The organism is Nocardia sp. GCM10030253, from assembly GCF_042675075.1.
GTDB lineage: Bacteria > Actinomycetota > Actinomycetes > Mycobacteriales > Mycobacteriaceae > Nocardia.
The window spans coordinates 284,140-339,907 of the sequence record NZ_JBHTDL010000003.1; the positions used below are offsets into that span (position 1 = coordinate 284,140).

The 55,768-nt window shown below is 65.8% G+C and carries 54 protein-coding genes and 2 pseudogenes (2 of these 56 running past the window's edge); 32 read left to right on the forward strand and 24 right to left on the reverse strand.

The genetic code is table 11. The annotated features are described in order from the left end of the window. The 3 genes from ACFQZZ_RS03730 to ACFQZZ_RS03740 all read left to right on the forward strand — a co-directional run. Positions 1–584, forward strand: the 3' portion of a protein-coding gene (locus tag ACFQZZ_RS03730) for a DUF2786 domain-containing protein (protein ID WP_378673856.1). 265 nt of this gene lie to the left of the window's left edge; only the last 584 of its 849 coding nucleotides appear in the window; the start codon falls outside the window, past its left edge; it ends in the stop codon at positions 582–584. Next, positions 581–1,099, forward strand: a complete 519-nt coding sequence (locus ACFQZZ_RS03735) for a TIGR04338 family metallohydrolase (protein ID WP_378673859.1) — start codon at positions 581–583, stop codon at positions 1,097–1,099. The genes ACFQZZ_RS03730 and ACFQZZ_RS03735 overlap by 4 nt, the downstream gene beginning before the upstream one ends. A 799-nt stretch (positions 1,100–1,898) precedes the next feature. Continuing rightward, positions 1,899–3,035, forward strand: a complete 1,137-nt coding sequence (locus ACFQZZ_RS03740) for a serine hydrolase domain-containing protein (protein WP_378673861.1) — start codon at positions 1,899–1,901, stop codon at positions 3,033–3,035. 8 nt (positions 3,036–3,043) lie between these two features. Here ACFQZZ_RS03740 and ACFQZZ_RS03745 read toward each other — a convergent pair whose 3' ends face one another. Then, complete coding sequence (locus tag ACFQZZ_RS03745; RefSeq protein WP_378674084.1) at positions 3,044–3,649, reverse strand: DNA-binding response regulator; 606 nt, start codon at positions 3,647–3,649, stop codon at positions 3,044–3,046. A gap of 23 nt (positions 3,650–3,672) precedes the next feature. Beyond that, positions 3,673–4,230: a TetR family transcriptional regulator gene (locus tag ACFQZZ_RS03750; protein WP_378673864.1), complete on the reverse strand. Its 558-nt coding sequence runs from the start codon at positions 4,228–4,230 to the stop codon at positions 3,673–3,675. A 131-nt stretch (positions 4,231–4,361) separates the two neighbouring features. Between ACFQZZ_RS03750 and ACFQZZ_RS03755 the strand changes: the two genes are divergently transcribed. Next, on the forward strand, positions 4,362–5,828 hold the full coding sequence (locus ACFQZZ_RS03755; RefSeq protein WP_378673867.1) for an alpha/beta fold hydrolase: 1,467 nt from the start codon (positions 4,362–4,364) through the stop codon (positions 5,826–5,828). A 352-nt stretch (positions 5,829–6,180) separates the two neighbouring features. Here ACFQZZ_RS03755 and ACFQZZ_RS03760 read toward each other — a convergent pair whose 3' ends face one another. Further along, positions 6,181–7,161, reverse strand: coding sequence for an o-succinylbenzoate synthase (locus tag ACFQZZ_RS03760; RefSeq protein WP_378673870.1), 981 nt, complete (start codon positions 7,159–7,161; stop codon positions 6,181–6,183). Positions 7,162–7,461: 300 nt separating this feature from the next. On the opposite strand from ACFQZZ_RS03760, the gene ACFQZZ_RS03765 reads away from it, so the two are divergent. Then, on the forward strand, positions 7,462–7,785 hold the full coding sequence (locus ACFQZZ_RS03765; RefSeq protein WP_378673873.1) for a hypothetical protein: 324 nt from the start codon (positions 7,462–7,464) through the stop codon (positions 7,783–7,785). An 83-nt stretch (positions 7,786–7,868) separates the two neighbouring features. Here the strand turns inward: ACFQZZ_RS03765 and ACFQZZ_RS03770 are convergent, their stop codons facing one another. Continuing rightward, the gene (locus ACFQZZ_RS03770; protein WP_378673875.1) at positions 7,869–9,038 is read right to left on the reverse strand and encodes a thiolase family protein; all 1,170 of its coding nucleotides are present in this window, start codon (positions 9,036–9,038) and stop codon (positions 7,869–7,871) included. A gap of 102 nt (positions 9,039–9,140) precedes the next feature. On the opposite strand from ACFQZZ_RS03770, the gene ACFQZZ_RS03775 reads away from it, so the two are divergent. The 3 genes from ACFQZZ_RS03775 to ACFQZZ_RS03785 all read left to right on the forward strand — a co-directional run bounded on the left by ACFQZZ_RS03775 (position 9,141) and on the right by ACFQZZ_RS03785 (position 12,796). Further along, positions 9,141–9,677 (forward strand): winged helix-turn-helix transcriptional regulator, encoded by a 537-nt coding sequence (locus ACFQZZ_RS03775; protein ID WP_378673878.1) that lies wholly within the window; start codon positions 9,141–9,143, stop codon positions 9,675–9,677. A 263-nt stretch (positions 9,678–9,940) separates the two neighbouring features. Then, positions 9,941–11,221 carry a lipase family protein gene (locus tag ACFQZZ_RS03780; protein WP_378673881.1) on the forward strand — a complete coding sequence of 427 codons (1,281 nt, stop codon included), beginning with the start codon at positions 9,941–9,943 and terminating at the stop codon, positions 11,219–11,221. A gap of 384 nt (positions 11,222–11,605) precedes the next feature. After that, the gene (locus ACFQZZ_RS03785; protein ID WP_378674087.1) at positions 11,606–12,796 is read left to right on the forward strand and encodes an alkane 1-monooxygenase; all 1,191 of its coding nucleotides are present in this window, start codon (positions 11,606–11,608) and stop codon (positions 12,794–12,796) included. A gap of 56 nt (positions 12,797–12,852) precedes the next feature. Here ACFQZZ_RS03785 and ACFQZZ_RS03790 read toward each other — a convergent pair whose 3' ends face one another. After that, positions 12,853–13,926, reverse strand: coding sequence for an ABC transporter ATP-binding protein (locus ACFQZZ_RS03790; protein ID WP_378673884.1), 1,074 nt, complete (start codon positions 13,924–13,926; stop codon positions 12,853–12,855). Positions 13,927–14,305: 379 nt separating this feature from the next. Between ACFQZZ_RS03790 and ACFQZZ_RS03795 the strand changes: the two genes are divergently transcribed. The 10 genes from ACFQZZ_RS03795 to ACFQZZ_RS03840 all read left to right on the forward strand — a co-directional run bounded on the left by ACFQZZ_RS03795 (position 14,306) and on the right by ACFQZZ_RS03840 (position 22,426). Then, a complete protein-coding gene (locus ACFQZZ_RS03795) occupies positions 14,306–15,415 on the forward strand; it encodes a tetratricopeptide repeat protein (protein WP_378673887.1) in 1,110 nt (369 codons plus the stop codon). Positions 15,416–15,731: 316 nt separating this feature from the next. After that, positions 15,732–16,526 carry an LLM class F420-dependent oxidoreductase gene (locus ACFQZZ_RS03800; protein WP_378673890.1) on the forward strand — a complete coding sequence of 265 codons (795 nt, stop codon included), beginning with the start codon at positions 15,732–15,734 and terminating at the stop codon, positions 16,524–16,526. A 259-nt stretch (positions 16,527–16,785) separates the two neighbouring features. After that, on the forward strand, positions 16,786–18,576 hold the full coding sequence (locus ACFQZZ_RS03805) for an ABC transporter substrate-binding protein/permease (RefSeq protein WP_378673893.1): 1,791 nt from the start codon (positions 16,786–16,788) through the stop codon (positions 18,574–18,576). 1 nt (position 18,577) lies between these two features. Next, positions 18,578–19,303, forward strand: a complete 726-nt coding sequence (locus tag ACFQZZ_RS03810) for an amino acid ABC transporter ATP-binding protein (protein WP_378673896.1) — start codon at positions 18,578–18,580, stop codon at positions 19,301–19,303. A gap of 110 nt (positions 19,304–19,413) precedes the next feature. Continuing rightward, the gene (locus ACFQZZ_RS03815) at positions 19,414–19,710 is read left to right on the forward strand and encodes a hypothetical protein (RefSeq protein ID WP_378673899.1); all 297 of its coding nucleotides are present in this window, start codon (positions 19,414–19,416) and stop codon (positions 19,708–19,710) included. Positions 19,711–20,063: 353 nt separating this feature from the next. Continuing rightward, on the forward strand, positions 20,064–20,420 hold the full coding sequence (locus tag ACFQZZ_RS03820; protein WP_378673901.1) for a nuclear transport factor 2 family protein: 357 nt from the start codon (positions 20,064–20,066) through the stop codon (positions 20,418–20,420). Between the two features lie 51 nt (positions 20,421–20,471). Continuing rightward, positions 20,472–20,891, forward strand: coding sequence for a hypothetical protein (locus tag ACFQZZ_RS03825; protein WP_378673903.1), 420 nt, complete (start codon positions 20,472–20,474; stop codon positions 20,889–20,891). Between the two features lie 117 nt (positions 20,892–21,008). Then, positions 21,009–21,848: an alpha/beta fold hydrolase gene (locus ACFQZZ_RS03830; RefSeq protein WP_378673905.1), complete on the forward strand. Its 840-nt coding sequence runs from the start codon at positions 21,009–21,011 to the stop codon at positions 21,846–21,848. A 60-nt stretch (positions 21,849–21,908) separates the two neighbouring features. Beyond that, positions 21,909–22,181 carry a type II toxin-antitoxin system Phd/YefM family antitoxin gene (locus tag ACFQZZ_RS03835; protein WP_378673908.1) on the forward strand — a complete coding sequence of 91 codons (273 nt, stop codon included), beginning with the start codon at positions 21,909–21,911 and terminating at the stop codon, positions 22,179–22,181. Positions 22,182–22,183: 2 nt separating this feature from the next. Beyond that, positions 22,184–22,426, forward strand: a complete 243-nt coding sequence (locus ACFQZZ_RS03840; protein WP_378673910.1) for a type II toxin-antitoxin system RelE/ParE family toxin — start codon at positions 22,184–22,186, stop codon at positions 22,424–22,426. Positions 22,427–22,459: 33 nt separating this feature from the next. Here the strand turns inward: ACFQZZ_RS03840 and ACFQZZ_RS03845 are convergent, their stop codons facing one another. The 4 genes from ACFQZZ_RS03845 to ACFQZZ_RS03860 are packed head-to-tail and all read right to left on the reverse strand — an operon-like array spanning position 22,460 to position 27,672. Beyond that, on the reverse strand, positions 22,460–23,728 hold the full coding sequence (locus ACFQZZ_RS03845; protein ID WP_378673912.1) for a CHAT domain-containing protein: 1,269 nt from the start codon (positions 23,726–23,728) through the stop codon (positions 22,460–22,462). Next, the gene (locus tag ACFQZZ_RS03850; RefSeq protein WP_378673915.1) at positions 23,725–25,308 is read right to left on the reverse strand and encodes a tetratricopeptide repeat protein; all 1,584 of its coding nucleotides are present in this window, start codon (positions 25,306–25,308) and stop codon (positions 23,725–23,727) included. The genes ACFQZZ_RS03845 and ACFQZZ_RS03850 overlap by 4 nt, the downstream gene beginning before the upstream one ends. Position 25,309: 1 nt before the next feature. Beyond that, positions 25,310–26,329 (reverse strand): hypothetical protein, encoded by a 1,020-nt coding sequence (locus ACFQZZ_RS03855; RefSeq protein ID WP_378673918.1) that lies wholly within the window; start codon positions 26,327–26,329, stop codon positions 25,310–25,312. After that, positions 26,329–27,672 (reverse strand): hypothetical protein, encoded by a 1,344-nt coding sequence (locus tag ACFQZZ_RS03860; protein WP_378674090.1) that lies wholly within the window; start codon positions 27,670–27,672, stop codon positions 26,329–26,331. The genes ACFQZZ_RS03855 and ACFQZZ_RS03860 overlap by 1 nt, the downstream gene beginning before the upstream one ends. Positions 27,673–27,818: 146 nt before the next feature. Here ACFQZZ_RS03860 and ACFQZZ_RS03865 point away from each other — a divergent pair, with 146 nt between their 5' ends. From ACFQZZ_RS03865 to ACFQZZ_RS03875, 3 genes are all read left to right on the forward strand, one after another. Beyond that, positions 27,819–28,367 carry a lipoprotein LpqH gene (locus ACFQZZ_RS03865; RefSeq protein WP_378673921.1) on the forward strand — a complete coding sequence of 183 codons (549 nt, stop codon included), beginning with the start codon at positions 27,819–27,821 and terminating at the stop codon, positions 28,365–28,367. Between the two features lie 211 nt (positions 28,368–28,578). Beyond that, positions 28,579–29,382: a hypothetical protein gene (locus tag ACFQZZ_RS03870; protein ID WP_378673924.1), complete on the forward strand. Its 804-nt coding sequence runs from the start codon at positions 28,579–28,581 to the stop codon at positions 29,380–29,382. A 167-nt stretch (positions 29,383–29,549) separates the two neighbouring features. Further along, on the forward strand, positions 29,550–31,616 hold the full coding sequence (locus tag ACFQZZ_RS03875; RefSeq protein WP_378673926.1) for a PhoX family protein: 2,067 nt from the start codon (positions 29,550–29,552) through the stop codon (positions 31,614–31,616). Between the two features lie 65 nt (positions 31,617–31,681). Here ACFQZZ_RS03875 and ACFQZZ_RS03880 read toward each other — a convergent pair whose 3' ends face one another. Continuing rightward, positions 31,682–32,428, reverse strand: a complete 747-nt coding sequence (locus ACFQZZ_RS03880; protein ID WP_378673929.1) for a glycoside hydrolase family 25 protein — start codon at positions 32,426–32,428, stop codon at positions 31,682–31,684. Between the two features lie 94 nt (positions 32,429–32,522). Then, positions 32,523–33,860 (reverse strand): glycogen debranching protein, encoded by a 1,338-nt coding sequence (locus tag ACFQZZ_RS03885; protein WP_378674093.1) that lies wholly within the window; start codon positions 33,858–33,860, stop codon positions 32,523–32,525. A gap of 404 nt (positions 33,861–34,264) precedes the next feature. On the opposite strand from ACFQZZ_RS03885, the gene ACFQZZ_RS03890 reads away from it, so the two are divergent. The 3 genes and pseudogenes from ACFQZZ_RS03890 to ACFQZZ_RS03900 form a co-directional block, all read left to right on the forward strand. Beyond that, positions 34,265–34,960 (forward strand): SDR family oxidoreductase, encoded by a 696-nt coding sequence (locus tag ACFQZZ_RS03890; protein ID WP_378673932.1) that lies wholly within the window; start codon positions 34,265–34,267, stop codon positions 34,958–34,960. A 142-nt stretch (positions 34,961–35,102) separates the two neighbouring features. Next, positions 35,103–35,555, forward strand: a pseudogene (locus tag ACFQZZ_RS03895) (polysaccharide deacetylase family protein); the annotation flags it as partial. A 211-nt stretch (positions 35,556–35,766) separates the two neighbouring features. After that, positions 35,767–36,047 (forward strand): annotated as a pseudogene (locus tag ACFQZZ_RS03900) (SDR family NAD(P)-dependent oxidoreductase); the annotation flags it as partial. A 64-nt stretch (positions 36,048–36,111) separates the two neighbouring features. Here the strand turns inward: ACFQZZ_RS03900 and ACFQZZ_RS03905 are convergent. Further along, positions 36,112–36,789 (reverse strand): hypothetical protein, encoded by a 678-nt coding sequence (locus ACFQZZ_RS03905; protein WP_378673935.1) that lies wholly within the window; start codon positions 36,787–36,789, stop codon positions 36,112–36,114. A 282-nt stretch (positions 36,790–37,071) separates the two neighbouring features. Then, positions 37,072–39,918, reverse strand: a complete 2,847-nt coding sequence (gene leuS / locus ACFQZZ_RS03910) for a leucine--tRNA ligase (protein ID WP_378673938.1) — start codon at positions 39,916–39,918, stop codon at positions 37,072–37,074. 363 nt (positions 39,919–40,281) lie between these two features. On the opposite strand from leuS, the gene ACFQZZ_RS03915 reads away from it, so the two are divergent. Beyond that, a complete protein-coding gene (locus ACFQZZ_RS03915; RefSeq protein ID WP_378673941.1) occupies positions 40,282–40,689 on the forward strand; it encodes an SdpI family protein in 408 nt (135 codons plus the stop codon). 53 nt (positions 40,690–40,742) lie between these two features. On the opposite strand, the gene ACFQZZ_RS03920 is transcribed toward ACFQZZ_RS03915, so the two are convergent. Genes ACFQZZ_RS03920 through ACFQZZ_RS03935 form a run of 4 tightly spaced genes read right to left on the reverse strand, consistent with a single transcriptional unit; the run spans position 40,743 to position 45,219 of the window. After that, the gene (locus ACFQZZ_RS03920) at positions 40,743–41,804 is read right to left on the reverse strand and encodes an aminotransferase class I/II-fold pyridoxal phosphate-dependent enzyme (RefSeq protein WP_378673944.1); all 1,062 of its coding nucleotides are present in this window, start codon (positions 41,802–41,804) and stop codon (positions 40,743–40,745) included. After that, the gene (locus tag ACFQZZ_RS03925; RefSeq protein WP_378673947.1) at positions 41,801–42,835 is read right to left on the reverse strand and encodes a 3-oxoacyl-ACP synthase III family protein; all 1,035 of its coding nucleotides are present in this window, start codon (positions 42,833–42,835) and stop codon (positions 41,801–41,803) included. The genes ACFQZZ_RS03920 and ACFQZZ_RS03925 overlap by 4 nt, the downstream gene beginning before the upstream one ends. Positions 42,836–42,871: 36 nt before the next feature. Then, entirely contained in the window at positions 42,872–43,531 is a 660-nt protein-coding gene (locus ACFQZZ_RS03930; protein WP_378673949.1) for an SRPBCC family protein, read from the reverse strand. After that, entirely contained in the window at positions 43,528–45,219 is a 1,692-nt protein-coding gene (locus ACFQZZ_RS03935) for a thiamine pyrophosphate-binding protein (RefSeq protein ID WP_378673951.1), read from the reverse strand. The genes ACFQZZ_RS03930 and ACFQZZ_RS03935 overlap by 4 nt, the downstream gene beginning before the upstream one ends. Before the next feature lie 189 nt (positions 45,220–45,408). Here ACFQZZ_RS03935 and ACFQZZ_RS03940 point away from each other — a divergent pair, with 189 nt between their 5' ends. The 3 genes from ACFQZZ_RS03940 (at position 45,409) to ACFQZZ_RS03950 (ending at position 47,784) form a co-directional block, all read left to right on the forward strand. Next, positions 45,409–45,933, forward strand: a complete 525-nt coding sequence (locus tag ACFQZZ_RS03940) for an EXLDI protein (protein ID WP_378673954.1) — start codon at positions 45,409–45,411, stop codon at positions 45,931–45,933. 106 nt (positions 45,934–46,039) lie between these two features. Continuing rightward, entirely contained in the window at positions 46,040–47,017 is a 978-nt protein-coding gene (locus ACFQZZ_RS03945; RefSeq protein WP_378673957.1) for an ATP-binding cassette domain-containing protein, read from the forward strand. Next, positions 47,014–47,784 (forward strand): ABC transporter permease, encoded by a 771-nt coding sequence (locus ACFQZZ_RS03950; RefSeq protein ID WP_378673960.1) that lies wholly within the window; start codon positions 47,014–47,016, stop codon positions 47,782–47,784. The genes ACFQZZ_RS03945 and ACFQZZ_RS03950 overlap by 4 nt, the downstream gene beginning before the upstream one ends. A 57-nt stretch (positions 47,785–47,841) precedes the next feature. Here the strand turns inward: ACFQZZ_RS03950 and ACFQZZ_RS03955 are convergent, their stop codons facing one another. The 3 genes from ACFQZZ_RS03955 to ACFQZZ_RS03965 form a co-directional block, all read right to left on the reverse strand. Then, the gene (locus tag ACFQZZ_RS03955) at positions 47,842–48,567 is read right to left on the reverse strand and encodes an anti-sigma factor family protein (RefSeq protein ID WP_378673963.1); all 726 of its coding nucleotides are present in this window, start codon (positions 48,565–48,567) and stop codon (positions 47,842–47,844) included. Continuing rightward, positions 48,564–49,073 (reverse strand): sigma-70 family RNA polymerase sigma factor, encoded by a 510-nt coding sequence (locus tag ACFQZZ_RS03960; RefSeq protein WP_378673966.1) that lies wholly within the window; start codon positions 49,071–49,073, stop codon positions 48,564–48,566. Before ACFQZZ_RS03960 ends, ACFQZZ_RS03955 begins: the two co-directional genes overlap by 4 nt. 62 nt (positions 49,074–49,135) lie before the next feature. Further along, on the reverse strand, positions 49,136–49,780 hold the full coding sequence (locus ACFQZZ_RS03965) for a YqgE/AlgH family protein (protein WP_378673969.1): 645 nt from the start codon (positions 49,778–49,780) through the stop codon (positions 49,136–49,138). Between the two features lie 117 nt (positions 49,781–49,897). Here ACFQZZ_RS03965 and ACFQZZ_RS03970 point away from each other — a divergent pair, with 117 nt between their 5' ends. After that, the gene (locus ACFQZZ_RS03970) at positions 49,898–50,659 is read left to right on the forward strand and encodes a lysophospholipid acyltransferase family protein (RefSeq protein ID WP_378673972.1); all 762 of its coding nucleotides are present in this window, start codon (positions 49,898–49,900) and stop codon (positions 50,657–50,659) included. Between the two features lie 9 nt (positions 50,660–50,668). Here ACFQZZ_RS03970 and ACFQZZ_RS03975 read toward each other — a convergent pair whose 3' ends face one another. After that, complete coding sequence (locus ACFQZZ_RS03975) at positions 50,669–50,980, reverse strand: GNAT family N-acetyltransferase (RefSeq protein ID WP_378673975.1); 312 nt, start codon at positions 50,978–50,980, stop codon at positions 50,669–50,671. Positions 50,981–51,137: 157 nt separating this feature from the next. Here ACFQZZ_RS03975 and ACFQZZ_RS03980 point away from each other — a divergent pair, with 157 nt between their 5' ends. Together ACFQZZ_RS03980 and ACFQZZ_RS03985 are read left to right on the forward strand one after the other, a co-directional pair. After that, on the forward strand, positions 51,138–52,727 hold the full coding sequence (locus tag ACFQZZ_RS03980) for an alpha/beta hydrolase (RefSeq protein ID WP_378673978.1): 1,590 nt from the start codon (positions 51,138–51,140) through the stop codon (positions 52,725–52,727). A 37-nt stretch (positions 52,728–52,764) separates the two neighbouring features. Continuing rightward, positions 52,765–53,886 (forward strand): glycerate kinase, encoded by a 1,122-nt coding sequence (locus ACFQZZ_RS03985; RefSeq protein WP_378673981.1) that lies wholly within the window; start codon positions 52,765–52,767, stop codon positions 53,884–53,886. Between the two features lie 45 nt (positions 53,887–53,931). On the opposite strand, the gene ACFQZZ_RS03990 is transcribed toward ACFQZZ_RS03985, so the two are convergent. Continuing rightward, on the reverse strand, positions 53,932–54,285 hold the full coding sequence (locus ACFQZZ_RS03990; RefSeq protein ID WP_378673983.1) for a winged helix-turn-helix transcriptional regulator: 354 nt from the start codon (positions 54,283–54,285) through the stop codon (positions 53,932–53,934). Between the two features lie 143 nt (positions 54,286–54,428). Here ACFQZZ_RS03990 and ACFQZZ_RS03995 point away from each other — a divergent pair, with 143 nt between their 5' ends. Then, entirely contained in the window at positions 54,429–55,319 is an 891-nt protein-coding gene (locus ACFQZZ_RS03995; protein WP_378673988.1) for an NAD(P)-dependent oxidoreductase, read from the forward strand. A gap of 46 nt (positions 55,320–55,365) precedes the next feature. Here ACFQZZ_RS03995 and ACFQZZ_RS04000 read toward each other — a convergent pair whose 3' ends face one another. Continuing rightward, positions 55,366–55,635: a helix-turn-helix transcriptional regulator gene (locus tag ACFQZZ_RS04000; protein ID WP_378673991.1), complete on the reverse strand. Its 270-nt coding sequence runs from the start codon at positions 55,633–55,635 to the stop codon at positions 55,366–55,368. Next, positions 55,625–55,768: the 3' portion of an ABC transporter permease gene (locus ACFQZZ_RS04005; protein WP_378673994.1), read on the reverse strand. The gene runs 708 nt beyond the window's last position; 144 of the gene's 852 nt are visible here — the last part of the coding sequence; the start codon falls outside the window, past its right edge; its stop codon occupies positions 55,625–55,627. The genes ACFQZZ_RS04000 and ACFQZZ_RS04005 overlap by 11 nt, the downstream gene beginning before the upstream one ends.

Sequence of the window (55,768 nt, forward strand, 5' to 3'; positions counted from 1 at the left end):
CGATCGCGGCAGCCAACGACGTGCGCTGTGATGTTGCGCGGACCTCGACTCAGGTCTACGCCTACGGATTCGATTCCGATATCGATACCTGCGAGGCCTTGTACGCCAGCCTGCTCGTGCAGATGGTGCGGGCGTCGGATCAATACATCAAATCCGGGCAGTATCGAGCCGCCACCGTTGAGAAGATTGTCACCGAAAAGCGTTGGGGGCGCCGGGTTCAGCGCCGAGTGCAAGCCCCGGTCGCGCCGGTGACGGCCAGGCTGAACTTTCAGATGGCCTTCGCCGCGCGGATCGGGCGCCGGCTTGCCTCGGTGAAAGCGGAGGTCGAGGCCGAGATCGTGCCGGACTCCTCGGCGGCGGGCACCGCGTTGGCCCTGCGTAACAAGGAAATCGAACTCACCGACTTCTACTCGCAAACCTCCGAGGCGCGCGGCACCTGGCGTGGCCCACAGGCCTCGGCCGGTCATTCGGCGGAGGCCCGGCGTGCGGGCGATCGGGCGGGTCGGGCGGCCCGGCTCGGCACATCGCCCGAACTCGACGCTGCCCGAGGGCAGCTGACCCGAGGCAACGGCGCATCGTCATGAGTCCGCGAGACAGCCAGCGCGCCCAGGTATATGACGCTGAACAGCTGGTACGCGGAGTGTTCGACCGGGCGGACGAGCACGGCAATCGCACGGTCGAGCTCTACGGATCGCACCTCACCCTGCCGATCGAGCGCCGCTTCGCCTCGGTCGATTCGGTGCAGACCTACGCGGACAAGGTGCTAGACCTCAATTGGGTTCGTACACAGTGGGATCGGGCCGCGGTGCGGGTGCGCGTCCGGTCGCGGGCCGGAACGACCGCCGCGCACTATGAAGTCGAAGACGCGGTACTCGCGGTGCCGCTGCACAGCGGCGGTACCGCATGGGCGCTGCGCGAACTCGTTGTGCTGCACGAGCTCACCCATCACCTGGAGCCGCTGCCCGCAGCGGTGGCGCCGCACGGCCCGGAATTCTGCAGCCGCTATCTCGACCTGGTCGACGGTGTCATCGGACCGGAAGCGGCGCTGGTATTGCGGGCGACGATGCTGGGTTGCGGTGTGCGGCTGGGATCGGCCTGACCGGGCGGCGCACCGTCGAGTTTCGCCGCTCGACCGGTGGAGGGGCGGGCACATCCTGAGGTTATGTCTTGCGAATCCGACGACAAGGGGGCCGGCGATCCGGCTTCTGTCGCCTCGGGCTAGGGGTGCTCGCCTGGGGCGAGAAGTTGCGTGGGGCCGGAGTTCCCGCGTTCGCCACCATCGATGCCAAGACCCCAACGTCGACGGTGATAGCCCCTGATCAGCCGCGTTATGCCGAGGACCGGCTGAGGCGCTGCCCACGCAAAACTCATCTTGCTGTGCGCCCACCTGGGGTCATTCCTCGAAAAGACATCGCTCCGGCGCGGTCTCGAAGATCCGTTCCAATTTTCAACGCGACGTACACCCTTATGTGACGTTCCGAGATGACAAATCATGCACTCTTCGCAACCGCCATTCGTTCCTTCCGTGCGTCCAACCGGCAGAGGTGCCCGCGCAACGACCGGCTACCTCGGTGCCCGCGCAACGACCGGCTACGGTCCCGGCCCACTTGGCTATAGTTCTGGATGGCAACCGGCGATGGGCAACATTGCACGGATTGGGGCCAGTCGATGGTCACCGCGAGGGCGCTCGACGACTATCAACACCGGATTCGCTGCCCTGCTGCGGGCCTCGGCGATCGATGTGGAACCCGAGTACCGGGCGGCGGGGATCGCCATGACAGCGCAGTGATCGGGGTCTGGCTATACCATCGACGCCTCGACGGGTAGCGTCTGCGCTACCCGATATTCGGGTGCTGGCGGGATCGCTTGCCGCGCTCGTCGGCAATAGCGTTGCATCCATGCACCCTCGACAGTCGTTCGTACTCGCCTTTGTCGCAGCGCTTCTCACGACCACAGCAGCGTGCGGTCGTTCCGATGATGCCGAGTCCATGCCGTCGGCCGAGTTCACGCAGGCGATGGATCGCATTCTGCAGGAGCGGGTTCCAGGTGTTCAGGTGGTCGTCACCGCGGACGGTAAGCACACCTTCCACACCGCCGGGGTCGGGAACGTCGCGACCGGCGGGCTGATCTCCGAGGACGCGTACCTCCGTATCGCAAGCAATACCAAGACCTTCGTTGCCACGGTCATCTTGCAACTTGTCGAGGAAGGCGAGGTCGGGCTCGACGTTCCGGTCGAGCGATATCTGCCGGGAGTGATCGCGGGAAATGGGTATGACGGCAATCGGATCACCGTGCGAAACCTGTTGCAGCACACCGGTGGACTGCCGAATTACATCGACCCGGAGAAGATTGCGAAGAGTATCGGTAACCGGTATCGCCAGCCATTCGACGCCGAGCAGGTGGTCCGGGAGACGCTGCGGGCGAATGTTCCGCTGGGTGAGCCCGGGACGCAGACGGCGTACTCGAACACCGGTTATCTGTTGGCGGGCCTGGTGGTCGAGCGGGTCAGTGGGCAGTCGATCGGGACCGAGATCAGCAAGCGGATCATCGAACCGCTTGGTCTCACCTCGACCTATTATCCCGAGCCCGGCGAATCGACCCTTCGGGCACCGCATATGTACGGTTATGACATCGTCGATGGAAAGCTCACGGACGTAACGGAACTGGATGACTACGGGGTCGGGGGAGCCGACGGGGCGCTGGTCTCCACCGGTGCGGACCTCAACCGTTTCTTCATCGCGCTGCTGGCCGGACGGCTGCTTCCCCCGCATCGTCTCGCGGAAATGAAGAGCACCGTACCGAGCGATCTCCCGCTACCGGGCCTGCGGGGGATCGGTCTCGGGTTGTTCCGCTACGAGACCTCGTGCGGATCGGAATTCTGGGGACATGGCGGCGGCGCCCCCGGTTTCGGGACGATCGGTGGCGTCACGGCTGACGGCCGCGCGGTGACGCTGATCGCCAACTACATGCCGCCCTCGGAGCAGGCGATGACTGCCATGGGTGTCGCCCGCGACGCCGCGCTCTGCGCGAAGTAGCCCAGATGTCAGGCGTTCAAGTAAGCCAGCACCGCCTGCACGCGGCGGTGCCCGCGGTCCTCGCCGGTCAGGTCGAGCTTGGCGAAGATGGCTCGAATATGTTTGTGCACGGCCGCTTCGCTGACCACGAGCCGGTCGGCGATGGCGGCATTGTTGTGGCCTTCGGCCATGAGCGCCAGGACTTCTCGCTCCCGGGCGGTCAAACCGACCAGGGGGTCACGGCGGCTGCTCAGGATCGCGGCGATCACCCCGGGGTCGAAAACCGTCGCGCCGCCCGCGACCCAGCGCAGTGTGTCGAGGAACTCCGCGACCGCGCCCACCCGCTCCCGGCGCAGGCAGCCGACACCGCCGCTGCGGTCGGCGAGCAGTTCACCGACCCCGTCGACGTTGCCGATACCGGAGGACAGCACCAGCACCGGCAGCCCGGGATGCCGCTGTCTGGCACGCACCGCCGCACACAGTCCGTCATCGGTGATCATCACGTCCGGGCGGTCGGCGACGGCCAGGAGATCGGCGCTGTCGCAGACCGCGGTCACCTCGAAGCCGTGCGCGATCAACAGTGCGGCCAGTCCTTCCCGCAGCAGGGCGTCGGCCGCGGTGATCACGACGCGCAGGCGCCTTTCGGGATCGGCGGCCATCAGACGATCAGCGCGATTAGCGCACGCATCGATTCGGCGATGTACTCCACGCTCACCTCGGCAACACCGAGCGCCACCTGCTGGGACATCCCGCTCATCAGGCTCTCGACCGCGGGCCGCAGGCGCTCGGCCTGTTCCGCTGTCGTCGTGGCGCCGGACGCGTCGATGCGCCGTCCGGTCAGCAGGTCCGTCATCGCCTCGGTGAGGTCCTGGGCCTGCGTGATCGCTGCCATCAACTCCGGCTCGCGGAACGCGACCGCCAGCGCTTCCAACTGGAACGCGACCTGCATGCCGCTCAGTTCCGCGGTGGCGATCCGGTGGGTGAACCCGGCCAGCCCGTCGAGGATGCCGGTCAAGGAGAGTTCGGGATCAGCCAGCGCCGCAACGGCTTCCACCTGCTCCTCGATCACGCGCCGACTGGCCGCCAGCAGCAGGCCGCGCTTGCTCCCGAAGATGGAGTAGATCGCGCCGGTGGTCAGATCCGCCCTGGCTGCGATGTCCTCCAACCGTGCGGCCTGATAGCCCTTCGCCGCGATTTCAGCGACGGCCGCGTCCATCAGCGACTCCCGGTTGCGCTGTCGCGCCTCGTCTCGGCGCATCCACTTCTCCGCTCGTTCGGCAGCCGGGCACATCCCGGCTTGTGATAATCCTATTACGATAATAATCGAATTACGAAAGAGGGTCCACCATGCGTCGCGCCATCGTGAGCGCTGCCTTGGCCGCATCGATGCTGGCTCCGGGTTCGGCCGCTGCCGGGGACTCGGGGCTGAGTCGGTTCTACGACCAGGCCTTGGACTGGAAGCCATGCGGCACAGCCGATCTGGATGACGCGGGCGCCCAGTGCGCCGATGTCACGGTGCCCCTGGACTATGCCGACCCGCAGGGCCGCACCATCACCGTGGCGATCTCCCGGCTCGCCGCCACCGATCCGTCCCGCCGCCGGGGGATCATGCTGTCCAACCCCGGCGGGCCGGGCGGACCGGGACTCGACATGCAGCTGTTTCTCCGGCCGGACTTCACGCCCGATGTGCTCGCCCGGTACGACCTGATCGGCATGGACCCCCGCGGTGTCGGCCGATCAACCCCGATCGCTTGCCACTGGCCCGTCGCGGGCTTGCGCTCCGCGGGCGCCGACGCCCCCGACTATGCCGAATCCGTTGCCACCCAAGCCGACTTGGCACAACGCTGCCGCAACGCCACCGGTGACGCACTGCCGCATTTCACCACCCGCAACACCGCGCGGGACATGGACGTGATCCGCGCCGCGCTCGGCGAACAGCGGATCAACTACTTCGGCGGTTCCTACGGCACCTACCTCGGCGCGGTATTCATCCAGATGTTTCCCGAACGCAGCGACCGCATGGTGCTCGACAGCGCGGTCGACCCGCGGCGCTACGGCATCACCATGCTGCGGGATATGGGCCCGGCCAACGAGGCGGCACTGGACGCCTGGGCCGAGTGGACCGCCGAGCGGGACGGCGAATATCGGCTCGGCGCCGACCGCGGCCGGGTGCGCGCCGCCGTGGCGGCGCTGATCGACCGGGCGAACCGGCAGCCGATCCGGATCGGCGCGCATCAGGTCGACGACGAGGTGCTGCCCGCGCTCATTTTCGATCTGGTGGCGAATCCGAAAACGTACGGCGTGCTGGCGGCCCAGATGCGTCAGCTCACCGACGCCGCCGACGGCCGGCCGGTGCAACCGAGCGCCGAACTCGACGAAAAGCTCAGGGGCCTGCTCGCCGGTCAGCCGGACGACTCCCAGACCTGGGCGATCATGTGCAACGACATCCCGGCCCCGCGTGACCCGCTCGAGTACTGGAACGCCATCGAAGCCAGCCGATCGACCCAGCCGGTCTTCGGCCCGTTCGTGAACAACATCCGCCCGTGCGCGTTCTGGGCCGACCCGATCGAAGCGCCCACCCTCGTGCGCAACGCGTCGCCCGCGCTGATCCTGCAAGCCACCGGCGACACCCGCACAGTGTATGAATCCGGCGTCGCGCTGCACCGCACGATGACCGGATCCCGGCTGATCACCGCGCCGGACCAGCGCATCCACGGCGTATTCGGGAAGGTGCCGTGCCCGACGGCCGCTGTGAACGCCTACCTCGCCGATGGCGTCCTGCCGGAGGGCGACGTCACCTGCGAAACGAGCTGACCCAGCGTGGATCCGTAGGTCTCATCTGGCCGTTCGAGTGTGCGAGTGTCAGCCTGGGAGTTTGCCCCTGGTATATCGACAGCTCGGGCCGATCACTGGCTGGGTTGCGGCAGATCTACTCGGCAGTCGTCGACTTTCGGCGGGTCCCCATGGTGTTGCATCAAACGCAACAAAAGTTGAGTCTTGTCTAGAAGTGGACGATTCATTGCAGGTCGCAGCCCGCGTTGCTCGCATCAGGCCGGTCCGTCGATCGGGCTGAACTGGGTCGCAGCGCCTTTCGCTATTGCGCCGAATGTTGCATCCGGCGCAATAGCGCTCACTCACACGCTTCGGTGCGGCCGGATCCACAGCCTCAGGACAGCAGCTCCCGCACTCGGTCGAAGCGGTTGTGCCACCAGGTGACTCGCTCTGGATCGGAATGTCGATAGAGCTCGAGCAAGGCGGGGTCCGGTTGGGGTGGGGTGCGCGGCACGGATAGGAATCCGTCGACCGGGCGCAGTGATTCGGCGACCACATCACCCTCGAACAGCGAGATCGTGCCGAGCCCGCAGGCGTAGTCGAGCTCGGGCAATGCCCCGGCGAGTGCGAGTTGGGCGGCGAGGCCGACGCTGGTTTCCAGCGCCGAGGACACCACGCACGGCAGGCCCGCGGCCGCGGCGACCTGCAGCGCGCGCCGGACACCACCCAGCGGGGTGCACTTGAGGACCGCGATATCGGCTGCGCCCGCGACGGCGACCCGCAGTGGATCCTCCGCGCGGCGGATGGATTCGTCGGCGGCGATGCGCACATCGACCCGGCGGCGCACCGCCGCCAATTCCTCGATGGTCCGGCACGGCTGTTCGACATACTCCAAACCGCCTGCGGCCCGGTCGATCCGGGTGATGTTGGCGACCGCGGTCTCGACATCCCATACCGCGTTGGCGTCCACCCGGATCGCACCGTCCGGCCCGAGCGCGGCCCGCACCGCCGCAACCCGGGCGAGGTCTTCGGCGAGCGATTCGGGATGATCGGCGACCTTGACCTTGGCGGTGCGGCACCCGGACCCGGCGACGATGTCGTGCGCGCGCTCTGGATCGACAGCTGGGACGGTGCAATTGATCGGGATCAGTTCCCGCACCGGTTCCGGCCAGCCCGTCGTCGCCTGTTCCATCGCGGTGGCCAGCCAGCCTGCCGCTTCCCGATCGTCGTACTCGGGGAACGGGCAGAACTCGCCCCAGCCGAGCGGCCCACGCAGCAGCATCCCCTCGCGCACCGTGATGCCGCGGAAGCGGGTCCGCAGCGGAATGGCATACACGATGGTCTCGGTGATGGCGTCGTTGTCGGCGGTGATCACGATCGCCACCCTACGGGCGGGGCCGACTATCGGTTGTGGCCTCGGCGGCACGACGGCAGAACTCGGCTGGTTAACCGCGGAGTACGCCGCACCGTGGTGACTCGGCTCGCGATCTATCCCGCCGAGCTTCTGGTTGTTCGGAGCGCCGCGTAGTCAGCGGAAGTCGGCGGCATGATCAGCGGCCCACTGCACGTACGTCCGCGCGGGTGCACCCGTTTGTGTCTCCTTTGAAATGTGGTTCTGCGATATGGGCGAGGATGTGGCGCAATTGCGGTCGTTCGGCACAGGTCATGCTTGGGTATGGCCTACGTTCGACAGTACTGGTTGCTGGATCTTGTACGCGCCGTGATCGGTTCGCTGATCAGCATCGGATTCGCCTGGGCGATCGCCTCTTTCCTGCCGCTGTACGAACTCGCGGCGGATGCGGGCGAAACGCGACGGCTGCCGGTGGCCTACGGCGTCGCCTGGCTCGGGATCGTCATGTCGCTGGCATACCCGGCGATGCTCATGCTGGCGGCGCTGCGGGCACGCGGGCCGATCGGTTGGATGCCGCTCGTCGCGGTGCCGCTGCTGGTCGGATCGTGGGTCGCCGGTTTCCTGGTCGCGATCGTCGTCTCCGGTTGAACGGCCATGCCCGCCGCACCGGGTCGGTGCGACGGGCATCGTTCGTCTCGGACGGTCGTCTTCGGGTATCGGAGCGTTCGATATCAGAGCCGTTCGAGGATGGTGGCGTTGGCCAATCCGCCTGCCTCGCACATGGTTTGCAGGCCATAGCGGGCGCCGCGGTCCTGCATGGCGTGGACCAGGGTGGTCATCAGCCGGGCGCCGGAGGCGCCGAGCGGGTGGCCGATGGCGATGGCGCCGCCGTTGACGTTCACCTTGTTCAGGTCGGCGCCGGTGTCGTTGGCCCAAGCCAGGACGACGGGGGAGAATGCCTCGTTGATTTCGATCAGGTCCATATCCGAGAGCTGGAGACCGGCGCGCCGCAACACCTTTCGGGTCGCCGGGATGACCGCGGTGAGCATGAGCAGTGGATCGTCGCCCGCCACGGCGAAGCTGTGCAGCCGGGCCAGCGGCGTGAGGCCGAGCTCGCGGGCGCGTTCGCCGGTCATGATCAGCACCGCGGCGCTGCCGTCGCTGACCTGGCTCGCGGTCGCCGCGGTGATCTCCCACCCGATCTGGGGGAAGCGGGCGGCCATGGCCTCGTCGTAGTAGGCGGGGCGCAGCTTGCCGAGGGTTTCGAGGGTGCTGCCGACACGGATGCCCTCGTCGGTGCTCAGCCCGTTGATCGGCGCGAGTTCTCTGGTGAACAAGCCGTTCTTCGTTGCGAGCGCCGCCTTCTCGTGGCTGGCGAGTGCGAATTCATCGAGCTGTGTGCGGGTCAGCCCCCATTTCGCCGCGATCAGCTCGGCACTGATGCCCTGCGGGACAAGCCCTTCCGGATAGCGCTCGGTGAAGCCGACGCCGGACAGGTCCTCGGAGCCGACCAGATTGGCGCCCATGGGAATTCGCCCCATCGACTCGACACCCGCGGCGACCACGATGTCGTAGGCGCCGGAGATGACGCCCTGTGCGGCGAAGTGGATGGCCTGCTGGCTGCTGCCACATTGCCGGTCCACGGTGGTCGCGGGCACCGATTCCGGATAGCCCGCGGCCAGCGCCGCCCGGCGGGTCATGTTGGCGCCCTGCTCGCCGACCTGGGTGACGATGCCGCCGATCACGTCGTCGATGAGCGCCGGATCGATGCCGCTGCGGTCCACCACCTCGCGCAGGCTGTGCGCGAGCAGGTCAACGGCGTGGACGTTGTGCAGGGCTCCGTTCGGCTTGCCCTTGCCGATGGGCGTGCGTACCGCCTCGACGATCACCGCGTCTCTCATGCTGGTTCCTTTCGGACCGCGAGCCGAGCACCTCTTGCCTGACTCTATTGGCTTATAGTCAGGGTAACGCCTGGATATGGTCGATTCAAGCCAGCAGTCGCTATGATGTTCGTCATGGCAGCCGTAATGGAAGGACCCCTGGCCGATCTGAGCTCGTGGAAACCCGACGAGTGCTCGATCGCGAAGGCGATGGACATCATCGGGACCCGCTCGGCCGTCCTGATCCTTCGCGAGGCCTACTACGGCACCACGCGTTTCGACGGCTTCGCCGCCCGTGTCGGTATCACCGACGCCGCCGTGGCAGGCCAGCTCCGCAAACTCACCGACGCGGGCCTGCTCGCCAAGCAGCCGTACCGGGAAGAGGGCAAGCGCACCCGCCACGAGTACGTGCTGACCGACATGGGCCGCGATCTCCTACCCGCCGTACTCGCCCTAATGCAGTGGGGTGACACTTACCTGCAGCCGGGACCCGCTCCGCTGCTGCTGGTCGAAGAGCCCAGCGGATCACCGGTCCGGGTCCGGGTGCGTAGCGATGCGGGAAACGAGGTCGCGTTGGAAGAGCTCGGTGTACGGCTCAATCCGGAATATGCGCGGACAGTGCGCCACCGCTCGGCCTCGAAAGCCTCGAAATCTGGTTGAGCAGGTTGCCTTTCGAGCTCGTGGCGGGTGCCGGCACCTGCTCGAATATTGCGGAACATTATGCTGCTGTTCGAATCTTGTTCGACTAACTAAGAAGTCGGCTATTCTCATTCTGATTCGTGGACACGCCGATTCTCATCCTGGCCACAGAACAGATACCCCTCGCAGATAATCTCAGCATCCGAATTGTAGCTGCCAAAGGTCTTCCAAATCGCAGGAAGGATCGAATCGTGAGGTGCCGGAAACGCAGTTGGGTCACAGTCTTGGCAGGAACCCTCGTCGTGGTCGGGGGCGGGGCGATGTCAGCACCATATGCATGGACGCAGCCGGCTGCCGAGGTCGCCGCCGAAGATTTCTACATACCGCCGCAGCCGGAGGGAGTGCCGGGCACCATTCTTCGTGCCGAACCGTCGGGGCTGGCGATGTCGGCGCCCGGACAGCCGGGAGTGATCCCGGCGACGGCGACGCGCCTCATGTACGTCAGCAGCGATACCCATGAAGCGCCGACCGCGGTGGTGGGAACTTATCTCGAGCCCACCCAGCCGTGGACCGGCCCAGGAATACGTCCCTTGATCGCGTACGCGGTCGGCACGCAGGGACAAGGCGATCAGTGCGCGCCCTCGAAGCTGCTCCCGCAGCTCGTCCAATACCAGCCTCCGCTCGACGTCATAGCCGAATACGATGCGCTGGCACTTCATTCGCTGCTGTCGCGCGGCATGGCAGTAGTGGTGACCGATTACCACGGCCTCGGCACGCCTGATATGCACGACTATCTCAACCGGAAAGCGCAGGCTTACGCGGTACTGGATTCCGCGCGTGCGGCGCTGCAGTTGCCCGGCACCAGCCTCAACCCCGGGTCGCCGGTCATTCTCTACGGATACTCCCAGGGCGGCATGGCCTCTGCCGGAGCGGCTGAACTGCAACCGAGCTACGCTCCCGATCTGAATGTGCGCGGCGCCTATATCGGCGGGCCAGTGGTCGATACCGAGCACTTCATCGGGTACAACGACGGTAAAGCCAGCATCGGACCGGCCTTCGCCTTCATCCTCAACGGTATCGCCGCCGACTATCCAGAAACCCGCCCGGTGCTCGATGTTGAACTCAACGACACCGGCAAGGGGCTCATGCACGACGCCCAGAGCAAATGCGCCGTCGCGGTCGGACTGGCCCTCCAACAGCAGCACACGTCCCATTGGACCAGCAGCGGACAACCTTTCACCGCCGTGATCGATCGGTCCCCAGCGTTGAAAACAGTATTCGCCGAGCAGCGTGTCGGCACGCGCACCCCGTCGGTGCCCGTACTCATCTCCGCGGCCCAGAACGATGAGGGAGCGCCATTTATGCCCATCCGCGACATGGCCGCCGGTTGGTGCGGTAATGGCGTGCCTGTTCAGCTGGAATCCAACGCCCAGATTCCCACTCTCTTCGGACTAATTGGCACCCATAACCTGGCCTTTTTCCCGTCACTGGCGGCCTCGCTGCAGTGGGTGACCGATCGGCTCGCAGACCAGCCCGCCCCAACCAACTGCGCCGCGCTGCCCTAGTCCCGGACGCACGGACGCCGTCTATCCGAATCGGATAGACGGCGTCTTTGTCTTGTCTGTACCGCGCATTATCGGCTCGTCGCACGTGACTGGTGTGGTGATTTCTGGGCACGACGCCCGGCCGAATTGGCGACTACGCGGGTACCGCATCAGTCGCGCCGAGACGAGAAACCATCCGCCATACCGATTCCTGGGAAAATCCGGGTCGATCGATCACCGGCGGGCGATAGCAGCGCGGACAACTCCCGGTCAGGCAGCAATTTTTACAGATCGCTGGCCTGCGGCGGCGAAACGGCTATTCTGGAGAACCACAAGATCAGCGCAACCCGATTCGGCGGCCACGCTTTCGATTTGGTGATGTTCTTATGGATTGGCGAGACATCTATGGCGATCTTCGAGAACACGCAAGCTCGCGACCCCAAGCGGTACCTTTGGGTACTGGGTTTGATCGCACCGGCTTGTGCACTGCTTCCCTCACAACTGGTGGTCCATACTGGGCTCGAAATATTCTGGTGGATCGGTCCGATCATCGTGTTCGTGGTGATCCCGCTATTGGACTGGGCGGTGGGGCGCGATGGCAGTAATCCTCGTGACGAGGACTACGAGGCGCTGTCCAACGACCGCTACTACCGGTGGTGCACTTATCTTTTCCTGCCGATGCAGTTCATCGGCTTGCTTATCGCGGGCTACCTGTGGTCCAGAGCTGAACTCAGCCTAGCCGACAAGTTGGGATTGGCCGTGACGCTGGGGGTCGTGTCGGGCATCGGAATCAACGCCGCACACGAACTCGGCCATCGAGCCGAGCACCTGGAACGCCGGCTGGCGAAAATCGCACTGGCGCAGTCCGGGTACGGACACTTTTTCGTCGAGCACAACCACGGCCATCACGTGCGCGTCGCGACGCCCGAAGACCCTGCCAGCGCCCGATTTGGTGAGTCACTATGGGAGTTCCTGCCGCGCAGCATGGTCGGCGGCTTCCGCTCGGCGCTCGTCTTGGAGCGCGACCGCCTGTCCCGCAAGGGAAAGCGCTGGTTCAGTCGGGGCAACCATCTGCTGCAAGCCTGGTCGATGAGCGTCGCGTTGTTCGGCACGATGATCGCGTTGTTCGGACCCCTCGTGATCCCGTTCCTGGCGCTGCAGGCGTTGATCGGCGCGGTGCTGCTGGAGACGGTGAACTACGTCGAGCACTACGGGCTGCTTCGCCCGCGGCGCGCCAACGGCCGCTACGTCAAGTGCTCACCGCGCGACAGCTGGAACAGTGACCGGCTGGTCACGAACGTGTTCCTGTTCCATCTGCAACGACACAGCGACCACCACGCGAACCCCGGCCGCCGCTATCAGACCTTGCGCAGCTCCGAGCAGGCACCGCAGCTACCAGCGGGCTACGCCACCATGGTCTTGCTGGCCGCCGTTCCCCCGCTCTGGCGCACGGTCATGGATCGTCGGGTCCTGGCCCACTATGGTGGCGACATCACGCTCGTCAATACCAAACCGCGGGCCAAGCGTCACCACTTCTTCTTCCTCGGCCCCGCCCGACCCGTCACTGACCGAGCATCGAGGACTGGTTCAGGCTGATACAAAAGCCCCGCCCTCGTTCACATTCGAGGGCGGGGCTTCGCGTTCGGCACCTCTCAGCTGAGGCGGCGGCCGTCGGTGGCGGAGAAGAAGTAGGTGTGTTCGGCGGAGGTGGACAACCGCACCCGGTCGCCCTTCGCCGGCGGACTACGCCAATCCGCCCGCGCCACAATGGTTTCCCCGGTGTCGCCGTCCACGGCGCGGCCGTAGATGTAAGCGTCGGAGCCGAGCTCCTCCACCACGTCGACCTCCAGCTCGATCCCCGTGTCACCGCCGAGCTCGAAGTGTTCCGGCCGGATACCCACGACTACCGAGCCCTCGGCCGCGTCGGCGACCGCACGCGGCACCGGCAGTGGATGTCCGCCGAGGGACACCTCGCCGTCGGCGACCGGCAGCGTGAACAGGTTCATGGCGGGCGAGCCCATGAACCCGGCGACGAACATATTGGCCGGATCCCGATACAGATCGCGCGGCGTCGCGCACTGCTGCAGCAGCCCGTCCTTGAGCACCGCGACCCGATCGCCCATGGTCATCGCCTCGACCTGGTCGTGGGTGACGTACACGGTGGTGGTGCCGAGGCGGCGTTGCAGCTGGGCGATCTGGGTGCGGGTCTGGACCCGCAGCTTCGCGTCCAGATTCGACAACGGCTCGTCCATCAGGAACACCTGCGGCTGGCGCACGATCGCCCGGCCCATCGCGACGCGCTGGCGCTGACCACCGGAGAGCGCCTTCGGCTTGCGATCGAGGTACGGCTCCAGGTCGAGCAGCTTGGCCGCCTCCAGCACCCGCTTTTCCTTCTCCGCCTTGGCGACCTTGGCCAGCTTGAGCGCGAAGCCCATGTTCTCGGCGACGGTCATGTGCGGGTACAGCGCGTAGTTCTGGAACACCATCGCGATATCGCGTTCCTTGGGCTCCGCGTGCGTAACGTCGTTGGCGCCGATCAGAATTCGCCCGCCGTCGACCTCTTCGAGCCCGGCGAGCATGCGCAGTGAGGTCGACTTGCCACAGCCGGACGGGCCGACCAGGACAAGGAATTCACCGTCCGCGATCTCCAGATTCAGTGCGTCGACGGCAGGTTTGGTGCTTCCCGCGTAGAGCCGGGTAGCGCTTTCGAAGGTCACCGTAGCCACGGCAGATCACTTCCCTTCACCGGTTGGAACACGTGAAGCGGTGTGATTTCGCAACAGCAGCGTGGTCATGAGGTCGAAGGCTACCGTTCCTGCTGGCGCATGACGGAAGTAGTTCATGTTGTCCTCTCACCGGCAGGAACGTGCCGGACGATCCGAGTAAGGGGTTGGGCGGCGATATTACTGGATCTGCTCGATTCGCGCTCGAAATACTCGAGTTCGCGCGCACGCGGGCTGTGTGCTGGATCGGCGCGGTCGGCCACCACTTGGGTCGTGCGGCTGCTGACCGACCTGACGTGGGTTCGGCTTATGATCTGAGTAGGCGGTCTCAACACCCCTGGACGTGTCCCTCGCGCAGCATTCGACGTGATGACGTGATGACGTGACCGATTCGATTGATGAAGCCGTCCGCCGGCATGAGCTAGCTCTGCACGAGCTTTCGGTGGGCCGACTGTCTCAGGCCTTGGAGGCGTGCGTCGATGCCGTGGCAAAGCTTGAACAAGCGTCTGGACACGAGTCGCTCGACGTCGCGGTCGCGCTCAACACTTTGGGCAGAATCCGCGAGGGGCTAAGCGAATACAGCGCGGCGGAAAGTGATTTCGAACGTGCGTGGATGATCGTTGCCGGGTCGGACTCAGACGATGAATCGATGGTGACGTTGCGGGCGCGGACGCTCGGTGACCGGGCACGGCTCCGTCGCATTCAAGGCCGGTTGCCCGAGGCCGAGCATTGCTATCTACAGGCCATGGAAATGCTCCGCGACGGGAGTCTGGACCTGGACATCCTTCGAAACGAGCTTGCGGTCGTCTACAAGTACGCTGCCCGTTTCGACGAAGCCGAGGCCCTCTATCGGCAGTCCCTCGAATCGGTGGAGGCAGGACTCGGGCCGGCCCACCCTGAGGCGGCGACGATCTGGCACAACCTGGGCGGACTCGAACACGCGCGTGGACGTTATGCGGAGGGCGAGGTTTATGCGCGACGATCGGTATCGATTCGCGAAGCGGCCATGGGTGCGGATCATCCGGCGGTAGCTGCCGATGTCGCCGCACTTGCCGCCCTCGTCCACGAACAGGGGCGACTCGATGAAGCCGAAACTCTGTACCGCCGGGCAGTGGCCATATTCGAGACAGCGCGCGAGCAGAACGCCTACGAGTTGGCGGTCAACTACAACAACCTGGGCGCGCTGCACTACGCGCGCGAACAATGGTGCGAGGCCGAGGGCTACTACATGCGGGCACTGGGATTGAAAGAAGGACTGTTCGGACCTGACCATCCGGACATCGCGATGACGCTACATAACCTGGCGGTCTTGAACGCTGACCGAGGTCGAAACGACGAAGCGCGAGTCTTGTATCAGCGCGCGCTCGCTATCTTCGAAGACAGACTAGGTCCGGAGCATCCGAAGACCCGCACGTGCCGGCGCGAGCTGACCGAGCTCGGGCGCGGGCCCGAGGGTTGGGCGTCGTCAACGAGCTCCAGCGTTCACCCGTGACGAGAATTTCGGTTGCGCGGGGTGGTGAGGACTTCATTGTGCGGTGAACTGGGTTACCGCACTTGTTCCGATCGGTCCGGCGGCGAGAAAGAAGGCGGTCGTGTCCGCGGTGGTCGGATTCTTTTCGGGATGTGAATGCCTTGTTGCCCAAAGGAATCCGGGGTCGATGTGCGCCACGTGATCTTGGTGTGGCCCGCTGGGTGTGCGTGTTCGGCGCTCGAGATGCTCGAGTTCGCTGGTGGGAATTTCGGGCGGCCGGATCTCGCCGCCGGTAGCCTCGGTCGGGAAGTCAGACCGAGCGACGAGGAGCATGGATATGATCCGACCGGTTCGTATCGGAGTTCAGCTACAGCCGCAGCACGCACCGAAATACGGACTCATCCGCGACGCCGTCCTGCGGTCGGAGGACGCGGGTGTCGACATCGTTTTCAACTGGGATCACTTCTACCCACTGACCGGCGACCCGAACGGCGCGCACTTCGAGTGTTGGACGATGCTCGGCGCGGTCGCCGAGCAGACCGAGCGCGTCGACCTGGGCGCACTGGTCACCGGCGGCGGCTACCGCAACCCGGACCTGCTCGCCGACATGGCGCGCACCGTCGACCACATCAGTGACGGACGACTGATCCTCGGGATCGGCGCGGGCTGGTTCCAGAAGGACTACAACGAGTACGGCTACGAATTCGGCACCGCGGGAACCAGGCTCGATCTCCTGAAGGAGAACTTGGCCCGCATCAAGGCCCGCCTCGAGAGGCTGAACCCGCAACCCACCCGCGATATCCCGCTTCTCATCGGCGGCGGAGGCGTGCAGAAGACGTTGCGGCTGGTCGCCCAGTACGCCGACATCTGGCACAGCTTCGCCGACCTCGACATGCTCGTGCACAAGAACAAGGTGCTCGCCGAGCACGCCGCGGCTGTCGGAACCGATGAGGCGCGCATCGAGCGCTCGGTGCACTGGCCGGGTGTCGAGAACGCCCCCGCGTTTCTCGAGGCGGGCGTGACGTTGTTCACCATCGGCGTCAGCGGCCCTGGCTACGACCTGAGCGAGGTCGAGCGAGCGGTGCGGTGGCGCGATGAGATCAATCCGGAGGTGGTCAGCGGGCTGGCCTAGCAGTCGTTAGGCCAGCGAAGATCATCGAATTGCCGGTGCCCTGCGCCACATTGGTCTGTGCGTCGACAACGGCGCTCCGGACCTCCAAGCAGGAGGCCGGGTTATCAATGCCTGTGGAGAACCCGGCGCTGGCCAGCCCGCTTTCGGGCTGGTGGAACTGGGGTCGATGAAGCAGGAACTTTTGCCCGAGCAAGGGTAAGGGAACACCCGAGAAGGGTGGTGTCGGGCAACTGCTCGGCACGCTTTAGGGTGCTGAATCATGGCTGGTCTACCCGCTGTGCGATCCAGAGCGTTGATCGCCGTGCTGTTGCTCGCCGTCGGCCTCGCGGCCACGGCGTGCGGCTCCGGCGACGATTCGTCCGACCGTAACCAATGTTCACCGCCGGGCGTGAGTGCCGCGTCCGCGGCGCCGACGAACCTCGCGTCGGCGGCGTCCGCGGGTGAGGATCGCTACACCACGGCGAGTACCGCCCCTCTCGAGTCGATCGACACCAACAAGCTGCGCCTGAGCACGCCGGGCACGCTCAGCGTCGGCACACTGTCGGACGCGCCGCCGAGCATCTGCTTGAACTCGAAGGGAGCCTTCACCGGCTTCGACAACGAACTGTTGCGCGCGATCGGCGCGAAACTCGGTCTGCAGGTGGAGTTCTCGGGCACCGAGTTCGCGCCGCTGCTGTCGCAGGTCTCCGGTGGGCGCTTCGATGTCGGCTCATCGAACATCACCACCACCGCGGAGCGCCGCGAGCGCGTCGGGTTCACCAATGGCTACGACTTCGGCTACTTCTCCCTCGTCGTCGCGAACGGCAGTGCCATCAAGGGCTTCTCGGACCTGGGGCGCGGCACCAGGATCGCCGTCGTCCAGGGCACCGTGCAGGACGACTATGTGGTCAACCAGCTGCACCTGGATCCGGTGAAGTTTCCCGACTATGCCACCGCGTACGCGAATTTGAAGTCCGGTCAGGTCGATGCGTGGGTGGCGCCGTCGGCTCAGGCCGAGGGGCAGGTGCAGCCGGGTGACGGAACTTCGATCATTCAGAACACCTTCAGCCTGGACAACTTTGTCGGCTACGCGGTCGCCAAGGACAACCAGCCACTGATCGACGCGCTCAACAGCGGCTTGGACGCGGTGATCGCCGACGGCACCTACGCGAAGCTCTACACCGATTGGGTGCCGAGGCAGTTGCCGCCGGGCTGGAAGCCGGGTTCGAAAGCCGCACCCGTGCCACAGCTCCCGGACTTCGCCGCCATCGCGGCGGCGAAGCAGCCGACCGACACCGCGCAGAGCGCGCCGAAATCCACCTTGCAGCAGTTGCGGGACACGTTCTTCGACTGGTCGTTGTACCGCAAAGCTTTCCCCGATCTGTTCAAGACCGGCCTGCCGAATACGCTGATCCTGGCGCTGGTTTCGGGTGTCCTCGGCACAGTCCTCGGCATGCTGCTCGCGGTCGCGGGCATCTCCAGAACCCGCTGGCTGCGCTGGCCTGCCCGGGTCTACACCGACATCTTCCGTGGCCTGCCTGCCGTGGTGATCATCCTGATAATCGGCCTCGGCATCGGCCCGGTGGTCCGCGGTGTCACCGGCAACAATCCCTACTGGCTCGGCGCGCTCGCGCTCGCCTTGCTGGCCTCGGCCTATATCGGTGAGATCTTCCGCTCCGGCATCCAGTCCGTGGAGCCGGGTCAGCTGGAGGCCGCACGTGCCATCGGCTTCGGCTACCGCCAGGCGATGACGCTCGTGGTGATCCCGCAGGGCGTCCGGCGTGTGCTGCCCGCGCTGATGAACCAGTTCATAGCGCTCATCAAGGATTCCTCGCTGATCTACTTCCTCGGCCTGCTCGCTACCCAGCGGGAACTGTTCGCCGTCGGCCGAGACCTCAACGCGCAGACCGGAAACCTCTCCCCGCTGGTCGCGGCGGGCCTGGTCTATCTGCTGCTGACCATCCCGCTCACCCACCTGGTCAACTACATCGACCGCCGCATGCGCACCGGCAGGCCCGACCAACCCATCGACCAGGTCGAGGTGGCCACGATTACGGAAGGGCGCGGATAAAATGAGTGCCTCCCTCACCGGTACCGGCCTGCATCTGACGCTCGGGCGCAACCATGTGCTGCGCGGTATCACTGTCCACGTCGACGCGGGTAAGACCACCACCGTCATCGGCCCGTCCGGCTCCGGCAAGTCCACGCTGCTGCGGGTGCTCAACCGGCTGCACGAACCGGATCAGGGCGATGTGTTGCTCGACGGGAAGTCGGTGCTGACCGAGGACCCCGACCGGCTGCGCCAGCGCATCGGCATGGTGTTCCAGCACTTCAACCTGTTTCCGCACAAGACGGTCGCCGAAAACGTCGCCCTCGGCCCGCGCAAGCTGCGCGGACTGTCCAAGGACGAAGCGAGAGCGCTGGCTATCGAGCAGCTTCAGGTTGTCGGTCTGGCCGAAAAGGCCGATTCGCGCCCGGGGAACCTCTCCGGCGGTCAGCAGCAGCGGGTGGCGATCGCCCGCGCGCTCGCCATGAAGCCGGAGATCATGTTCTTCGACGAGGCCACCTCGGCGCTCGACCCGGAACTCGTCAAAGGCATCCTCGCGGTGATGGCTGACCTGGCCTCGGGCGGCATGTCGATGATCGTGGTGACCCACGAAATGGGCTTCGCCCGCAGTGTTTCCGACAGCGTGGTCTTTATGGACGAGGGGCAGGTCGTCGAGATCGGGACCCCGCAGTCCCTGTTCGACGACCCCCAGACCCCACGCCTGCAGCGCTTCCTCTCCCAGGTGCTGTGACCCGCGGCTTGTGACTCACAGCACACTTTGAGTAAACTTCATAGATGCGCACCTACTAATGTGTTCGGCGCTATCGGTTCGACCTGTCCAGACATATGGAAGGAAGTCTGATGACCACCGCACACCCACAACACACCGAACATGAGCACGTCCACGGCCCGGGGTGTGGCCACGCCGAGGTTGCCCATGGCGATCACGTGGATTACGCCCATGACGGCCACCTGCACCGCGAGCACAACGGACATTGGGACGAATGCGAACCCACGGGCCACACCGAGCACGCCGCCCACGACCACGTGCACGGCGAAGGCTGTGGCCACAACGCCGTCCAGCACGGTGACCACGTCGACTACCTGCACGACGGACACCGGCACGCCGCCCACGACGGGCACTACGACGAGCACTGAAACCCGCTGAATCGCCGCGCCTTCGGGCGCGGCGATGGTTTGCGCGCCGAGTGGCACACCATGGGGTGAGCCACTGGGTGGGTCGCCGCGGTCAGGTGCCGCTCGAGAGGGATGGGGGAGCTGGGGATTCGGCGGTTGACGGCCGAGGATTTGGGCGGGGTTTCGAGGTATTCGGTTGCGGGCGTCGGCCGATGTGCCGTCGAGGCTGTGACGGGTGCGTGGCGGTGTAGGTATCCCGTCGCGGAAAGTACTGATAGACGACTGATTCGGCACCTATCGGCTAGGTCATAACGTAGTTCTCGTCCAACACGGACACCGAGAAACCGCAGACCACAAGCCCTTCGGAGGCCGAAATGAACACCATCGTCGCCCAGTACCTGGAAGCCTGGAACGCCACCGACGCCACCACCCGCACAGCCGCCATCGCCCGCGTCTTCACCGAAACCGCCACCTACACAGACCCGCTGGTCGCGGTCACCGGACACCACGAACTCGACGCCGCCATCGCGGGTGTCCAAGCCCAGTTCCCCGGCTGGGTATTCACCCTCGCCGGGCCCGTCGACGCCCACCACGACCAGGTGCGCTTCACCTGGAACCTCGGCCCCGCCGACGGCCCGGCCATCATCGTCGGCTTCGACGTCGCAGTCATCGACAACGGCCGCATCAGCCAAGTCCTCGGCTTCCTCGACAAAGTCCCCGCCACCCTCTAGCACCCGCACTCCACCGACCCGAAACTCGCTACCCCAGAAGGAAGTACCGCCATGACCACCACAGCCCCCTCGGCAATGTCCACCCTGCTCGCCCCCGGCCAGAACCTGCTGCGGCTGTCCCTGCGCCTGGACGCCGTCGTCACCGGCGTCAACGGCCTTGCCTACCTTGCCCTTTCGGGCCCGCTGGAATCGCTGCTCGGCCTCGACTCCAAGATCGGTATCCCGATCGGTATCTTCTTGACTCTCTATGGCATCGGCGTCGCCCTGGTCGGTATGACCAAGAACATCAACACCGCCGCGGCCGGTATCGTCGCCGCAGGCAATACCGCCTGGGTCGTGGTCAGCCTCGCCGCCCTCATGGCAGGCGCACTCGAGCTGAACCTCGTCGGCTCGGTCTGGACCGTCATGCAAGCAGCCACCGTCGGTGCCTTCGCGGGCCTGCAGTACCTGGGCATCCGCAAGGCACGCTGACTTTGGAAGCAACAGGCACTCCCGCGAAACGCGGCATCGGCACCAGCCGATGCCGCGTTCGGCGTTTGCGGGTCGCTCCCAGGTTCGTGGTCGGTCCCTGCCTCTAGAGTCGACCGGGTGATCGAGGCAATCAAGATTCCCACCGCGGCAGGCACGTTCGATGCGCTGGCCTGCGGGGAACCCGGTGGTCGCGAAGTCATGTTCTTGCACGGTTTCCCGGAGGCCGCCATCGAGTGGGAGTTCCAGCTCAACGCACTCGGCAACGGCGGCTGCCATGTCGTCGCACCCGATCAGCGTGGTTATTCTCCCGGTGTGCGCCCGGAACACGTCGCCGACTACCGGGTCGATGAGCTGGTCGGCGATGTCGCCGCCATCGCCGACGAACTGGGCTGGCAACGATTCGACCTGGTCGGTCACGATTGGGGCGGTTACGTAGGCTGGGCGGCCGCGGCAGCGATGCCCGAGCGGATTCGCACCTGGACCGCGGTCTCGCAGCCGCACCCGACCGCCTTCCATCGCGCGCTGACCGAGGACGAAGACCAGGCTCAACGCTCGCACTATTTGTCGCTGCTGCGCCAGCCCCGCGTAGCCGAGCGCACCCTGCTGGCCGACGACGCGGCCGCGCTCCGCCAGATCTTCGAATGGAAGATCCCAGAGGAGCGAATCGACGACTACATCCACCGCTTCACCCAGCCCGAGGCGCTGACCGCGGCCCTGAACTGGTATCGCGCGCTGCGCCTCGCAGGCCCGACCCCCGCCGTGTCCGTCCCGACCCTTTACGTATGGAGCACCGACGACACCGCCATCGGCTCCACCGCGGCCATGTCGACCGAGCGCCACGTCACCGGTCCCTACCGCTTCGAAATGCTCGAAGACGTCTCGCACTGGATCCCGGAGCAGGCACCGGAAGCCCTCACCCTCCTGATAATGGAACACCTCCTCGCCCACCGCACCTAGATCCCGAGGTGCTGCGCCCATCCATCTCGCGGTTCGTGCCGAATGTGTAACATGTTCAACATGAGTACGCACAGCCTGCGGGACCTGCGGATGCAGCTCGGTGCCATCGTCCGTGGGGTAGCCGCGACCGGAGAAGAGGTGATCGTCACCGATAGTGGTAGCGAGGTCGCGGTGATCATCTCGATGGCCGACTACGAGCGGCTGCATGAGCATGCCGATCTCGTGGACGCGCTGCGGCTGCGTCACCTGCGTGATGAAGCGTACGAGACGATGTCGATGTCGGAGATGCTCGATGCACTGGGTGTGGATCCGGCATCGGTGCTCGCCTCGTGAGAATGGAATTCCACCCTGATGTCCTGAAACAGCTGCAGAAGTTGCCTCGTGACGTGCTCGAAGTCGCCTTGCACGCGATCATTGCCCTCACCAAGGATCCGCGACCGACCGGCTCCAAAAAGCTTGTCGGAAGCCAGGACTGGCGAATCCGCATCGGGCAGTACCGCATCGTGTACGAGATCGACGACAAGGCACAGGTGATTACGGTGTTCACCGTCGCCAAGCGCTCCGACGTCTACCGCTAGCAGGTATCAAGATCTCGAGCGGTCGCTCGCTGTTCAGGTGCGGACGGTGGCGAAGGCGGCCCAGAGCACTGGTGAGTGTTCGATGGTTCGGGCGTTGCGCCAGGCGGCGAGGCGCTTTCGCTGCCAATCAGCGAGGGTTGCGATGGGGTCGGGCTGTTCGTGGGCCGTATCGATGGAGCAGATGGCGTCCTGTAGGGGGTGGGCGTCGGGGGGTGCGCCTGCGAGGCGTTGAAAGGCGAGATCTGTTGGGAGCGGCCATCTGCTTGCGGTGACCAGTTCGGCGCCGCCGCTGATCATCGCGGTGATCAGGCCGAGGGCCTCGCTGAATCGGAGGTCGCCGCCACTTTCGCAGGCGATCAGGGCGACTCGGCTCGGGATCGGCCAGAGTTGCGATCCCGCAAGTGGTTCTGGGTCGAGGGTGTGTGTGCCGAGTAGCAGGTCCTTGGCGGACAGCGGGCGGTGTGCGCGAGTGGGCGTCGCGAAGCCGATGGTGTCGGCGCCGCAGGCGAGATGTAGTTGCGCGTCTTCGCTTTGACCGGATTCGGGTGCCGCCGCTGTCACATGTCCGACATAGGTCAGGCGGCTTGCGCCCTGCCGCAGGACCTCGCCGAGCCAGCCGCGATCGATATCCGTGCGACGGAATGCCTCGGTTGGATCATCTACCGCGGGGAGTAGTCGCCCCTGCGCACAGTATTCGGCGACGCGATGGGCGAGTCGGGTGCCGGCGTCCATCCGGCCGAGTACCGAGCCAAGGGCCGAATCGGCGCGGAAGCCGGGAACGCGCGGGTCGAGGATGGCCACCACCGGTAGCTCTCGGGTTTCGTGCCAGCTTCGGGCTGTTCGTCCCGCACTGTGCACGATGCTGGCCGGGGCGAGCAGGCTGACATCCGCGATATCCACGAGACGCAGGTCGGGGTTCGGGGCGATGAGCTCCCAGGGCACCTGAGCCAACCGTGGCGACGGCTGCAACCGAATATGCGGACGTACGCCGCGCGTGTGCAGGTCGTACAACTGCGCGGCTAAACCATAGGGCAGCAATGCGCGTGAAAGTGCTTGCGCGACAAGATATTCAGAGTCGTAAGAGGCGAATGCTCCAGTCGTCATCGCGCGTTCGAGTGCGTCCGGCTCGGCCGGGTTCGGCAGCGCACCGGCCAACTGCCGGATGGCCTCGGTGATCGGGGCTTCGGGCAGCATGCTCGCGCCCTGGCTGTAGACATTCCCGATCCATCGCCAGGACATGTAGAGATCGCCCGCATCGGCCATCCGTACGATGACCGTCGGTTGTTCCGAAGTAATCGTCATGCGGGCAGCACCCGACTGTCGCGAACCGGCCGACCGTAGCGTTGCTCGGCGGCGGTGATGTGGGCGGCGAGCGCGATATGTCCGTCCGGAGCGACGGCCAGGCGCGGCGGTGGCGCAACCGGAAGACCCGCACTCGCCGCGACCGCCGCCAATGCCGCCCCGAGTTGGGGCGCGGTGCCGGATTGCGTGCCGGTGCCGAATTGCATGGTCATGCCGAGTCGCAGCGCGGGCGGTGGTTCTTCCGAGGCAGGCTGCGGATCGAAGAGGTCGAGCGGAAGTTGCGTGGCGGCTGCGGGTTCGGCGCTGCCCGAGGTGGTACCGGCATTCAAAGATGTACCAGCGCATTGCGTTTCGATGAGATCCATAAGCAGCGGGCCATTGCCGGACAGATAGGCGAAACGGAAGGCCATGCGCATTGCCGGGTCCGCGATCTGGCGGTTCCATTGCTCGCGTTGGTTGCCGTTGGGAAGCGTGTAGCGCACGGCATCGATGGCAAGCGCGGAAGAAATGGCCAGATCGACTGCCCGCGAAAGTATCTCGGCATCGGGTATCTCGGTTTGCTCGAGCACGGCCTCCAGCAGTGCCGCGTGCCAGAAGTCGATTTGAGCGCAATGTAATCCGAGTCCACGCGCGGCGTAGGCGGCGAAGGCCTCGGCGATCAGTGCTTCGCCCTCGTCGAATCGCCCGGTCGTGTAGTCCACGGTCGCCAGACGTACCTGCACATCGGCCGCGTCCAGCACCGCTCCGGACTCGCGGAAGTAGGCCAGGCCGCGGTGGTACAGCTCGTACGCCCGATCGATGTCACCGCGGCTCTCGGCGAGGAATCCCATGGTCTTGAGCCCGATTCCGGCGCGATACCCGAGCCCGGACCGCTCGAAATACTCTTGGCTGGACAGCAGTGGTTGTTCGGCCTCGTCGAGGCGATCCAGTCGGACATACATGACGGCCAGATTCTGCTCCGTCTCGGCGACGGCATTGTGGTCGCCCGCGGACCCGAATGCCGCGAGCGCCTGCTGTACGAAATCCACGGCCAGCTCGCGGCGTCCGGTCTCGAAATAGATGCCGCCGAGCGTCGACAGCGGATGACCGGCCAGATACGGCGCGAAACGTACTGCCGCGTCCAGGGTTTCGGTGGCGAGCTCGATGGCGTAAGCCCAGTTCCCGCGATGGAAGGCAACAGCGGTCAACGACAGCAGACAGGCCACGCGCAAATGGCTCTCGTCGTTGTGCTCGGTGAGCATCGTGCGCGCCTGTTCCAGGGCCTCTTGCGCACCATCGAGATCGCCGACGTGCTGCAACGCCTGGGACAGATTGACCAGCGCGGCAGGGCGTTTCTCGACCGCGTCCGCGGGCATCTCGGCGAGCGCTTCGCGAAACATGACTACGGCGCCCGCGTGATCGCCGAGCTCATCGCACATGCTCGCGGCGTTGACCAGCGCACTCACCCGTAGTCCACCGGTGCTGGTGCGGGCGATGTCCTCGAAGAGGCGTAGCGCCTCGGCGACCTCGCCGCGGCTGTATGCGGCCGCACCTTCGGCGAGCAGCTTGCTGCCATCGTCCGGTGGGGTCTGCTGCTCCATGTCAGAAGTCCGATCCCGAAGCGGCGGCGGCAAGTTCGGCCAGCAAGGGGGCATCGAATTCCGTGTCGTCGCCACTTGCCGCGCGGCGTAGTCGTGCTGCCGCGATGTCTCGTACCTGCTGCCTGCTATCCGGGCCGCCGTGTCCAGGAGCGCCGACGCCGGGCACGTACAGGTCCACCGACGAGACCGCCTCCGATGACGTGGTCGTCTGGCCGGTCCAGGTGTCGCCGACCAGGTTGAGCTCGGCCTCGATAATTTCCGCGGCAACGGCGATCAGCGCCCGCGGATGCAGGTGCGAGGGAACATCTGCGCCCAATTGGGGTGCGGCGACAGCTTCCACCCGGACGGTCGTGGTGCCGGGTGCCCGGACCACCTGCCAGGACACCGCGTGCTCGGAGGCATCGATGAGCCCGGGTGGGCAACGGCGCCAGTCCCAGCCACCGCTGCCCCGCGCGAGGACGAGTGCGCTCGCGGGCGTCCCTGGCCCGGAGCCTGCCGCCAACGCGTAGTCCACTGCACGAGAGGGGACTTCGATCCTCGACTGTGCGTCGCTCGAAATGGGATCGGCAGCACCGTCGACGATCAGCTCGCATTCCTCCCGCAGCGCGGCGATTTCCGTGTCGAGCAGTCGTTCGTCGAGTGGTGCGATGCCGTCGATGGTCGACGCGGGCCACCACCGTGCCGCCCATTCCGCGTAACCGAGCCGCCACGCATTCGCGACGAGCCGAGGCAGTGCGGGGCTTACCTCGAGTTCTGTGTGATCACTGTCCAATTCGTCGATGGCCAGCGCGATGCGCTCGCCGTACACCGCCCATATCCACTCCTGAGCCAGTGTCAGGTCATCGATCACCGCGGCCGGAATCGACTGTCCGGCAAGCAGACTCCAGGTGAGATGTCCACCGGACACTTCGAGCAACAAGGCGTCGACCTGCGCCGCGCCGTCCAGCACGGTCGGCGCACCCTCGGGCGCGATGATCCACACACCGTCGTCGAGGCGACTGATGGTCACTGTTGCGGTCATCAGCTCGCCCTCGATTCCGCCGAGTCCGACTCTTTTGCAAGGGAACTCACACTGAGAGCCTGCTTGACCCGCATCCGGTGGTCGAGCATGACCGAGCGCGCCACACCATCGAGCAGATCCCACAGCTCGTCCGGTTCGTAGACGCCGAACTCCCTGACATCACGGCCGTGCAGTCGAACCCACAGTCGCCGTAGGTAGGGGCGCCATGGCGTGTGCAATTCAGCGGCAATGGCGCTCAGCGGGCCATTGTTCGCCGCGCGGTCGGAGCTCACCGCGAGCCGTCGAGCCTGCAGGACGTACGCCTCGCGCTGCCAGCGGCCGTTGATCACTCGATGCGCCGTCGTCTCAGCATCCCGCGACTCCGGGCGCCGAGGTGGTAGCCGTGCGACCGCGGCGATCGGGCTCAGCCCTTGCGCGAGAGCGATTCCGGCGCTCGCGGCGACGCGCAACGACTCGTCGAGAAGCGCCCACGGCGAACAGCTGCGGGCAATTTCCGTCGTCACGAGTTCCGGAATCGGCGGCAGCTCGGCGCGCTCGCTCGATGCCTGCAGCACGGTGAAGACACGCTCGTAGATGGTGCGATCGAAGGGCAGGCCGAGGTTGGCCTTCGAGGCCGATGCGCCGAGCTCGGGCGACTTCGGTGCGGGACGCGTGGTGAGCCCGAGTTCGTATGCGGTCGGCGTCGCTTCGTTGTCCCAGAGCCGAATTCCCCCGTGGGTGCCCGCATGCGTGGCGACCAGGCGGTCGAACTCCGCTTGCCCATTGTCCCGGACCTGCCCGAGCCGGGCCGCCGCGCACGCGTCCAGCAGCGATAGCACCAGCTGGGTGTGGTCACCCGTCGGCGCACCTACAGGGCGCCGCCGCCATGCGATATCGATCAGCGCGCTGAGCTCGCTGATCTGGGATCGGTCGGTGAGGTGCTCCTTCAGCGCCTGTGTCGTCCGGCCCGCGGTGAATTCGTGGATATCGCGCAAAGCGGCTTCGGCGATCGCCCTGTCCCGCAGGGGATCCGGCGTACCCGTTGTCGTCGCGAGCTCGAAACACCGTTGGAAATACAGATCCTGCGGGTTGCCCTCAGTGATCCGCAGGGTCCGCCTGACCTGCTTGAGCAGCGTGAACCACGCCGCTGTCGCGCGCAGCACATCCGCGGCGGCATGCATTCGGGTGGCGAGCAGGGTAGCGCCGTCCGCGGTGAGTATCGAGCCGGCGCAGAGCGGATTTTGCACCGGACGGATGACCAGAGGATCGAGAATGAGCTTGACGGTGCGGCGCAGTGGCCCGCCGTGCGGCCCACTGAGGGGCTCGACACCGTCGAGCCGGCGCCAAACCTCGTCCAGCACCATCGCGCGCGGCCGTCGCATTCGACCAGGTTATCGGAATATCGGCCGTTTCAGACACTGAAAAACCTGGGATCGGTAGGGCGCGATCCCTTTTTACCTTTCTCGTAGCGGTTCCACACCGGGGCCGGACGAAGCAAAGGAACGAAATCATGAACACCAAGCCGGTCCGCATCTACGCCGCCGCTCTCACCGCCTCCGCCGCCGCTGTCGCCCTGTTCGTCACGGGCTGCAGCGACGACTCGAGCAGCTCTCCTGCCGCTCCCTCGGCCAAGCCGGCTACCTCGGCGGCGCCGTCCGGCCCGGCAGCGGGCAAGTCGCTGGCCGCGGTGGACGGCAAGGCGCTCGACGGGAAGTTCGATACGACCTGCGCCAAGCAGGGCGGCACGCTGGCGCTCGCGCTCAGCGACACCAACAACGCGACCTACGGCACCCTCAGCGTCAGCGCCTCCATCTCCGGCACCGACACCGTGGAAGCGGTCGCGGTCGCGGGCAGCAAGGGCGGCGCGAACGGCCTGCCCTACGCGCTCGGCTTCGGCAACGGCATGCCGGGCGGCTCGGCCAAGCTCGTGAAGGACGGCAACACCTACAAGATCACCGGTGAAGGCGTCGGCGCCCCCGATCTGACCAACCCGCTGGCGGGCCCTACGACGTCGAAATTCGACATCACCTTCGCCTGCTCGTCCGTCATCGGCGGCTGACCCTCCGCCCGCACCTCGAATCCGCTCACGCCCTGCACATCCGCAGCCGCCCCGTCATCGCGAACACCGTCATCCCGACGCCGTCCGGATCCTGCGCTCGACCTCGGCAGCACCGGGATGACGGGTTTCGCTCCGAGGGGTGATGGGGCTGCCGGGGCGTGAGCGGACCGACGAATTCGCTCCACACCTGGCCAACCCTCAAAGGAACATCATGAAAACCGTCGCTCGCTCCCTCGCCGCCGCATTCGGCGTCTTCTCCTTCGGCTTCTATCTCTGGCACGGCCTCACCTGGTCCCCCTCCAGTGAATTCGACAGTGACGTGCTCGCCTGGGTCGGTCCCCAGATGGCGCTGCCGATCATCGCGCTCACCGTTGTCCCCCTCGTTTTCGCATTCACCGGCGAAGGCATCGTCGAGGCGTTCACCGGGGGCAACAGCTCGGCATTCCGCAACGGACTGGTCGGCATCGGGACAGTCAAGTCGTTCAGCCAGACCGGGCTGAGCGTCAACGATCAGCCGCAGGTGCGCATCGCGTTCAGCGTCGAGGGCGTCGACGGCAAGATCTTCGATTCTTCGGCGAAGATGATCGTCCCGCTCACCGAGCTCGCCCTTCTACAGCCCGGTGTCGTGCTCCCGGTTCGCTACCTGCCCGGTCGGACCGACAGGGTCGAGGTGGATCGCTCGGGCGACACATCGGCTGCACAACAGGCTATGAACGAGTCCATGATCCGGAAGGGCTTCACCACCAAGGGCAAACTCGATATCGCCGCTCGGGGCCTAACTGCCCAGGCGGTAGTGCAGTCACTGTCCGTTCCCGGCGAAATCCGCAACGGTCACTCCAAGATCGAGCTCGGCCTCGTGGTAACCCGACCCGACGGAACGACCTTCGCCACCCGAGTCGAGAAGTTCCTGCCCCCGGCCAGTGTTGCGCAAGTCCAGGTCGGCCGCATCCTGCAGGTCCACTACCTGCCGGAGAACGAACAAGAGGTCGTGATCGCCCTGCAAGTCAATGCTTAGCCCCCACCACGAATGTCGCTTTCGCTCCGCTCGGAGTACGAGAGCGACATTCGTTTTTGGTGTGTGGACCTGAGGGTTACCTAATTGGTCATTCGTTCATCTGATTGTTTCCTGTGACTAGCCTGGGACGCTTATCGTGCGCGCGTCAGACCAATCCAGGAGTCGCCGTGAAACCCCTCGCTCTGTTCGTGAAGCACGACGGCCAGTCGTCGCGCGCTTCCGTGACCTGTGAATACAAATGCGCGAACGCGTGCTTCCACGAGGTGCCCAACACCTCCGGCGGTGAGTACTTCGGTGACATCATCAGCTCGCTGAACCGTCGTGGGCTGATCAAGGGCGGCGCCGCTGCGGTGCTCGCGGTCGGTGCGGGCAGCGTGCTCGCGGCCTGTGGCGACGACGACGCTTCCGCCGGTACGGTCACCCCCACCAATACGGCCGCGGGCCCGGCGGGCACCGGCACCAACTTCACCGCCGTCGCGCCGAACAAGGAAGACGCGATCGTGATCCCCGAGGGTTACGAGCAGTCCGTCGTGATCCGGTGGGGTGACCCGCTTTTCGCGGACGCCCCGGCCTTCGATTTCGAGAAGCAGACGCCCGCCGCACAGGCAAAGCAGTTCGGTTACAACAATGACTTCGCCGCGCTGCTGCCGATCGAGGGCCAGGCCAACAGCTACCTACTCGTGGTCAACCACGAGTACACGACCGGTCCGCACATGTTCCGTGGCTACAACAAGGACGCGCCGACCGGCGAGCAGATCGCGATCACGATGGCCGCGCACGGTCTCACCGTCGTCGAGGTCAAGGGCGAGGCGGGCACCGGCAAGCTGACCCCGGCCTTCGGCAAATACAACCGCCGCATCACCGCGACCACCGAGTTCAAGCTGACCGGTCCGGCCGCGGGCAGCGGGTTCGTCACGACCACCGCCGACCCGACCGGCACCAAGGTACTCGGCACTTTCGCCAACTGCGCGGGTGGCGTGACCCCTTGGGGCACCGTGCTTTCCGGCGAGGAGAACTTCAACGGCTACTTCGCCAATGGTGACAAGGTGTCCGAATCCACGGACAAGCCGCGGATCAAGCGGTACGGCTTCACCAAGGGCGGGACCCCCAACCAGTGGGAGCGTGCCGACAAGCGCTTCGACCTGGCACAGGAACCGAACGAGGCCAATCGTTTCGGCTACGTCGTCGAGGTGGATCCGTGGGATCCCACGTCCACCCCGATCAAGCACAGCGCCATGGGCCGCCTCAAGCATGAGGGCGCCACCATCTACGTCACGAAGAACGGTGACGTCGTCTCCTACACCGGTGACGACGAAAAGTTCGACTACATGTACAAATTCGTGTCGTCGCGCAAGATCCAGTCGGGCACCGGCCAGGCGAGTATGCGGCACAACATGACCATCCTGGACGCGGGCACGCTGTACGTCGCCAAGCTGACCGGCAACCACGCGGACAAGATCGACGGCAACGGCGCGGTGCCATCGGACAAGGGCTTCACCGGTACCGGCCAGTGGATTCCGCTGCTGGAGACCGGCGCTGACGGTAAGGGCAAGTCGCTGGTCGAGGGCATGAGCGCGGCCGAGGTCGCGGTGTTCACCCGGCTCGCCGCCGACAAGGTCGGCGCCACCAAGATGGACCGCCCGGAGGACTTCGAGGCGAACCCGTACACCGGCAAGGTGTATGTCGCGCTGACCAACAACGACAACCGGGGCAAGGAAGGCAAGCAGGGGCCCGACGAGGCCAACCCGCGCAACCTGAACAAGAACGGTCAGATCCTCGAGATCGAGGACGAGCACACCGGGACCGGGTTCACCTGGTCGCTGTTGCTGGTCTGCGGTGACCCCGCCGCCGCGGACACCTACTTCGCCGGTTTCGACAAGGCGAAGGTCAGCCCGATCTCGTGCCCGGACAACCTCGCATTCGACCCGTACGGAAACCTGTGGATCTCCACCGACGGCAACGCGCTGAAGTCGAACGACGGCCTGTTCTCCGTGGTGCTCGATGGCGCGAATCGCGGTGAGACCAAGCAGTTCCTTTCGGTTCCCCGTGGCGCCGAGACCTGCGGTCCGATCGTCACCGAATCGCGAGTTATGGTGTGCGTGCAGCACCCGGGCGAGGCCGACGACGCCACTCCGGAGAACCCGTTGTCGCACTGGCCCGATGGCGGCGACAAGCAGCCGCGACCCTCGGTCGCGGTGGTATGGAAGAAGGACGGTGGACGGATCGGCGCCTAGCCGAACGACCCCCGCAACACACGAAACCGCTACTCGACCTGCAGGGAGTAGCGGTTTCGTGCTGTTCAGCCGCTGCCGAGCAGGCCCACGCTGTTCGCGTAGCGCGCGAAATCTCCTTGGGCGCCGCTGTATACGTTCACATCGGTACCGCCCGCGATGCCGGGAACGTTGCCTCTGTCGGTGGTCTGCCAAAACGTCCAGGTCGGCCAGCCGCCCGGCACCTCGGGTTGGTCGTTGCCACGGTAATCGGCGATCCAGAGCGGATAGTGGGCGAACTCGTTGGTGTTCGCCATCGCCGTCTTCCAGAAGTTCGGATAGGTGTAGATGATCGGGGTCCGGCCGGTCAGTACCTGGACCGTATCCAGGTAGCGGTGCGTCCAGTTGATCAGCTCCGCCGGGTCGAGCCCGCCCGCATTCTCCATATCCAGCACGGGCGGCAGATCCAGTGGCCCGTTCTGGCCGAGCACTGTCGCCACGTACAGCGCGGCCTGTGGCTCGGGCGGCAGGCCCGGCTGTGCATAGTGGTAGGTCCCGCGTGCGACGCCCGCCGCGCGCATCAGCAGGCTGTCCTGCACGAAGTACGGGTTGATGTAGTTCAGGCCCTCGGTGGCCTTCACCATCGCGAAGTCGTGACCGGAGCGCCGGACCGCGAACCAGTCGATGAACCGGCCATCGACATGTTGCCAGGACGAGACGTCCGGCCCGCGCGGCGCGGCAGCAGCAGTACCAGGCATGGTTGCGGTGAGGATGCCGCCCACAGCGATCGCGGACAACGCAAGAGCGTGAGTCGATCTCCAACGAGTGCTATCCATGCTGTTCGACGATAGCCACTCGCCAACGATGTGACCAGTGTTGCAGTTGAGGCATTTGCGCAATGTTTACCGACCGTGGTGCTGACCCGTCGGATCACCCGAGCCAGTCGAGCACCGAGGCCGCGGTCCAGGACTGCTGCATGCTGCCGAGCGGTTCACCCGTGAACGGCTCGTAGTACTCGGCGAAGCTGCCGTCGCTGGCTTGGCGCAGACCCTCGGCGCGGAGCATGAACGAGCGCTCCGCCCAGCCGCGGCGCGCGAAGACCCAGGAGAACAGCCAGCTCATCACCGGCCAGACCGGGCCGCGCCAATACTCGCGCGAGCGGAAGTCCTTCGATACCGGCGACGTCGACGGCGGCAGCGCGTAGCGCAGGTCCGGGTGGCCGCAGAAGCGCGGACCCTCGAATAGGCGCAGCAGACTGCGTTCGGCGTCGCGGGGCAGGCCACCGCACAGCAGCGGCGCGAACATCGACAGCGTCTCGGTGCCGATCGGGCGTTGCAGCCGGACATCGAAATCTCGTGCCGCACCCGTGCGCGCGTCGGTGGTCGCGACCACGCCCGCGCGGAACCGTTCGGCCCAGGCGTACAGGTCGCGCACATCGGCGTTGGGCTGTTTGTACTCCTCTCCGATATTGGCGAGCACCTCGCAGGCGAGCGCGAAGATCGCGGTGACGAACACGTCTTCCACCGCGAAGCTCATCGTCGATGCCAGCTGGTAGTCGTCGTATCCGGCCCGGCGCATCTGCTCGACCAGCCAGAGATAGCGGTCGTATTCGCGGTCGCTCGGCCGCTGCGACCGGTCGGCGACCACCAGGACGTCTTCCCGTCGATACGGCGGCAGATCGCCGACGACCACATTCTGGTAGGCCCGGTCCCAGCGTGGCGAATTGTCCATCCCGGATTCCCAGCCGTGGTAGAGGGTGATCCGGCCGGTCTCCTTGGGGTCCCGGGCGTGCGCCATCCAGCGATGCCAGCGCACCAGATCCGGCCACCGGCGGTTGAGGAATTCCTCGGCCACCGCCCTGGTGCTGCGACCGTGCCTGCGCGAATGATCGAGGATGCGCTGCACCGCGATGGCGTGCACCGGCGGCTGGGTGATCCCGGAGGTGTCCGGGCCGTCCGGCGCGTTGGCGGCCAGCTTCCGGCATTCCCAGCGGGCCGGGCCGGGAAAGTATCCGTCGACGCCGTTGGCGAAGACGATGTGCGGGATCATCCCGTTCTTCCACTGCGCCGAGAGCAGCGTGTCCAGCTCGATGACCGCGCGCTCGACGCTCAACGGGGCAAGGCCGACCGCGACAAACGCGGCGTCCCAGCTCCACATGTGCGGGTACAGCCGGGGCGCGGCGCTGGTCATGGTGCCCAGATCATTGCCCCGCAGCAGATAGGCGGCACGGGCCGCGAGCTGTGTTGGGGTGAACCCAGGGTGTGCCATCCCCCTATTCTGCGATGACACCCGCAGGTACGCCCGCTCGGCGGTGTCCGGCGTTGCGTTGGACACACTGCCGCTGGCGACTGCTTGCAGGTCGGTCGAAACGGCACCGCTGGCGACTGCTTGCAGGTCGGTCGAAACGGCACCGCTGGCGACTGCTTGCAGGTCGGTCGAAACGGCACCGCTGGCGACTGCTTGCAGGTCGGTCGAAACCGCACCGCTGGCGACTGCTTGCAGGTCGCTCGAAACGGCACCCTGCCGCCCGCAGGTGGCCGACTCGTATTCGGTGGATCGCACCCGTGCCCCGTCCGTGGAGATTGTTGTACTGACGTATGCATGCATCGCAACGTGTGCGGGCAGTGCTACGGGTTCCCGGCGAGTTGTCCGAAACTACTACGGTGAGCCCCATGACTTCCGTCGTGACCAGCACTCCGAAGCCGACCGCGCTGATCACCGGCGCCAGCCGCGGGCTCGGCGCCGCCATCGCGCGCGAGCTCGCGCCGACCCATGATCTACTGCTCGGCGCCCGCTCGGCCTTGGCACTGCACGACATACTGGCCGAACTTCCCAGCGCTACCGGGTGGCCCGTCGAATTGACCGACTATCCCGCGGTGGCCCTGGCGGTCGCGCCGATCCGGCGGCTGGATGTGTTGGTGCACAACGCCGGTGTCGCGGATCTCGGCACCATCGCCGAATCCTCGGTGCAGCAGTGGCGACATACTTTGGACGCCAACGTGATTGCCGTCGCCGAGCTGACCAGGCTGCTGCTCCCCGCATTGCGCGCGGGCAACGGCCATGTGGTGCTGATCAATTCGGGCGCCGGGCTGCGCGCGAACCCGGGCTGGGCGTCGTATGCGGCGAGCAAGTTCGCGCTGCGTGCCTTCGGTGACGCATTGCGCCTCGAGGAACCCGCGCTGCGCGTGACCTCGATCCACCCCGGCCGGATCGATACCGACATGCAGCGCGAGATCATCGCGGGGGAGGGGCGCGAGTATCAGCCCGAGGAATTCCTCACCCCCGAGACCGTCGCGGGCACGGTGCGCAATGCCATCGATACCCCGCGCGACGGGCATCCGACGGAGATCGTGCTGCGGCCCTACTGAGTCCTCGGCCCGCTGCGTGCGGGCGGTACCGAGTGGGCGACTCAGTGTGCACGGTCGCGGACACTGCCGGTTGATTTTCGTGTGCGTGGAATTCAGCTCCAGGATGGTTTCGGTCGGTACAGTGCCGACGGTTTGCAGCATTCATCGGAATGCGTTGCGGCCGTTGGTCGACTCGGGACAGATCCAGCTGGCCAACCACACCTGGGACCATGCGGATCTGACCAAACTGCCCGGCTCGGCGGTCGCGGCCCAGCTGAATCAGGCAAAGGACTACCTGCGCAACAACTTCGGTGTGGACGGCACGCCGTACTTCCGGCCGCCCTTCGGCAGGCACAACGGCACGGTGGACCGAGTGGCCGCCGACCTCGGATACCCGGTGCCGACCATGTGGTACGGCTCGCTGTCGGACTCCGGCGTAATCACCGAGGACTATCTGATCGAGTGCGCCCGTAAGTACTTCAACCCGCAGACCATCGTCATCGGTCATGCCAACGCACCAGCGGTCACGCACTGCTACGGGCAGCTGGTCGACATCATCAAGGAGCGCAACCTCTCGTTGGTCACGCTGAACGACGTCCTGTCCCCGCCGCGCTGACCCGACCTCCCGCGCCGCCGGGAAAAGCATTCGCCGGCGGCGTGGGAGGCGGGGTCAAGCGACGATGTTCACCAGACGACCTGGCACCACAATCAGCTTGCGCGGAGCGTTGCCGCCCAGCAGTGCGGAGATCTTCTCGTCGGCGAGCGCGGCCGCCTCGATCGCCGCGTTCGCGAACTTCCCAGCGCCACAGCGTGGCCCGTCGAATTGACTGCGCGCGAACCCGGGCTGGGCGTCCTACGCCGCGAGCAAGTTCGCGCTGCGCGCCTTCGGTGATGCATTACGGCTCGAGGAGCCAGCACTGCGCGTGGCCTCGATCCACCCCGGCCGGATCGATACCGACATGCAGCGCGAGATAATCGCCGGTGAGGGTCGCGAGTACCGGCCCGAGGAATTCCTCACCCCGGAGACCGTCGCCGCGACGGTGCGCAATGCCATCGACACCCGCGCGATGGGCACCCGACTGAAATAGTGCCGCGGCCCCACGGGTAGGCGCCGGCACAGGATAGGGCGGGTCGCTGCACATTGGTAGCAATGGGACAATAGATTTCTGCATTCATCGGGATTCTCTTGGTCGGTAGTGGGGGTTTGGGATGAATTCATCCGATTCCCATTCCAGTGGGCTTCGCAAGCGCGCGCCGACGATGAATTCGGGGCGAATCCCGCCAGGAAAGGCTATTTCCTCTTGCTGCGTAGTATGGATATGTTGGTAAACTCGCTCAGATGCCATCGCGCCGAGGTCTACTCCGCCCGGTACATCGATCGTATAAATGTATGTTCTCCGGAATCCACTCTGGTTGAGTAAAGCCTCACGGCGCGTCGTGGCCACAAACCCTGAGTTGGGGTCCCCCGACTCGTGATTCAACAATGAAGATGCTGTGCCACGCGTTTGGAACCCCTCTCGAAATATTACTTCCGGTGGACGGTTGTCGGCGCGGTACAGCAGGTTGTTATCAGTTCGCCACAGCGCAGGTTGGCGGAAGCCGCGGGTGGTGACGTCGACGTCACGGTGGAACGCCGCGAGAAAGGGGTCTGCCGGCCGAGTGCGCGACGTGGTTGGCCTAGTGATCCGAGATGCAATTTTGTCGTTTGTGTGCGAAATGGTTTGGCTGCCATCCGTCAGAGATCGGTGGGTGCCCCGATAGTACTGGCAGGCGGACGACGTAATTTTCCCGGTTCCGTCAATGAGGCGCTCCATGACTTCGGTGAGCTTGCGGGCAGCAGAATTCAACATTCTGCTCATAGTTGCGATTTCATCGGTCCGCACACGACGACCACGATAGCGACGTCCCCGTCCGGAAACCTCCCGGCAATGGCATTATGTCGGGTTTGCAGCCGATCATGTCGGGTTTGATACGTATGCGTCAGCTCTCGGACGATGTCCTGCTCCCGCCGCGCAGCCGAATGTATTCGGCTGCCGCACCTCGGTCCGAGCATCGCAATCGACACCCGACTGCGCGTCCGGCCTTCCCGCGCCGCCCGCAACCGAATTCCGGCGCGGCGCGGGAGCCGGAGGTCAAGCGACGATGTTCACCAGACGACCTGGCACCACAATCAGCTTGCGCGGAGCGTTGCCGCCCAGCAGTGCGGAGATCTTCTCGTCGGCGAGCGCGGCCGCCTCGATCGCCGCGTTGTCGGCGTCGGCGGGCACCTGAATTCGGCTGCGCACCTTGCCGTTCACCTGGATCGGGTACTCGATCGACTCGTCGACGAGCAGCGCGGGATCAGCAACCGGGAACGGGCCATGGGCCAGCGACTGGGTGTGGCCGAGGCGTTCCCACAGTTCTTCGGCGATATGCGGGGCCATCGGCGCCAGCATCAGCACCACCGGCTCCACCACCGAACGTGGCGCGCCATCGGGGTAGGTCTTGGTGAGGTGGTTGGTCAGCTCGATGAGCTTGGCCCCTGCCGTGTTGTCACGCAGCGCGGCCAGATCCTCGTCGACACCGGCGATCGTCTTGTGCAGCAGGCGCAGCGTCTCATCGGTGGGCGCGGCGTCGGTGACCCGCAGGCCGCCGGTCTCCTCGTCCACCACCAGGCGCCACACGCGCTGCAGGAAGCGGTGTGCACCGACGACATCCTTGGTCGCCCACGGTCGGGAGGTGTCCAGCGGACCCATCGACATCTCGTAGAAGCGGAAGGTGTCGGCGCCGTACAGATCGCACATCTCATCGGGAGAGATGGCGTTCTTCAACGACTTTCCGATCTTGCCGTACTCCTGGAACACCGCGATCTCGGTGCCGGTCTGGTCGGTCCAGAAGAACTTGCCGTCGCGCTCCACGATTTCGGCGGCGGGCACGTACGCGCCGCGCTCGTCGGTGTAGGCGTGGGCCTGGATGTAGCCCTGGTTGAACAGCCGCCGGTACGGCTCGTAACCGGACACATCGCCGAGGTCGAACAGCACCTTCTGCCAGAACCGCGCGTACAGCAGATGCAGCACCGCGTGCTCGACGCCGCCGACATACAGGTCGACGCCGCCCGGATCGTCCACACCATGCTCGCCGGTGCGCGGACCCAGCCAGTACTTCTCGTTCTCCTCGGCGCAGAACGCCTCGGTGTTGGTCGGGTCGGCGTAGCGCAGCTGGTACCACGAGCTGCCTGCCCAGTTCGGCATGACATTGGTGTCGCGCCGATACATCTTGGGTCCGTCGCCCAGATCCAGTTCGACATTGACCCAGTCGGCGGCCTTGGCCAGCGGCGGGGACGGTTCGGAGCTCGCGTCGTCGGGATCGAAGGTGACCGGCGCGAAGTCGTCGAGTTCGGGAAGCCGCACGGGCAGCATGGATTCCGGCAGCGCATGCGGTGCGCCGTCCGCGTCGTAGACGATCGGGAACGGCTCGCCCCAGTACCGCTGCCGAGCGAACAGCCAGTCGCGCAGCTTGTAGTGGATGGTGCCCGCGCCGTGGCCGTCGGTCTCCAGCTTGGCGATGATGGTGGCCTTGGCATCCTCGACCGACAGACCGTCGAGGTAATCGGAGTTGACCAGGTCACCCTCGCCGGTGTGCGCCGCCGCGGTGACGTCGCCGCCCGCGATGACCTCGACGATCGGCAGGCCGAGCGCCGTGGCGAAATCCCAGTCCCGCTGGTCGTGGCCGGGGACCGCCATGATCGCGCCGGTGCCGTAGGCGCTCAGCACATAGTCGGCGATGAAGACCGGCACCTGTGCGCCGTTGGCCGGGTTGGTGGCATAGGTGCCGAGGAAGACGCCGGTCTTTTCCTTGTTCTCCTGGCGCTCCAGATCCGACTTGGCCGCGATCGACTTGCGGTAGGCCGCGACGGCTTCCGCGGGGGTGGCGGCGTTCTCATTGGTCCAGCGCGGATCGGTGCCCTCGGGCCAGGTTGCCGCGGTCAGTTTGTCGACCAGTTCGTGTTCGGGAGCCAGCACCACATACGTTGCGCCGAACAGGGTGTCGGGCCGGGTGGTGAAGACCTCGATCTGTTCGCCCGCCGCGTCGAACTTCACCTGCGCGCCGCGGGATCGACCGATCCAGTTGCGCTGCATGGACTTCACGTTGTCCGGCCAGTCCAGCCGATCGAGATCGTCGACCAGCCGGTCGGCGTAGGCGGTGATGCGCATCATCCACTGCCACAGACGCTTACGGAATACCGGGAAGTTGCCGCGCTCACTGCGCCCCTCGGCGGTGACCTCCTCGTTGGACAGCACCGTGCCGAGTCCCGGGCACCAATTGACCATCGATTCGGTCTGGTATACCAGACGATAGGAGTCCAGCAGCGCCGCACGTTCGGTCGCGCTCAGCGCGTCCCAGGCGCGGCCGTCCGTGGTCGGCCGTGCGCCGGAAGCGAATTGGCCCTCCAGCTCCGAGATCGGGCGGGCCCGGTCCGCTTCCAGGTCGTACCAGGCGTTGTAGATGCGCAGGAAAATCCACTGGGTCCAGCGGTAGTACTCCGGATCGGTGGTCGCGAAGGAGCGCCGCCGGTCGTGCCCGAGCCCGAGCCGGTCCAGCTGCCGCTGCATGGTGGCGATGTTCGACTCGGTCGTCACCCGCGGATGGGCGCCGGTCTGCACCGCGTACTGCTCGGCGGGCAGGCCGAACGCGTCATAGCCGAGCGCGTGCAGCACGTTGCGTCCGCGCATCCGGTGGTAGCGCGCGAAGACGTCGGTGGCGATGTAGCCGAGTGGATGCCCGACGTGCAGGCCCGCGCCGGAGGGGTACGGGAACATGTCCTGGACGAAGAGTTTGTCCGCCGGGGTTTCACCCGCGAGCGGACCCACCGGGTTCGGCGCGTGGAAGGTTCCGCGCTCCGCCCAGACCCGCTGCCACCGGTCCTCGATACGCACGGCGAGGCCAGCGTTGTACCTGTGCTCCGGTACATCGCTTTCGGTTGCACGAGTGTCCTGCACGGTCCTGCCTTCTTGTTTCGCCGATCCCCGATATAACTACGTCTATCAGGGTAGAACGTCCGGGTCGCAGGACCGAAAATCGGGCCGGGCAGGAATTTCCCCCGGCGTCGATACGGACGTATCGGATAACACACGCGAGGCCTCGCCCGAGGCCTTGTTGCTCTTGTGCCGCACCGGTTTCCAGACATTCCCACCGGTCGGCATCGGCTCGGCGCACCCGGCGAACTCGGGTGGTTGCTGTGTTCGCCGACACGGCGGCGACAATGTGGAATGCGCTTGTCCGGGGTGGTGCCGAGTCGCGTGCTGGCCGGTTGCGGGGGTCCGGCCCGCCGCGGTGCGTCGGGAGTGCGATAGCCTTTCCGAGTGTTCGTCGTCGCTCTAGTCCTGTTCGTGTTGGCCATGGTCGCCATCGCAACCGGCGTGCTCGGACTGACCGGCAAGCTCCCGCGCAATCGCTTCGTCGGGGTGCATACCGAGGCCGCTCTCCACGACGAAGAGACATTCCGCATCGCGAACCGTGTCGCCGCCCCTACCTCGGTAGCGGCAGGCGCCCTGCTGTTCGCCGGTGGTCTCGTCGCCATGGCCGCAGGCACCGTCCCCGCGCTCATTGTGGCCGCGGGCACCGCCGTCGTGGCCCTTTTCACCCTCGGTGCGGGCGCCAACGCGGCCGCACAGGCGGTCGCCGAGCTGGTTCCGGTCGAGGAAGCCGGCGGCTGCGGCCAGTCCTGCGGCGCCTGCTCGCTGCGCGACGCCTGCCTGCCCGCAGGCTGAGTTCGTCCCTGCACAGCACTGGGCAAGGGCGACCTGGATGAACCGATCTCCGACTACGAAGCCTCCGGTATCGGATCGAAGTCACTGAGCGCTGGGAACGCCTGTAGGACCGCGTTGTCGGCTTCGGGATCCCCGACCGCGATGCGGGCGCTCCCATCGGGATAGGCCTTCACGGCGATGCCCGCTCGCCGTAGCGCCGTCGCGGCGCCAGGACCGGGTATATAGAGGAAATTGGCATGGCTGCGCGGTACCGCGATGCCGCGGTGGCACAGCGCGTTGCGCAGCGCCTCCCGTCCTGCGGTGATGCGCACGATGCGCGCGGCAAGTTCGGGCTCGGCGGCGTAGGACGCGGCTACCGCGGCCACCGCCGCCGAACTCACCCCGAATGGAAGCTGCAGCCTACGCACTCGGCTGAGCAGCTCCCGGTTGCCGAAAACATATCCGATGCGCAGCCCTGCCAGCCCGTACGCCTTCGAGAAGGTCCGTAGCACCAGCAGGTTCGGGTGCCGAGGCAGCAGTGCGAGGGGATCGATCCGGTCGGCGATGCCCAAGAATTCGGCGTACGCCTCATCGAGGATGACCGGCACCCGCCGCGGTACGGCATCCAGGAACGCCTTCAACTGCCTGATCGGAATCACGGTGCCGGTCGGATTGTGCGGACGGCACACCACTACCAGCCCGGTCCGCTTGTCCACGGCCCTGGCAATAGCGGGCAGATCCTGGTTGCCGCCCGCATCCAGCGGCACCGGGACGATGTCGAGCCCAGCCATGTCGGCCATGATCGGATAACCGTCGAAGGTCGGCGATCCGTAGACGATCCCGGCGCCCGGTGTGGTCAGCGCCTGCATGATCTGCATGGCTACACCTGTCGCACCCGAACCGACGACGACCTGGTCGGAGTGCACGCCGACGTGGTCGGCGATCAGCTTCGGCAACCGGCGCGGCAGGAACTCCGGATAGCGATTGGCCTGCGCCAGTACGATATTCACTGCTGACAACACCGAAGGCAGTGGCGGGAAGGGATTCTCGCTCAAGCTCAGGTCGAATCGAGGCGTCGCCCGCTCGCGGTGGTGCTGTCGCGACGGCCGCGTTTCGTCGGCCAGTTGAATAGTCATCGCGCCGCGCCCCAGCGGACCGCGGCCGCGCCCGCGAAGTCGCCGGCATGCGCGAACGCCGACATCAGCACCACCGACCCGTTGCGCAGCCTGCCCGCCCGGTTCTCCACATCGAGGGTGACCGGGATGCCGGCGGCGAACAGGTTCCCGCACTGTTCGAAGGTGTCGGGATGTCGTTCGGCGGGCAGTTCGAGCGCGTCGTGCCAGTTGCGCAGGAACAGCCGGTTCGGCTGGTTGGTGACGAAGGTGTCGACGTCGCGTCCCTTCACCCCGATTCGATCGCACACCGCGAGCGCTACCTCTGGCACCAGCCGGTTGCCGCGTGCGAACACCTTGGTGATCTTCGATTCGGTGAAGCTGACGCAGCCCTGGCCCTCGCCCGGCTCCCAATACTTCCGATCGCCATTGGTGGAGAACGACATATCCCCGGCGAACTCCGGATAGGTGCGGCATTCGATGTCGAGGATCGGCGCGCTGTCGTCCTTCACCAGCAGCCCGACGCCGCATCCGTCGCCGGGCACCGGCGCCTGGGCGAGCTTGCGGATGTCGGGCTGGGTGAACACCGGGCCCGCGCAGTTCTGCGTCGCCGCGATGAGGGCGGTGCGAGCGTTGGTGGTTTGCAGGACCATTCGCGCAATGGCCATCATGTGCACGAAGGCCGCGCAGCCGCCGTTGTGCAGGTCGTAGACGAAACCGGGACGGGCGCCGAGCCTGCGCGCCACCTCCGGCCCGCACCCCATTACCGGATTATCCGGCAGCTGGGTGTGTGTGATCAGCACATCGATGTTCGAAAGCAATCGCGCGCCATGACGTTCGATCAGCGGCGCGACGGCGCGCTCGACCATGTCCACCGCGGTCTCGTCCCGGTCCACATGGTGGCGGGCCTTGGGCGAACGGAACATGACATTCTTCGCCATCCGGTCCGACCGGCTGTACTGCGTGAAGTATTCGGTGCCGACCGGCTCGCCAGGCAGGTAGCCGGCCACATCCACCAGGCTGACCGTCGGCAATCCTGGAGCGTCAGGGTTCATAAAATTGTCAGTGCTCGTGGTAACCATCGGCATGCCTCACTTCATCCAGTCGGGCTTGATCGGCAGGCCGTTGGCCGCGCGGTATTCGCAGATCGCCTTGAGGTTGTCCATTTCCAGCTGATGCCCGGCGGAGAACATCTCCCAGAAATCGCCCACCCACACCGGCCGCTTCGCTGGCGCCGTTTCGGGATAGGGATTCTCGTCGTAGAAGGGGTGTTTGCAATTGACCCACAGGACAACCGAACCCGGCTTGTTGAACACCGCCTGCGCGTCGACCACCCGCAGCAGATAGATCATCCACAGGTGCTGTCCCTGGTCCCAGGCACAGTGGTAGTCGACGGTCATGCCGTCCTGGTGTGCCACGGTGCGGGTGAAGATCTTGGTGGCGTCGCCGAGGCGGTCGTAGGCCAGCCAGAGACCGGGTTCCTCGGTCTCCGCGAACCCGCGCAGGCTGTAGGTCCACTCTTCCAGTGACCGGGTGTCGGCGAGATACTCGAACACCTCCTGCGGCGGTGCATCGATATACGCCTGCACCGGGCAGTATTCACCGAAGATCTGATCGTGCGGATAGACCGACCGCAACATATCCATGATGATCGGCGTGGTCGCGTCCTTGTCGGAATTCTCGATGCGCAAGACGCCGGGGATGACCTCCTCCGGAATATCGCTGAGTGCGGGCAGGGCGCTAGTGGTCACGGTGTACTCCTAGAGGTTTCCAAACTCGACAGGAACGGGATAAAGGGCGGAACTTCGTCGGGGTCGCAGTCGATCGAAATGAACGACGGCCCCTCGGTTTCGGTGCATGGGCCGAGTGCGTCGGCCAGTTCTCGAGGTGTCTGCACCGAGTAGGCGGGCAGGTCGGGGAACATGGCGGCGATGCCTGCTCCGATATGGGTGGGTTGAAATCGGTTGAAGCTGTAGCGATCCCGGTAGTAGAGCTGCTCGCGGGTGACGCACATGGCGTGCGCGTTGTTGTTGAGGACGATGAAGGTGATCGGCAGTGCGTGCTCGATCGCGGTGTGCAGCTCCATGCCGTGCATGAAAAACGCGCCGTCGCCTGCGATGACGACCGTGCGGCGCGGTCCGCCCTGCCCGCGATGGCGAGCGAAGGCTGAGCCGATGCCCGCGCCGAAGGCGTAACCCATGCCGCCCATGCCGAGGGCGACGACGAACCGGCCGCCGCGCGGCACCCGCAGGTGGTGCACCACCGCGGCGCCGGTGTTGCCCGCGTCGGCGAAGACATCGGTGCCTTCGGGTAGTGCCGCGCCGATCGTCTCGACGAGTTCCCGGTAGCGCAGGCCCGGACCGTCTGCCTCGGGAACGTGCAGTGGCGTCAGTGGATTCGCGGCGATCCGCGCTTCGGTGGCAGCCGTCGCATCGACGGGAAATACGTCCGCGAGCTCGGACAGCGTGATGGCGAGGTTGGTGCTGGTGGCGTGGATCGCGGGCAGGTGCGGCGCGCTGACGCCGATACTCGCGACGGGGCAGGCCCCTAGCAGTTCGTCCAACCCGGTGCGTGCGGTGATCGGCATCGGAGTGCCGACGAGCAGACACAGCGCCGCGGAGCGGATCGCGGCCGAGAGTTCCGGATGTCCCATGCTCCCCGCGACGCCGCAGAACCCGGTGTCGGTGTTGTCGTATACGTCCTTGGCGTCCGGTGCTACGCCGACGGCGGCATCCAATGTGGTTGCCAGCCAGGCGAGTTCGCCGCGGGCATCGTCGCGCGCCACCTGGTCGCCCGCGATGATGACGATCTTCCCGGTCCGTTGCGCCGTGGTGAGTGCGGTGCGCACCCTGGCGATGCCCTCTTCATCGTTGCGCAGGCCCGCGGGTTCCCACCGGAACGGTGGGGGGTCGTCCATGCTCGACTGCTGTATGTCCTTGGGCAGCAGCAGCACCGCGGGCCCGCCGCGCCGGGCGGCGCCGACCGCCCTTGCCAGTTGTTCGGGCAGCTCGTCGGCGTTCTCCACGCGTGCGCAGTATCGGCTGATCTCGCTGAACATCCGGACCGCGTCGATGGTGCCCGCGTGGCCGCTGGTGTCCTGGAATGCGCCGTGTCCCTCGAGTCCGGTCGGCGGCTGGCCGACCAGCGCCAGTACCGGCACCCTGGAGGCGAACGATTCGGCAAGTCCCGCAACGAGATTCATCGCGCCGCCACCGGAGGTAGCGCAGACGATACCGAGTCCGCCGGTCGAGCGGGCATAGCCGTCGGCCATTGTGGCGGCGGAGAATTCGTGTTTGGCCACTACTCCGGTGACGTCGAATGGCGCATCGAAGATGGCGTCGTACAGGTCTTCGATGTTCGCGCCGTCGACTCCGAAGATATGCTTTATCCCCAGGGTTGAAACCGCCCGCACCAGATAATCCACGACTCTGCTCGGCATCGGCACTCCTTCTCGCAGTGACCGGGAGTGTGCAGGACACACACGCGATCATTCATCGCGTACACGTGAACTACGGGTGGGGCGGCTCCACGGTTCAATGCCGTGCGCGAGATGTAGATCGGCTTGCCCGCGATGTGAAGCTGCTTCGCATGCCTTGTGTGTACGTATACATCTACGTATAGTCGTGTCATGCCCAACAAGACGATCTATGTTTCCGACGACGATCTGGCGCTGTTCCAGCGAGCGCAGGAGCTGGTCGGCGGCAATCTTTCGGGGGCGGTGACCACGGCGCTGCGGCGGTTCATCGAGCTCGAGGAGGGCAGGCTGGAGGGCTACGACGAGGTAGTTCTACGGGTCGGCCACAACGGCGTGCGCCAGGTCCGATTCTCCGGCGCCCTGTTGGGCGAGTATCGCGATGTGAACGACGAGCGCATCGAGCACGTCAAGGTGTATCGCACCCGGAAGGGCAAGTTCGTGATGCACGCGCAGTATTCGAACTGGGATGACTATCCACAGGCGGTCGCGGGTACCAGCTGGTTCAAGGATCTGACCAACTGGCGGCGGATGCTCGGCGTCGGCGATCAGGACTGGGGCGACTTCCACTTCGAGATCGTCGATTCGCTGGGTGAACTGAAGGGGAAGATTCCGGACAAGCTCTACGAGCGGGTCGCGCAGATCGCCGACCGTCCACCGGTCGAGGAACTCGATATCTAGCCGAATCCCCTCGATAGGCGTTTCGCCGCACCGGACCTCCGGGAGCGGTGCCGCTGAGTCATGCATATATTCGCACTGATTGATGAATTTATTCGAAAGGAAGGCCATGACAAATGGTCATCGCGCCACCGCCATTTCGGCGCTGGGTCTGCGTAAATCGTTCGGCGAGCACGTAGTGCTCGACGGCATCGACATCACGGTCCCGCAGGGGACGGTCTACTCGATGCTCGGTCCCAACGGGGCGGGCAAGACCACCACGGTGCAGATCCTGACCACACTCATCCGCGCCGACACCGGTGAGATCCGGGTCGACGGTCACGATCTGACGACCGAAGTCGACGAGGTGCGCGGCGTGATCGGCGTGACCGGGCAGTTCTCCGCGGTCGACGAGCTGCTGACCGGCCGCGAGAATCTGATCCTGATGGGCGATCTGCACCATCTGCCCCGGCGAGAGACCAAACGCCTCGCCGCGGACCTGCTCGAACGCTTCGACCTCGTCGAAGCAGCGGACAAGACCGCGGCCACCTATTCCGGCGGCATGACCCGGCGGCTGGACCTGGCGATGACTCTGGTGGGCGATCCGCGCATCATCTTCCTCGACGAGCCGACCACCGGCCTCGACCCGCGCAGCAGGCGGGGGATGTGGGACATCATTCGCAGCCTGGTCAACGACTTCAACGTTACCGTCTTCCTCACCACGCAGTACCTGGAGGAGGCAGATCAGCTCGCCGACCGGATCGCGGTCCTCGACCACGGCAAGATCGTTGCCGAAGGCACTGCGGCGGAACTGAAGCGACTGGTCCCCGGTGGTCACATCCGACTGGAGTTCGCCGACCGGTCCGGACTCGACACCGCCGTTCGCGTACTCGGGCCCACCGCGCGTGTTGTCGAGGATGCCGGGGACGACGACCTCGCGTTGTTGGTGCCGAGCGACGGTGGCGTCAAGTCGCTGCGCGCTGTGCTCGACCGGCTCGACCTCGAACAGATCGACATCGAGGGGCTTTCGGTGCACACCCCGAACCTCGATGACGTTTTCCTCACCCTCACCGGCCAGCCCACCGCGGAAAAGGAGACTGCGCGATGACCAACATGTCCCTTGCGCTGACGGACTCGGCAACGATGTTGCGGCGCAACATGCTTCATGCCAAGCGCTACCCCAGCCTGACCTTCAGCGTCATCATCATGCCGATCGTCCTGTTGTCGGTCTTCAATTTCGTGTTCGGTGGTGCGCTGGAGAAGTCCTCGGGTGGTAAGTACATCGACTACCTGACCCCGGGCATGCTGTTGATGATTCCGGCGTACATCACGGCAGCGGTGGCGGTGTCCATCGCCACCGACAAAACCAAGGGCATCGTCAACAGGTTCCGCGTCATGGCGATCGCACCGTCATCGTTCCTCACCGGGAATGTGATCGGCGCGCTGATCCAGGCCATGCTCGGCGTCGTTGCCATGGTCGGGTTCGCATTGCTCATCGGCTTCCGGCCGTCGGCGAATGCCGTCGAATGGATCGCGGCGTTCGTGCTGCTCGCCATGTTGACCTTCGCGCTCATCTGGCTCGCGGTGGGGATGGGCCTTGTCGCGTCGAGTCCGGAGAGTGCGAGCAATATGCCCTTTCCGCTGATCATGCTGCCGTTCCTCGGCAGCGGCCTGGTCGCCACCGACACCATGCCGGTCGTCATGCGCCAGTTCGCCGAGTATCAGCCGTTCACGCCGATCACCGAGACCGTGCGCGGCCTGCTCATGGGCACCGAGATCGGCAACAACGGCATTATCTCGGTCGCCTGGTGCATCGGTCTCGCGCTGGTCGGCTACCTCTGGTCGTCCTCGGTCTTCCGCAAGCAGACCCGCTGAATTCGATTACGACACAGCCGATCCCCCGCCGCTGCCGGTGGGGGATCGGTGCGTTTGTCAGACCGTTCCGACGAGCACCCGTTCGCCCGTGGCAACGGATCTGATCTCCACGCTCTGGATCTGGTCAGGGGCGGCGTCGACGGTCCGGTCGATGGTCAACTGGGTGCCGGGCCCGGCGGGCCACTGATCGAGCTCGGTCTGTTTGCCGTCGGTGCCGAGGACGAACAATGCGAACTTCCAGTTGTACTTCTGATCGCTCGCGCCGTAACTGCACGTCATGACGATGCGGGTCTTGTCTTCGGCGGCAACGAGTTTGAAGCTGGCCGAGATCGGCGTCGGCTTCAGCGGCTGCATGGCGCGCTCCGCGATCACCTGATCGGAGGAGGACGTGGTGTTCGAGGAGGCGACCGAATAGACCACCGGAACCGCGATGGCCACTGCTGCGGCGGCCGCGGCCACCGCAGCGCCGACGGACACCCACCTGCTGCGGCGCCGACGCCGTTGCGCCGCGTCCGCGAGCCGGGGTAGCAGCTCGGGCACCGGCGAATTCGGCTCCGGCCCAGTGGCTTCCGGCCCAGTGGCCATCGGTGCGATCATCGCGAGCGCGGTCTCGCTGTCGACGAGGGCGAGCATGCCGGGCACACCGGCCAACTCCGCCACCGACGCCTGGCAGGCCGGGCAGTGGGCCAGATGCTCCTCGTACTCTCGGCGCTCGGTCCTGGTCAGGGAGCCGAGCACATAAGGCGCATCCCACGTGGTGTAGTCATGTGCGGTATCCGTCATTGGTTCGTCACCCCCATCTCCTGTAGTGCCAGCCGTAGCGCCCGCATGCCGTAGTGCATCCGGGATTTCACCGTTCCCGCGGGAATGTCGAGCTCCGCCGCGATCTGATGTGTGGAAAGTCCTCGATAGTAGGCACGCACGATCACCTCGCGATGATCGAGACTGAGCCTGCCCAACGCGTCCGCGACCAGCCAGCCGTCCAATGCCCGATCGGCCTGGTCCGGTGCGGCCTGCTCCGGCGGGTTGTCGGTGCGGAACTCGCGCCGGTTGCGGGCGCTGCGGTGCTCATCCACGGCGAGATTCCTGGCAACAGTGAACAGCCACGCTCGCGCCGACATCGTCGACTGATCGAGCACGTTCGGTCGTTGCCATGCCCGCAACAACGTCTCCTGCACGATGTCCTCGGCCCGTCCTGGATCTCGAACCAAACCGAGCGTGTACCTCCATAGTGCCGACGCGTGTTCTTGATACAGGACTCGCATCAGCTCGGCCTGGTCGTCGGGCATTTGTCACCTCCCGCTCAACCCACGACACAGACCGGGTTTTTGGTTCAACGCGGGGACGCATGTCAATTGCGCTCTAGTTCGATCGGGTGCGTGGCCAGCAGCGAAAGGGGCAGCGGCTGGCGGCGCAGGACGTGGGCCCACAGGTCGGGGCGGCCGGTGCTGATCGGATCCGATGGCAGTGCCGACAGCACGATCCAGTCGTCGTTCTGCAGTTCGCCCTCCAGTTGGCCGAAGGTCCAGCCCGCATAGCCCGCGAATATTCGGAGGCCCTCGATCAGCGGTCCGATCAGCTCGGGGTCCGCGTCGAGATCGACAAGCACCACGCGGCCGTCGATCCGTCGCAGCCCGGGCACTCCGGCGATCGATGCGCCGACCCGCACGGTGCCGAGGCACAGCGCCGCGTCCCGCTTGACCGGGCCGCCGATGAACAGGGTGCGCGGCGGCGCGGCCGCGTCGGTCCACTTGGGTAGCACGTCGTGCACCGCGGTGTCGCTCGGACGGTTGAGCACCACGCCGAGGCTGCCCGCGTCATTGTGTTCGATGATGTAGACGACGGTGCGCCGGAAGGTTGGTTCGACCAGGTCGGTTGCCGATACCAGCAGGGTGCCCGCACGGACGACCTGCTCGCCGTGCCGGGTGTCGCGCCGCTTTCGGTCGCCGTGCCCGCCGCGAGTTTGCCGCTCATCCGGGTCATCTGCACGTGCCACCCCGCCATCATCGCACTGGCGCGGGTCATTCGTCGGTCAAGCGGGGTGCCCGATTCGGGGAACACGGAGGCAGGAGCGCAGCGACCGGGCGACGAGCGCCGGGTTAGAGTCGGCGACATGGAACGGCCCGAGGTTCTCCTCGACAATGCAGATGCTGTCTACGACTTCTATCGCGATCACCAGCAGAACCGCCTCAAAGCGTGGGGCGCCTACGCGATACTCGGTCGTCGATACCATCCGCGGGTCGCCTATGCCGAAGGCGCGCGTGAACTGCTGCACGATCTGATCGCCCAGCGCAGGCCACTGCTCCTCGCGATCAACCATCTCTCGGAATCCGATCCGTACACGGTCGCCGCCGCGGCATGGCGCAGCGAACTGCGCCGGGTTATCGGCCGGGTCCGGGTGTTGGCCAAGGACGAGCTGTTCCTGGACCCCGACCAGCGCCGCAAGATCGACATGATGGGCGGGATCCCGGTGTTCCGCGGCAAGGACCACGGCTTGCGGGCGGTGAACGCGGCCGGTCAGCACATGATCGACATCTGCGCCGAGCGGATAGCGGCTGGTGACGGCATCGCCGTCTTCCCCGAAGGCACCTGCAACGACGTCGACCAGGCCCGTGTGCAGCCGGTCGGCAGCGGGATCGGGCACATCGCATTCCGCGCGATGAAGCTCGGGGTTGTGCCCGCGCTGGTCAGTATCGGTCTGAGCTACGGTCCGCGACCGGATCCGACGATTCCGGTGACCAAGCAGGAGGCCATGGCGGCCAGCTTCTATTTCGGTGTGCCGGTCACGGAACTGCCCGCCCGTCCCGCGGAGATCGCGCGGCTGGTGCATACGGATCTGCAGCACGCGCTCGACGGTGCTGTCGCCGCTTACTGAGTGCGTCGCTTACTGCGGCAACCCGAGACGTTCGCGTGCCCAATGCGGCACCATCACCAGAAATTCGGGCCGGGTTTCGATGAAGTGATGCACCATCGGACACATCGGCAGGGCCCCGAAGCCTTCTTCATGGGTGTTGCGCAGCGCGGATTCGACCAGCACGCGGCCATAGCCCTGGCCCTCATGCCGCGGATAGATCTCGGTGTGCACGAACGCACGCTCGGACGCGGTGTCCTGGTATTCGGCGTAACCGGCGATCGCACCGTCGACATAGATCTCGTAGCGTTCCAGCGCCGTGTTGTTACGGACCTCAGTCGACATGGCTCGACGCTACTCTGAAACGCCCAAATCACCATGTTTCGCACCGCTCGCCTGGTGAAATCTCGCCCTCGACTTGTCTACCGGGCCCGGACTGGCAGAATGCTCTTGGTCGCGCCGAACACTCCGCCAGGAGCGGCGGCCCGGCGGAGGTACGAAGATGATGAGGACACTGCGTGTTTCGCGGGTGGCGGTCGCGCTGGTCACGGCGGGCCTGCTCGGCGGATCGATCGCGACGGGACTTGCCGACGCCGCGCCCGCGGCAGCCTTCGGGGCCTGCCCGGATGGATCGGTGATGCCGGAGCGCGGTGTGCAATGTGCGGTGGTCTCGGTGCCGATGAACTACGCGGACCCGGACGGGCCGCGGATCGACCTGACCGTCAGCCGGATCGCGGCGACGCAGGAGCGCCACGGTGTCATCGTCGCGAACCCGGGCGGTCCCGGCGCGGACACTCTCGACTATTGGGCGCGTCGGCTCGATACGCTGCCCGCCGAACTCAACGCGCACTACGATCGCGTCGCGGTGCAGCCGCGTGGTCTGCGCTGGGCGACACCGCTTCGCTGCGGCGCCGACTCGAACACCCCTGAGGGTGAACAGGTTTCGCTCGGTGGCGGTAATCGCGAAGCTATCAAGAAAGCCTGCGACGCCGCGCTGCCCGGCTACCTGGACACCATCACCACCGAGAGCACGGCCCGCGACCTGGACGAGGTGCGCGCCGCGCTCGGGGTGGAACGGATCAGCTACCTCGGTATCTCCTACGGCACCTATCTCGGTGCGGTCTACGCCTCGTTGTTCCCTGCTCGCGTCGATCGGATGGTGTTGGACTCCAATGTCAATCCCGACTGGGTGTGGACCGAGGAATTCGCCCAGCAACAGGTCGCGGGCAAACAGCGCCTCGACGATCTGTTCACCTGGATAGCCGAGCACAACGGACAATATGGCCTCGGCGACACCGCGTTTCAGGTCTATCAGAACTGGGTGCGGCTGGTCGCCGACCAGGGCGGCGGCTGGTACGCCAACCTGACCCCGCCGCCGGCCAGCGTCTCAGATCTGCCGGGCAGGCTGCCTGAGCCGCTCGCCGAGATCGCCCGCGACGGCTTCAACGGCAGCATGGAACAGGCGGGCAAGGTGCAGAATCTGTTGCGCACCTTGGTCTCCGGCGGGGCGTCCGCACAGGTGCCGCTGGTCGGCGCGACCGCGGTCGCCACCTACACCCGCACCTTCTGGCCGGTCTTCGCCAAGGCGATGGCCGACGCGAACGCCGATCCAGCCAACGTGGGGCAGTTGCGCGCGATCGAGGGCGCTACCAGCACCGATCCCACCGGCCGCTTCGTCTTCGCCGCCATCACCTGCAACGAGAACGCCGTGCCTGGCAGGCCCGAACTGCTCGGCGCTGCCGTCGGCACCATCGCCTCCGGCGGCAATGCCATGGATGCCCGCGCCGATATGGTCCGCTCCGGAATGACCTGTGGTTCATGGCGACCGGTGACCAAGCCGGTGCCGATCGCGGGCCGGGATCTGCGTACCCCACCGCTGCTGCTGCAGAGCAGGCACGATGCGTTGACGAAATATGAGGGTGGACCGGCGATGGCCCGCGCGCTCAACGGGTCGTTGATCACCATCGAGGGCGGCGATCACGGCACCTTCGGTCGCGGCAACGCCGCTGTCGACGAGGCTGTCATGACCTACCTGCGCACCGGTCAGGTCACCATCAGCCACGCCGATCAGGCCCCGCTACCGGCTGGCTGACGTGCGACAGCACGACGCGCGCGGCGACAATGTGGGGATGACGTCCGCGCCACGGGTGCTGCTCGCCCCGGACAAGTTCAAGGGATCGTTGGCCGCACCCGAGGTGGCCGCGGCGCTGGCCGCCGGCATTGCCCGTGCCATGCCGGGCGTCGAGATCCGGCAGGTTCCGGTCGCCGACGGTGGCGACGGGACCGTCGATGCCTTCGTCGCGGCAGGCTGGGAACGGATCGAAGTGACCGCGCCCGGCCCGACCGGCGAGCTGTCGACCGCGCCCTATGCGGTGCGCGGTGCGACCGCGGTGATCGAGCTCGCCGCGGTCGTCGGACTGGTGAAACTGCCAGGGGGCCGGTTCGATCCACTCGGCGCGAGTACCGACGGGCTCGGCATCGTCATCGCGCATGCGCTGGACCGAGGTGCCACGAATATCGTGCTCGGGCTCGGTGGTAGCGCCTCGACCGACGGCGGCGCAGGCATGCTGCGCGCGCTCGGGGCTCGGGTACTCGACCGCGACGGCCATGAATTACCCACCGGCGGAGCCGCTTTGGTCCGCGCCGCGCAGCTGGACCGAACCGGCCTGCATCCCGGCGTCGCCGCCGCCGGATTCACCCTGGCCTGCGATGTGGACAACCCGCTACTCGGCCCGACCGGCGCTGTCGCTGTGTACGCACCGCAAAAAGGCGCAACCATCGACCAGCTCCCGATTCTCGAAGCGGCACTGAATAATTGGGCGACAATCGTCGGCCGGGAGTGCGCTGGCATCCCCGGTGCCGGTGCCGCGGGCGGAACCGGTTTCGGCGCACTCGCGGTGCTCGGCGCCCAGGTGCGCAGCGGCATCGAGGTAGTACTCGAACTGCTCGATTTCCCCACCCAGCTCGAAGGCGCGACCCTCGTCGTCACCGGCGAAGGCTCCCTCGACACCCAAAGCCTGCACGGCAAAGCCCCGATCGGTGTCTGCGACGCGGCGCGCAAAGCCGGTGTTCCGACCGTCGCCGCGGTAGGTCGTACGCTGCTGACCCCCACCGAGATCCGAGCAGGCGGCTTCACCGCCTGCTACTGCCTGGCCGACCTCGAACCGAACATCGCCCGGTCGATAGCCCACGCGGCGCCGCTCCTCGAGCAAATCGGTGAACAAATAGCTGTGCACAACCTGCGAAATTGACCATCGCCAGTCGTCCTAGCGGCCGGCAGGTCGGCGAATCGAGCGTCAGCCGACGGAGGCCAGCAGGTTTCGGCGCAGTTCGTGACGGTTCTTGTCGCCCCAGGCCTCGAGTGGGCGTAGGGCGACGTTGAGTTCTTCGCCCAGCGGGGTGAGGGAGTATTCGACGCGCGGGGGGATTTCGGGGTAGACCTCGCGGTGGACGATGCCGCCCGACTCGAGTTGGCGGAGATTCTCGGCGAGGACTTTTTCACTGACGCCCTCGAGCAGGCGGCGGATCTGGCCGAAGCGTTGCGGGCCGGCGCCAAGGACCCACATCAGATGCAGTTTCCACTTGCCGCCGACCACGTCGATCGCGACGGTCATGCCACACACGTCTTCGTGATCTGTATCACTGCTCATGTCCACCGAGCTCCTTCTGACCTTATTTCGAACCTTTAGGTAAGCAACCCCACCTGAACGTTCGGTCTTCCCGACTCTACCTGCGGCAACGACTATTGATCACGGCGCCGACAGCATCCGATCGAGAACAGAAGAGGCACATAATGTCTGAGCAGAAAATCACCCGCTCCGTGTCCGTCGTCGGCCTCGGGCCGATGGGGCAGGCGATGGTGCGGGCCTTCCTCGAGGCAGGCGTCGAGGTGACGGTGTGGAACCGGAGCTCCGCCAAGGTCGATGCGATGGTCGAACTCGGTGCGAAGCGGGCCGTCACCGTTGCCGAGGCGCTGGATGCCAACGAGGTGACCGTGCTCAGCCTCACCCACTACGCCGCCATGTACGACGTGCTCGGTCCGGCCACCGATCACCTGGCGGGCAAGGTCATCGCCAATCTGTCGTCGGACTCCCCGGAGAAGGCAAGGGCAGGCGCGGCATGGGTGCGTTCGCATGGCGCGCAGTTCATTTCGGGTGGTGTGATGTCGGCGGGCGACAATATCGTGCACCCCGCCTCATACATCTTCTACAGCGGCCCACAGGATGTCTTCGAGGCGCATGCCGAACTGCTGCGTCCGCTGAGCCCGCAGGAATACCTCGGCGCGGACGACGGTCTGGCCCAGGTCTTCTACCAGGCGCTGCTGACCATCTTCCATCCGTGGCTGCTCGCCTTCGACCAGGCAACGGCCGTGATCGAGCGCTCCGGCCACGACATCGACCAGTTCGTGCCGTTCGCGATCCGGTCCAGCGAGGCGTTCCCCTACTTCATGACCGAATTCTCCGCCGCCAACAAGGCAGGCGGCTGGGCCGACCTGGCGAGTCTGAAGATGATGGATGCCGGCGCCCAGCACATTATCGACGCGAGTGAAGAGGTCGGCGTCGACTCGACGTTCTCGCACACCGCGCAGGCGTTCTGGCGCAAGGCCATTGCCGCGAGTGAGCAGACGGGCAAAGCGGTGTCCACTTACGAGCTCATCCGTGGCGCCCAGGCAGCCGAGCTGTAGCCACAATGTCGCAGCACGAGAAGGCAGGCAAGCCCGTGCCGACCTTTCAGCTGCTCCGCGGCGGCATCGCCTGAGGTTCGGCGGACGTTGCGGAGCCGAGGCGCGGGAAGGGGGCGGTGGAGAAGATGATCTCCACCGCCACTTCGAAGTACGCGGAGATCCGCAGTGCCAGGTGCAAGCTCGGACTGTATTCGCCGCGCTCGAGATAGCCGACCGTCTGGTAGTGCACGCCGAGCGCTTCGGCAAGCTCCCGGCGGGAGATGCCGCGCTCGGCGCGCAACATGGCGATGCGGTTGTAGATGACTTCAGTAGGCACGTGCCATAGCCTTCTCCCTGCGGGCGGCGACCCGGGAGCCGGATTCGCCGCGGGCCATCCGCCGCAATACGATCGGCGCGATGGCCAATCCGGCTATCGCCCAAATACCGAGCATGCCAACGGTTTCCAAGTG

Excerpts from the sequence above, each read along its gene's own strand:
- ACFQZZ_RS03735 (WP_378673859.1), top strand. The coding sequence starts at position 581 with ATGAGTCCGCGAGACAGCCAGCGCGCCCAGGTATATGACGCTGAACAG.
- ACFQZZ_RS03740 (WP_378673861.1), top strand. The coding sequence starts at position 1,899 with ATGCACCCTCGACAGTCGTTCGTACTCGCCTTTGTCGCAGCGCTTCTC.
- ACFQZZ_RS03750 (WP_378673864.1), bottom strand. The coding sequence starts at position 4,230 with ATGGACGCGGCCGTCGCTGAAATCGCGGCGAAGGGCTATCAGGCCGCA.
- ACFQZZ_RS03755 (WP_378673867.1), top strand. The coding sequence starts at position 4,362 with ATGCGTCGCGCCATCGTGAGCGCTGCCTTGGCCGCATCGATGCTGGCT.
- ACFQZZ_RS03765 (WP_378673873.1), top strand. The coding sequence starts at position 7,462 with ATGGCCTACGTTCGACAGTACTGGTTGCTGGATCTTGTACGCGCCGTG.
- ACFQZZ_RS03770 (WP_378673875.1), bottom strand. The coding sequence starts at position 9,038 with ATGAGAGACGCGGTGATCGTCGAGGCGGTACGCACGCCCATCGGCAAG.
- ACFQZZ_RS03775 (WP_378673878.1), top strand. The coding sequence starts at position 9,141 with ATGATGTTCGTCATGGCAGCCGTAATGGAAGGACCCCTGGCCGATCTG.
- ACFQZZ_RS03785 (WP_378674087.1), top strand. The coding sequence starts at position 11,606 with ATGGCGATCTTCGAGAACACGCAAGCTCGCGACCCCAAGCGGTACCTT.
- ACFQZZ_RS03800 (WP_378673890.1), top strand. The coding sequence starts at position 15,732 with ATGATCCGACCGGTTCGTATCGGAGTTCAGCTACAGCCGCAGCACGCA.
- ACFQZZ_RS03805 (WP_378673893.1), top strand. The coding sequence starts at position 16,786 with ATGGCTGGTCTACCCGCTGTGCGATCCAGAGCGTTGATCGCCGTGCTG.
- ACFQZZ_RS03810 (WP_378673896.1), top strand. The coding sequence starts at position 18,578 with ATGAGTGCCTCCCTCACCGGTACCGGCCTGCATCTGACGCTCGGGCGC.
- ACFQZZ_RS03815 (WP_378673899.1), top strand. The coding sequence starts at position 19,414 with ATGACCACCGCACACCCACAACACACCGAACATGAGCACGTCCACGGC.
- ACFQZZ_RS03820 (WP_378673901.1), top strand. The coding sequence starts at position 20,064 with ATGAACACCATCGTCGCCCAGTACCTGGAAGCCTGGAACGCCACCGAC.
- ACFQZZ_RS03825 (WP_378673903.1), top strand. The coding sequence starts at position 20,472 with ATGACCACCACAGCCCCCTCGGCAATGTCCACCCTGCTCGCCCCCGGC.
- ACFQZZ_RS03835 (WP_378673908.1), top strand. The coding sequence starts at position 21,909 with ATGAGTACGCACAGCCTGCGGGACCTGCGGATGCAGCTCGGTGCCATC.
- ACFQZZ_RS03840 (WP_378673910.1), top strand. The coding sequence starts at position 22,184 with ATGGAATTCCACCCTGATGTCCTGAAACAGCTGCAGAAGTTGCCTCGT.
- ACFQZZ_RS03845 (WP_378673912.1), bottom strand. The coding sequence starts at position 23,728 with ATGACGATTACTTCGGAACAACCGACGGTCATCGTACGGATGGCCGAT.
- ACFQZZ_RS03850 (WP_378673915.1), bottom strand. The coding sequence starts at position 25,308 with ATGGAGCAGCAGACCCCACCGGACGATGGCAGCAAGCTGCTCGCCGAA.
- ACFQZZ_RS03855 (WP_378673918.1), bottom strand. The coding sequence starts at position 26,329 with ATGACCGCAACAGTGACCATCAGTCGCCTCGACGACGGTGTGTGGATC.
- ACFQZZ_RS03860 (WP_378674090.1), bottom strand. The coding sequence starts at position 27,672 with ATGGTGCTGGACGAGGTTTGGCGCCGGCTCGACGGTGTCGAGCCCCTC.
- ACFQZZ_RS03865 (WP_378673921.1), top strand. The coding sequence starts at position 27,819 with ATGAACACCAAGCCGGTCCGCATCTACGCCGCCGCTCTCACCGCCTCC.
- ACFQZZ_RS03870 (WP_378673924.1), top strand. The coding sequence starts at position 28,579 with ATGAAAACCGTCGCTCGCTCCCTCGCCGCCGCATTCGGCGTCTTCTCC.
- ACFQZZ_RS03880 (WP_378673929.1), bottom strand. The coding sequence starts at position 32,428 with ATGGATAGCACTCGTTGGAGATCGACTCACGCTCTTGCGTTGTCCGCG.
- ACFQZZ_RS03885 (WP_378674093.1), bottom strand. The coding sequence starts at position 33,860 with ATGGCACACCCTGGGTTCACCCCAACACAGCTCGCGGCCCGTGCCGCC.
- ACFQZZ_RS03890 (WP_378673932.1), top strand. The coding sequence starts at position 34,265 with ATGACTTCCGTCGTGACCAGCACTCCGAAGCCGACCGCGCTGATCACC.
- ACFQZZ_RS03905 (WP_378673935.1), bottom strand. The coding sequence starts at position 36,789 with ATGTTGAATTCTGCTGCCCGCAAGCTCACCGAAGTCATGGAGCGCCTC.
- ACFQZZ_RS03920 (WP_378673944.1), bottom strand. The coding sequence starts at position 41,804 with ATGACTATTCAACTGGCCGACGAAACGCGGCCGTCGCGACAGCACCAC.
- ACFQZZ_RS03925 (WP_378673947.1), bottom strand. The coding sequence starts at position 42,835 with ATGAACCCTGACGCTCCAGGATTGCCGACGGTCAGCCTGGTGGATGTG.
- ACFQZZ_RS03935 (WP_378673951.1), bottom strand. The coding sequence starts at position 45,219 with ATGCCGAGCAGAGTCGTGGATTATCTGGTGCGGGCGGTTTCAACCCTG.
- ACFQZZ_RS03940 (WP_378673954.1), top strand. The coding sequence starts at position 45,409 with ATGCCCAACAAGACGATCTATGTTTCCGACGACGATCTGGCGCTGTTC.
- ACFQZZ_RS03945 (WP_378673957.1), top strand. The coding sequence starts at position 46,040 with ATGACAAATGGTCATCGCGCCACCGCCATTTCGGCGCTGGGTCTGCGT.
- ACFQZZ_RS03950 (WP_378673960.1), top strand. The coding sequence starts at position 47,014 with ATGACCAACATGTCCCTTGCGCTGACGGACTCGGCAACGATGTTGCGG.
- ACFQZZ_RS03955 (WP_378673963.1), bottom strand. The coding sequence starts at position 48,567 with ATGACGGATACCGCACATGACTACACCACGTGGGATGCGCCTTATGTG.
- ACFQZZ_RS03960 (WP_378673966.1), bottom strand. The coding sequence starts at position 49,073 with ATGCCCGACGACCAGGCCGAGCTGATGCGAGTCCTGTATCAAGAACAC.
- ACFQZZ_RS03970 (WP_378673972.1), top strand. The coding sequence starts at position 49,898 with ATGGAACGGCCCGAGGTTCTCCTCGACAATGCAGATGCTGTCTACGAC.
- ACFQZZ_RS03975 (WP_378673975.1), bottom strand. The coding sequence starts at position 50,980 with ATGTCGACTGAGGTCCGTAACAACACGGCGCTGGAACGCTACGAGATC.
- ACFQZZ_RS03980 (WP_378673978.1), top strand. The coding sequence starts at position 51,138 with ATGATGAGGACACTGCGTGTTTCGCGGGTGGCGGTCGCGCTGGTCACG.
- ACFQZZ_RS03985 (WP_378673981.1), top strand. The coding sequence starts at position 52,765 with ATGACGTCCGCGCCACGGGTGCTGCTCGCCCCGGACAAGTTCAAGGGA.
- ACFQZZ_RS03990 (WP_378673983.1), bottom strand. The coding sequence starts at position 54,285 with ATGAGCAGTGATACAGATCACGAAGACGTGTGTGGCATGACCGTCGCG.
- ACFQZZ_RS03995 (WP_378673988.1), top strand. The coding sequence starts at position 54,429 with ATGTCTGAGCAGAAAATCACCCGCTCCGTGTCCGTCGTCGGCCTCGGG.